Genomic DNA, 55,583 nt, shown 5'->3' with positions numbered 1-55,583 from the left:
CTTCCCGGAGCACCGTCCAGCGCAGAGCCGGGCATGGTCGAGCTGCTATCCGCCTCGACCACTGAAGCCAGCCGCGCGGTTGATGGTTTATTGGGCTTGCTGCAATCCAGCGAACCCTTGGTACTCCTGTGTTTGCTGCCAGGTGGGGGCAGTTTCAGTCATTGCGCGCAATCCTTATGCACTTGCCGGGCAGCGACGCAGCTTGGCCAGAGCGGTGCGGCATGATTGCCGTTCAGGCGCCCGACTCGACCCCGCAATGGCTGTTGCTCGATGTGCCGGGCGTGCCTCAGGCCGGTGCGATGTTGCGGCAACAGTTTGCTCATGTCCGATGGTTCTGGCTGTTCGAAGGCAGCGAGTTTCATCCGTTGCGTGAGCACGGGCCAGTGTTGGTCGACCTTCGCGAATGCCCGGCACTCGCCGAGCTGTACTCAAGTGAGCCGCATACATGGGGCGGGTTGCTGCTGGTCAGTGAAGCCTCTTCATCACAACTGCTGGAGCATTTGCGCCGCATGCTCACCGTCACCTTCAGCCTGCATCACCGGGCCTTGTTGAGTTACTACAACCCTCAAACGGCGAGTTACTTTTTCGATGCCTGCGATGCGCAGGAGCTGAGTCGCTGGCTCGGTCCGATCGATCAGTTACGCTGGTTCGGCGGCACTTGGGCCGATCGGGCCATTGGCTGTCTGGGCTGGCAACAGTTGTTCAATCCACGGCTTGCCGTCAGGCCGCTGGCCATCGAAGAAAACCTCAGCTCGCGTCAGCGAGACAGCTTGCAGACCTGCCTGCTGGAGCAGCATGCCTGGCGCTGGAGCCGATCCACCGGCACCGACTACAACAGCTTGTGGGCTCACCTGCAGGAAGGGCTGGCGCTGGGTTTCAGTGAGCGCTCGGTGCTCGACGGCTGGTTATGGCTGCGCTTGCAGCACCCTGACGCCGTGCCAGGGCAGTCGTTATCGGGAACCACCCAGCAGGAGCGTCTCGATAGCCTGCGCAACCTGTGGCAGAACGATCAACCCTGAACGGGTTGAAGGTATGTCGCTCGTCATCCTTTTAACCAGCCGTCGTTCTTGCGCAAGTACCAGGCGAATGTGCCAAGGGTCAGGCTGCGCAGCACCATGAACAGCAGGAAGGTTATCCACAGTCCATGGTTGCCCAAGCCTTGCAGTATCCAGGCGAAGGGCAGTAGCAGGATCACGGTCAACAGCATGCCGTTGCGCATTTCCCGGGCGCGGGTGGCGCCGATGAACAGGCCGTCGAGCAGGTAACTCCAGACCGCAATCAGCGGCAGCGCGGCGAGGTACGGCAGGTAGATGAAGGCGGTGTCGCGCACGCTCTGGATGTTGGTCTGCATCTGGATGAACAGGTGCCCGGCGTACAGAAACAGCAAGGCGAACCCCAGGCTTGCCAGCAGCGACCAACCGCACGCCACCACCAGTGAGCGGCGCAGGGCATCACGGTCGCGAGCGCCGATGGCGTGTCCGCACAGGGCTTCCACGGCGTGGGCCAGACCGTCCAGCGCATGGGCGGTCAGCAGCAGGCCGTTGAGCAGCAGCGCATTGGCGGCGACCGTGGCATCGCCCAGTCGTGCACCCTGCACGGTGATCAGGAAGAACACCGACTGCAACGCCAGGCTGCGGATGAAAATATCGCGGTTGACCGCCAACAATGGGCGCCAGCTCTGCCACAACGCCAATGCGGCCCAGGCGATATGGCCGGGATAGGCGCGCAGGGCTTTGCGGGTCATGAACAGGCCGATCAATGCGCCGGTCCACTCGGCGATCACCGAGGCCCGTGCCGCGCCGACCACTCCCCACTCCAGGCCAAGCACAAACCACAGGTTGAGTGCGATGTTGACCAGGTTGGTGCTCAGCAGAATCGCCAGCGGAGCCCGGGCATTCTGGGTGCCGAGAAACCAGYCGACCAGCGCATAACTGGCCAGCGCCGCCGGCAGGCCGAACAGCCGTGTGTGGAAAAACTCGCGGGTCAGTTGATCCAGCTCTGCCGACGGTTGCATGAAGTGCAACGCGACCCCGCTCAACGGCACACCTAACGCCCCCAACAAAATGGCCAGGCCCATGGCCAACAACAGACCTTGCAGCAAAATCTGCCGCAACGCAGCGCCATCCCCACGCCCGGCCGCCTGGGCGGCAAATCCGGTGGAGCCCATGCGCAGAAAGCCCATGGCCCAGGCAAGAAAGGTATACAGACTGGCGCCCACCGCGACGGCGCCGAGCTGATGAGCATAGGGCAGGTGACCGATGACGGTACTGTCGACCAGCGCCACCAGCGGTACGGAAATGTTCGAGAGAATCATCGGGGCGGCGAGCGCCCAGACGCGGCGATGGGTCGGACGGTCGCGCCAGTCGGCAATCAGGTTGGACATGCAGGCTCCTTGGGGGCGCCTGCATTGTAGCGACGAACTCGGAATCCGCATCGATCCATTGTGGAAGCGAGCCTGTGTGGCAGCCTTAGTGAATGATCCAGCTCAGCAACCACAACCCCAGCAGCAACCAGATAATCCCCATGATGATCGACGCGTTCATGAAGGCGCGGATCGCCGACCACAGCAGCATCAGCCCGAGGATCAAGGTGATGATGCTGATGATCGAGGTTTCCATGCCCAATGCCTGGGCCAGCCCTTCGACAAAATTGCTGCCGGCGTTGCTCAACAGGTTGAACAGGCCACTGAGGGTGTCGATGATAAAACGGATGACCGAACCGATTGCCTGGCCGAGCCATTCGAAAAAGCTGTCTACCTGCATGTGTACGTCCTGATGGAGTGGTGGCGTGGTTGCCGGATCCGAGCCTTGGGCTATTGATCGTGCTCCCGGGTTCCCGTGGAAGCTGCCGAAGGCTGCGATTTTTTTGAGTATGGCGCAAGTACGCAGGCACAACGCTGCCACTTGCCTTCACCCGTCATCCCCCTGAAGCTATACGCCTTCAGGAGAGCCCGATGAACCTTGTTGAACTGACCGAACGCCTGCACGCCATTCGTGACCGCAATGACTGGCGGCAATTTCACAGCCCGAAAAACCTGGCCATGGCCGCGAGCGTGGAAATGTCCGAGCTGGTGGAAATCTTCCAGTGGCTGACCGAAGACCAGTCGCGCCAGTTGCCGGCGGACAAACTGGCCCATGCCGGGCAGGAAATCGGCGACATCGTGCTGTATTTACTGCTGCTGTGCAGCGAGTTGGGACTGGACATGAATGAAGTGGTACGTAACAAGCTCGCGGACAGCGAACGGCGGTTCAGCTGATGAGCGACCGTCATTTCGATCAGTTGGCGACCCGCTTCGCTGAAAAAATCTACGGTGGCGCCAAAGGGGCGATCCGCCTCGCGGTGCTGCAGGCCGACCTGGCCGAAACCCTGCCGGACCGCCCGTTGCGCGTACTGGACATCGGTGCCGGCCTGGGCCACATGTCGTTGTGGCTGGCCCAGCGCGGTCACCAGGTGACCCTGGCCGAACCCGCCGAGCCGATGCTTGAAGGCGCTCGCCAGCGTTTTGCCGAAGCCGGGCAGACCGCGACATTCATTCAGGCGCCGTGGCAGGAGTTGCTTGGTCAGCTCACCGAACCCTACGACCTGGTGCTGTGCCACGCCGTGCTGGAATGGCTGGCCGAACCCCATGCCATTTTGCCAGTGCTGCATCAGCTGACGAAGCCGGATGGCTGGTTGTCCCTGGCGTTCTATAACCGCGATGCGCTGATCTACCGCAACCTGCTCAAGGGCCATTTCCGCAAGATGCGCAAGAACGACATGGCCGGCGAGAAGCAGAGCCTGACGCCGCAACAGCCGCTTGATCCACGGGAGCTGGCAGCGCAACTTGAGGGTCTGTGGCGGGTCGAAACCCAGAGTGGAGTGCGGGTTTTTCATGACTACATGCCGGTGGAATTCCAGGCCCGCGCCGAACTGCTCGACTTGCTCGAAATGGAACTGGCTCACCGCCGTCACCCAAGCTTCGCCGGGCTTGGGCGCTACTTGCACTGGATCTGTCGGCCGATCTGACCGGAGTGCGCAATGAATAGTCGTTCAGGTTTACTGGTGATCTGTCTCGGGTTGGCGGCCTGTCAGGGCAGCAACCCTTACATCGCGACGTCCAATCCCTTGCCACCGGCACCGCCCCAGGCCGCCGGCACTTTCGACCGCAGCGCCTACCCGGCGGCGCCACGGGATTACGGTCGCTACCGCAGCTGGGCCTGGCTCAACGGGCGCCTGCCTGCGGGCACGGCCTGGGCCGATTCGGAGCAGGTGGCCGAAGTCGTCAGCAATGCCCTTGACCAGCGCGGCTTGCGCCCACTGCACGACAACCGCCCGGCGGACCTGTTGGTCAGCGCCGACCTGCATCTGGAAACCCGCTTGCGCCAGGTGCAGGACGGCTCTGGTTACGGTGGCGGCTATGGCGGCGGGTATTACGGCGGTGGTTACAACCGCTATGGCACGGGTTACGGCATGTACAACAGCGTGCCGGTCGTCCGTACTTATCAGGTACAGGTTGTGGTGGTGCGGGTCGATCTGTTCGACGCAAGCACCGGTCAACCGGTGTGGAGTGCCAGTGCCGAAACCAGCAGTCAGGGCAACCAGAGCGAACGTGCCGATGCCCTGCGCGAAGCTGTCGAAAAGGCCATGTCGGCGTATCCTCCTAGTTAGCTTCCTGTTCAGGAAGCCTCCCGCAGGTGCATGTCTTCAATCGGAGAAAAATCATGTTCCGCCGTCTCGTTTTACTGGCCATCGCCGCGCTGCTCACTGCCTGCGCCGCCAACGAGGTCAATCATGACTTCGATGCCAGCCGCGACTTTGCCGCCTATCGCAGCTGGAGCTGGAAAGAGCCCGCCGTGCAGTACCGTCCAGACGACCCACGGATCAAGAGTGACCTGACCGAGCAACGCATCCGCCAGGCCGTTGCCGATCAACTGGATCAGCGTGGCTTGCGTCCGGCCGCCGCCGGCGCCAAGGCAGACCTTAAGGTGCAGACCTACCTGATCGTTGAAGATCGCCAGCAACAAGTGACCACCTCCTATGGCGGTGGTTATGGTGGTCCATGGAACGGCTATTGGGGCGGGCCGATGTACAACGAAACCCGCAACGTCAGCTACAAGGTGGCGACCATCCAGATCGACCTGCTCGATGGCAAGGACGGCAAACTGGTGTGGCGTGGCAGCGACGAGCAAACCCTCAGCCGCACACCGAAGCCAGAGGACCGCAGCAGTACGATACGCCAGACGGTCGGGCGCATATTGGCTAACTATCCACCGCGCTAAATGGCTTAACCCTCTAACACTACAGCCCCTGTAGGAGCGAGGCTTGCCCGCGAAGAAGACACCGCGGTTTTTCAGTCATTACGCGTTATCGTTCTTCGCGGGCAAGCCTCGCTCCTACAGGATCTTCGTCGTCACACAAGCCCGCAATAAGTTGGTGGGATGGCTAGTTGCCAGCAATCCGGCAAACCCTTGTCTACACTGCTCTTCATCAATGGAGGTAGCCCTCGGCGGTGCGCCGGCAAAGGAGTGCGCCATGTCTCCCTGCTTGCAGTTTCGTAGCCCGGCCCGGCAACGGGGAGCGATCGGTTTGATGGCAGTGCTGACCCTCGGCATGGCCCTGGTGTTCCTGCTGATCGTGGTCGACAGTGGCCGCTTGTACCTGGAAAAACGCAGCTTGCAGCGGATAGCCGACATGGCCGCACTGGAGGCTGCCACGCGCAACGGTGATTGCGCCGTGGGTGCCAGCGCTACCGCCTATGCCACCGCCAGCGTAAACCGCAACGGCTTCACCCTTCCTGACCCCACGCGCAGCCTGGCGGTAGCCTGTGGCACCTTGAGCCTGGACGCCAACAGTCTTCGGGTTTTTGTGGCTAACCCAAGCAGCAGCGAAGCCATTCGGGTGATCGTCAGTCATTCAGTGCCGCAGAGTTTCGCCGGTGGCGTTGGCGCCCTGTTCGGCGGTGCGCCGGCCGGGGCCACCCTCAACCTGACGGCGACCGCCGTTGCGGCGCTGCCGCCACCGCTGGCATCGCTGACCCTGCGCACCACAGCGCTGAGCATCGATAGCAGCAAGTCGGCCACCCTCAATGCGCTGTTCGGCGGTTTGCTCGGCGGCAGTCTGAACCTGTCCGTGGCAGGGTGGGATGGGTTGGTGAACACCAACATCAGCCTGCTGGGTTACCTTGATCGACTGAAGGTCGACCTCGGCCTCAACGCCGCCGGGTATAACCAGGTATTGGGCGCTTCGGTGGCCGTCAGCCAGTTGATCCAGACCGCCGTCAATGTGCTGGACCCCGGCGGCACCCTCGGCGCGACGGCGACTATTGTCGGTCTGCAAGCCCTCAAGGTGGCCGCTGGCTCCACGACTGTGGTGTTGGGCAATCTGCTGCACGTCGAGAACGGCAGCGACGTCTCAACGTTCGCGACGACTGTGAGTGTGTTCAACCTGATCGAAGGCGTCGTGCAACTGGCCAACAAGAAAAACGGTGTGGTGGCGACAGTGCCGATCAATCTGGCAGGGCTGGCGCAAATCACCGCTCGGGTGCAGGTGTTGGAGCCGCCGCAACTCTCCGCGATCGGCAATCCGAAAAACGCCGCGCTGGATCCGCTGGGGCCCAATCGGATCTACGTGAGAACCGCACAGCTTCGCACGTTGTTGTCGATCGACTTGCCGGCGCTGGACGCCATCGCGGCGCTGGTCAATGCCGCGGCGGATCTGGCAGGACCGCTGACCAACACCCTCAACGCCTTGCTCAATCTCGACCTGGTGGCGGTGCTCAACTCACTGACCTGTGCCATCGGCGTGCCCTGTCAGACGCCCGACGTCATCGTGCTACCGGGGCCGATACGGCTCGACGTGGCGCTGGACGTCGCCAGTGCCGATAGTTACGTCACGGCTTACAGCTGCATCAGCAACACCAACACCAACAAAACCCTGACCACCAACACCAGCGCATCGCTGGTGAACCTGAAAATCGGCCGGATCGATGCCGCCAGTATGTTCGGCAGCAACACCGTACCACCGACGGTCACGGTGCAGCCGTTGAAGCTGATCGATATCGGGATCAAAACCTGCCGCAGGTTTTTGTTCGTGCCCATAACCTGCGATCCGCGTGTATCTGGCGTCGGTGGTGGCATCGATGTCGTTGCCGACACCAGTGTGGCGGCGAACACCAACATGCCCCATGTCTACTCCGCACCACCGGCCAACAGCCTGCCGGACATCAGCCAGCCGCCGTTTTACTACTCATTTTCCACCAGCAGCATTGTCAGCAACTTGCTCAACACCCCGGTCAACCTTCACGTCGATATGTATGGCCCGTCAGGCAGTCTCGTCGGCGGTCTGGGGGCGATCCTGAGCAGCGTGACCAGTTTGCTGGTCAGCGCAATCAACGGCGTGCTCAACCCGTTGCTCGACAGTCTGATCAACACTGTGCTGATAAGCCTTGGGGTCGACTTGAACAAGGTCGACGTCGGCGCCAACCTCAGTTGTCACTCAGGGCGCGCGTCGCTGGTGATCTGATCGCCCGTGACAATCGGCAACTCGATGCAGAAGCGGGCGCCCTCGGCCGAGTTTCTTACGCTCAACCGTCCGCCCATGTTCTCGACGATGCCGTAACTCACCGACAACCCGAGCCCGGTGCCGACGCCCACCGGTTTGGTGGTGAAGAATGGCTCGAAAATCCGCTCCAGCAACCGTGGGTCGATGCCGCCGCCGTTGTCCTCGACCCACAGCCGCACTGAATGCTCATCACGTTCGGCGTACAGCGAAATCCACGGTTTGAACGCCGGGTCGGCCTCGCGTTTGCTCAGCAACGCATCCCGTGCATTGACCATCAGGTTGATCAGCACCTGTTCCAGCTGATCGACGTAACCGCGCACCTGCACATCAAAACCGCTCTCGCTGACCCGCAGCTCAATGCCTTTGCCGCGCAAGCCTTCGGACAGCAGCGCCAGCGTGCCCTCGATGGCTTGAACCGGATTGAACGGCTGCTGCTCGACCTCCGAACGCCGGCCGAACACCCGCATGTGATCCACCACCTTCGCGGCGCGCTGGACTTGTGCGTCGATGCGATTGAGCTTGTCAGTCAGGTAATCGATTTGCGCATCGCCATTGCTCAGACGCTTGAGCACATTGACGATGGCCATGCGCATCACGTTCAGCGGCTGATTGATTTCATGGGCAAGCCCGGTGGCCATTTCGCCGAGGGTGGCCATTTTCGCGCTCTGGGTAAGCTGCTGCTGGGCGCGCCTGACCTCAGTGTTGTCGCGGCCCACGGCCTGAATTTCCAGCAAACGACCCTGGTCGTCGAACACGCCGCGATCCGACCAGACCCACCAGGCATGTTCCCGTCCCGGCAGTTGCAGGTTGATCTCCGCAGTGCTGACCGGGAACTCCGGGCTCAGTCTACTGAGGCGCTGGAGGAACGCTTCGCGCTGCTCCGACGACATCCAGCTGCCCAGGTTCACCCCCGGCAGCTGCTCGGGTTGGCATTCCAGATAGGTCGCCAGAGGCCGGTTGCCGAACGTCAGCGTCAGGTCGGGGCGGTAGCGGCAGATCATCGCCGGGGAGTCTTCCACCAGGATCCGGTAGCGCTCTTCACTCTGTTTGACTTTCTCGGTGGCCAGGGTCGCCTCGGTGACATCCAGCCACAGGCCCACGGCTTCCACCGGCAACCCGAGGTCATCGCGCAGCAGTTTGGCTTCGTCGAGCAGCCAGTGGTAATCGCCGTGACTGTCGCGCAGTCGATAACGGGCGCTCACCGAACCCTCGCGCAGCAGTTGCCGGGTACGCTCGAAATAGCCGTCGCGGTCTTCAGGATGGACCCGCTCCACCAGCGAGCCTGCGGCGCAATCGGCGAGCGACCAACCGAGCAGCGGCAACAGGCTGTCACTGAAAAACGTCGGTTGCAGCGCCCCTTCGACATAGCGCTGCACGTAGATCACCGCCGGTGAACTGGCGATCAGGTTGTCCAGCCGGGCATGGGCGGCAGCGGCGTTCTGCTGTTGGTTTTTGATGTCGCTGATGTCGAGCATGAAACCCACCAGCCGGCGGTTTTTACCGATGCCCAACGCCTGGCCTTGCAGTCGGTACCAGATCGGCGTTTGTGTCGTGTCGGGGCGATGCAGCCGTACGCACAACAGCAACGGCGCGCCTTCGTCTTGCAAGGATTGCAGGCGAATCGTCAGCTCTTCACGGTCGGCGGGATGAATCTGTTCGAGCCAGTCGTGCAGCGGAAAACGAGTGTTCGCAAGGTTCAGCGTATTGGCGAGCGACGGCGCCAATTGCACTTCGGCATGGTCGCTGAAGACCTCCCACCAACCGGTACCGAGCAAGGCTTGTAGAGATTCCAGCCGCTCCAGTTGCAGATGGTGTTGATGTTCACGCAAGCGCTCAAGCAGCGGCCCGGCCAGGGCGGCGGTGAGTTGCAACCAGTCGCGCTCGCTCAAGTCGGGGGCACGTTCTTGCACCGGGTAGAAACCACAGAGCAACCACGCGACCACGCCCAGGGCATTGCGATAGGGCACCGCGAACCCTTCGGCATTGCCGAAGATACTTTGCAGGCGTGGGTGCTCGCTGGGTGTCAGCTGTTGGGGGACTGAGCCATTCAAACTGTCGAGGCCGGTGYCCAGGCGTTGATGGGTTTCCCACAACCTTGGTGCATCGAAGGCCGTGTACTGCTGGTGAATCAACCAACCCTCGGCCTGTTCATCGAGCAAGGCCATGGCCATGCACGGGATCTGAAAACGCTGGGCCAGGCCTTGCAGTTGTTCGGCCAGTACCTCGGGCAGGCGCGTCAGGCTGCACAGGCGCAACTGCTCGCTGACCTGCGCCGCGAGCAACTGGCACTGTTCACGACTGCGCGCTTGTCGACGTTCGAGCAACAGATCGCCGATGTCGATCAACTGCAATAACCATCCTTCGCCCAACGGCTGCACCCAGCCGCGCAAGTGCAGCGGTTGTCCGGCGAGGCTGAAAAAATCCAGGTCCAGGTTTTGTCCCTGCCACTCGGCCGGTGTGCCTTCGACCGACAGGGCGCTATGGGGCATGAGGTAATCGAGCAGGTGCGGTGACTGCGCGTCGGGTATCTGTTGCGCCAGCAGATGCCGCAACGGACCGCTCAGCTGAATCACTCGACCTTCATCATTCAGATGCAGCTGCAAGCCGACACGCTGCACGCTCGCAGGCTCTGGCGTGTTCGGGGTCTGTGGCGGGTGACGATTGAGCAGACGCCCGAAGAGTTTGTCCCCGGAGCTCAAAACTGCAGGCTCGATTGGGCCGTGAGGGTCGGCGGCAGATTGGGCACCGAACCGATTCCCGGCAGTACCAGAAACGGCAGCACTTGATTCAGTTTACTGGTGGGGTAGTTGATGCTGACCGTCAGCACGCCGCCGGTGTAGGTGGCGCTGGCGTCGGTGGCCACGTTGAAATTCAGCGCGGCGGGAATCCAGGCCAGCTGCCGGGTCAGTTCGGTGGTCGCGATGTTTCTGACCGCCGTGTCGTAATTGGCGGTGCTCGGGTCCAGCGCCACACTGCGACGCACCGCTTCGGCCGTGGATTTATTGAACGATTGCATCAGCAACAGCGGCAGGCTGTAACTGACCAATCCATAAAACACGGCGAAAAAAATCACGAACACCAAGGCAAACTCAATCGCCACGGCACCTTTTTGCTTGCGGGGGAGGCCTGTTTTCATGAGTGCGTCTACCCTGACAATTACTGCGTAGTGTCAGCATAGAATCATTCAGCCAAAACGGACGTTTTTTACCGGATGCAGAGCCTTGTCCTACTCATCTGGCTGACGCTTTGCGCAGCACAGGATGCCCGAGAGCGCCACATCGCCAATGGCCTGACCGTCGGTGCAGGTGTGCTGGCGCTTATCTATCTGTTGTGGACAGGGACTACGTGGCTGGGGGCCGAGGCGGTGCAGGGCGGCTGGGCTTTGTTGTTGGCATTGGCCTTCACCTTGCCCGGTTATGCAGTGCGACGCATGGGGGCAGGCGACGTGAAGCTGATGGCGACGCTGGGTCTTGCGACGGACGGTACGCACCTGCTCGGCGGTTTCATCGGCGCCGGGGTGGCCAGTGTGCTCTGGCTGCTGCTGGCGCCAAGACTCTGGCTGCATATGGGGCAGAGGCTTAGAACGCGTCTTCGTTACCTGGAGCCTGGCGCGTCAAAAAAGCAGCCCTTTGCGCCGTTCGTGCTGGTGGGTGTGCTGCTCACACTGGCCTGGATGCATTAATCGCAGGCGTCCCCTGTTCTATGTACATAGTTGGAAAGTGCGTCTACTTTCAAAATTGTTGTTGTACAGCCTGTGGTGTCGGTGCAGGAGCAGCCAAGCCAGACTTGGCATGGAGTGGCACGTGAACAAGCTTACCTCGGCAGTAAAAGTTCTTGTGGTTGATGATGAGCCGTTGATTGTCGAAGAGCTTTGCGAGTTCATCGAGCTCAATGGTTATCGCTGTGTGCCTTGTGTCTCCGGCCATCAGGCGATCGAGCGTTTCAGCGAAGACGTGAATATCGGCTTGGTGCTGTGTGATTTGCAGATGCCTGACATGGATGGCATCCAGCTTGTCCAGGCGCTGCAGCGGTTGTCCGGCAAGCATCGGGCGTTCGAGGCGATCATGCTCACCGGGCATGCGAACAAGCAGGATGTGATCAAGGCTTTGCGTATCGGGTTCGCCGATTACTATCAGAAGCCGATTGATCTGGCTGAGTTGCTCGAAGGTTTGCAGCGTCAGGAGGTGGCCTTGCAGGAGCGGCAGAGAAATCTGCAGTTGGGGCATTTGAGTCAGAAGCTGCAGTACCTTTGTGAATCGATCGATGAGCTTTATCAGGATCTGGACAAGGTTCGTCGGGGGGCGTCTCCGGAACCTGTGTCAGGTTCAGTTGACGGTGTGGTCGGTGAACCGGAGCGGGTGGTGGGGATGCCGGCGGTGTTCAATCAGTTGTCGCCGCGTCAGTTGGAGGTGGCGCAGTTGGTGGGCAAGGGGCAGACCAATTATCAGATTGCCTGTGAGTTGGGGATTACCGAGAACACGGTGAAGCTTTATGTGTCGCAGGTGTTGCGGTTGACGCATATGCATAATCGTACGCAGGTGGCGTTGGCGTTGTCGCCCGGGAATGCCGGGGGGCGGCGGGTTTCTGCGCATTGATCTTGGCGGCCTTTGGGCCGGCCATGTTCTTGTTGACCGGGTACATATCCATTTCTGCGGTAACGGCTGCTTAGGGTTCCGCTCTTACAGCGGGTCACTTTTGGCAAACGCCCCAAAAGTAACCAAAAGGTCTCGCCCCGAACGTACGGCCCCTCGCTAAGGCTCGGGGTTCCTTCGCTCCGGTATTCATCTGGGGGCATCGCCCTACGGTTGGCTTCGCTTCAACCTACATGCGATGTGTTCGACTGCGTCGAACGGCGCTACGCGCCAATCCCCAGATGAACACCGGAACGAGGCCTCCCGAAGGGGCGGGTGAATCAAGATCAAAAGCGGCAGGCGAGCTAACGCTCGGCCTGTTGAGTGGTGAGGGGCGGGTGTACGCCGCTCCATTGTGGGAGCGGGCTTGCTCGCGATGGTGGCCTTACAGGCAACGATGTTTATTGGTCGGTAAAAACGTCAGAACCTTCCCACATGTTTTTCAGGTTGCCCGTCGGAAGCGGCGTCTCTAGCCTTTGTCCGTCGCTGACAATTCAGCGACCGGGCGTCGCGGCTCGATTCTTGAGGCATAATCGCTCCACCGAACAACAACACTTTTTGGTGTCTGTCGTTTCGTGTCATGGCGACTGTGCGCGGGATACCTTCGGGTATGCCGAGCAAGCCTCAGGGGTCGGTCCGCGAACCCGCGTACAGCTGCCACCCCAAATTGCGTCGCGGCAATTTGGAAGTGGCTCCATTTCATCCCGGAGGTGTAATCATGTTCAAAGCCACACCAAATCCCCCTGAAACTGATGACGTTTCGCCCTACGAATCCCTCGATTCGAAAAAACTTAACGAAGCCGCCGAACGCGCGCTCGACCACTACCTAAAACCACCACCCAAACAACCCGAAGGCCGCAAGCCAAGCAGGATGTTTCAGGTCGCCCCGGACATGGACAACGAAAGCCTGCTGGCCCATGTCTGCGAATCACTGGCCTCGGCCAGCGTCATGACCAGCGACATCGCCGCCTATGTCGACGCCCCGCAGCGGCATACGCTCCTGGCGATTCAGCAGGTGATCATGCTGGCCGAGCTGGCGGTGAATCGGGTGCTGGATAACGTCGACGTACCAAAACCCGCGCCACACAGCTGACCCCTTGCAGGAGCGAGCCCCTCACCACGGGCTCGCTCCTGCAGGATCACCGGTCTTTCAAGAACCAAAAGCCCGCGCCAGCGCGGTGAAGCTCGGTCCGGCCAGCACGATCAGCAACGCCGGGAAGAGAAACAACATCATCACCACGGACATTTTCGCGGACATTTTGGAGATGTATTCCTGCAAGCGTGTCAGGCGTCGGTCATCGAGCAGCAGCTTGAGCGCCAGCAGTGATTTCATCGCGCCGCCGCCTTGGTGAATCAGTTGTTGAAGGATCACGCAGGTGTCGGTGAATTCGTCCACCGCGAGCAATTGGGTGGCCTTGTTCAGTTCTTCGCCCAGTTCCAGACCGGAATCGACCCGTGCCAGTATCAGGCGCAATTCGTGGGTCAGGGTCGGTAGCAGTTGTTTGCCTTCGACGCTCAACACTCGCAGTGACTGTTCCACCGCCATGCCGGATTCGAACAGGATGCGCAGCAGTGGAATGAAGGTTGATACCTCGATCGCCAGTTGTTTTTGCCGCTGCTGCGCGGCGGCGGCGAGCAAGCGTTTGGGCAGCAGGTAACCGAGGGCTGTGGCGAGGGTTGGAGTGATCCAGTGGTTGTTCACCTGCGGGAAGAACAGGCCCTGAATCAACAGGCACAGGGCCAACGCCAGCACCGGTGTGCCGATCTGGCAGGCGGCGAACAGCGAGCGTTGTCGGGCGCTGCGCCAGCCGAGGCGGTTGAGCAGGGTCTGGGTTTCGTTGTCCAGTTGGATCGAACGCTGACCGATGCGGCTGTCGCCCAGCAGTTGTAGCCAGTGACTGACGCGATGGTCGCTCAGCGGTTTGCCGTCCAGCCGTTGGGCTACCTGGCGTGCACGCCGGTGCTGGTCCAGCAGGCCACTGAGCAGCAACAGCGTGGCCGCCAGAAACAGCAGTGCGCTCAGCAGCAGGGCGATTTTCATACGCTTCGCAACATGCGCCACAGCGCCAGGCAGCCCACGACCTGCAAGCCGAACGCGGTCGCCAGCATCATTTGTCCCGAGCCGCTGTTCCACATGGCCAACAGGTATTTCGGATTGGACACCAAAAAGTAACCGGCAAGCCCCACAGGCATCAGCCCCAGCACCACGGCCGTGACGCGGGTTTCGCCGGTCATGGCGCGCAGTTGGCGCGCCGCCTGGTCTCGTTCGCGGATCATTTTGATCAGGTTTTCAAACAGCTCACTGGCATTGCCGCCGTAGCGGTGATTGACCTTCAGGCCCAGGGCGAACAGGCGAAACTCGTCTTTCTCATACAGCTCGGCGAGGTCCGAGATGGCGTCCGGCAGGCTGACGCCCAAGTGCACGTTGCGTTGAACCCGAGCCATGGCGTCTTTCAGTGGCGCTTCGGCGGCGTTGATGGCGCCCAGCACTGCATCGGCCAGGGTGCGTCCGGACTTCAGGCTGCGCACGGTGTGGTCGAGCAGCGTCGGCAGTTGTTCGATCATGCGCTTGAGTCGGCGCTGATATCGCCAGCTGATGTACAGCCGCAGAGCCAGGGGCGGCACCAGTAGCAACATCAACAAACCGATCCAGCCCGCGAGGGCAAACCCCAGCAGGGCGCCCAAGGCCCAGAGCAGCAGCCACGACCCGATGCGCTCGGTGGGGCGCCCGAGGCCGGCGCGTAGAAAGGTCCGTTCCAGGCCAGACCAGGATGATTTCGCCACGGTCAGTTGCGGTTGCCCCTGGGTCAGGCGGCCGAGGGTTCGGTCGATGCYGGCCTGGCGCAGACTGTTGTAGAACAAACGGATCGACACCCCCAACAGCGTCAGGCAAAGCAGGATGAGCAGCGCCGGTTTGAGCATGCCGTGACCCTCAATACGCCAAGGGAGAGAGTGCCGACTCGCGACGCAGTTTGTCGCCGGCGGGGTTGGCCGCCTCGCGCAGAAAACCGCGGCCGGTGTGTCGGTCGAAGCGGAACAGGGTGTTGGTCACGTAGACGTCGTCACGAATACCGACGACCTCCACCACTTCGCTGACGCAGCGGCGGCCATCGGGCAGGCGCGTGAGTTGGATCACTACGTCCAGCGCCGCGCAAATCATTTGCCGCAGGGTGCGTTCGGCGATGAGCCGTCCGGTCAGGCCCACCAGCGTCTCCAGGCGCAACAGTGCATCCTGGGCGTTGTTGGCGTGCACGGTGCTCATGGAGCCGTCGTGCCCGGTGTTCATGGCGGTGAGCACGTCGACCACTTCGACGCCGCGAATCTCGCCGAGGATGATCCGGTCCGGGCGCATCCGCAGCGCGTTGCGAATCAGGTCGCTGGCCTTCACTTCGCCGTGGCCTTCGGCATTCGGCGGTCGGGTTTCCAGGCGCACCACGTGAGGATGGCCGAGTTGCAGTTCGGCGACGTCTTCGATGGTGACCAGCCGTTCGTGAGGGGCGATCAATTGGCTGAGAATGTTCAGCAGTGTGGTCTTGCCGGTACCGGTACCGCCGCTGACCAGGATGTTGCAACGCTTGCCCACAGCCTCCTGAATGAACTCGAAGATCGCCTGGTCGATGGTTTGCATCGCCATCAGGTCGGTGCTTTTGAGCATGTCCTTGCGGAACTTCCGAATCGACAGGCATGGGCCGTCGAGGGCGATCGGTGGAATGATCGCGTTGACCCGACTGCCATCGGGCAGGCGTGCATCGACCATCGGCGAAGACTCATCAAGCCGTCGGCCCAGGGGCGCGAGAATCCGTTGCATGACCCGCTCGACGTGGTGGTCGTCGATGAACCGCAGGTCACTGAGGTGCAACACTCCCTCACGTTCGACGAACACCCGGTGCGGGCCGTTGACCAATATTTCGGTCACCGCCGAGTCGCGCAGCAGCACTTCCAGCGGACCGAAACCGGTGAGTTCGTCGACGATTTCTTCCGCCAGCCGTTCCATCTCGTAGCGGGAAATCGCCAGGTGCAGACGGGCGATGTATTCGGCGACTTTGTCGGTGACGAACTGCGACAGCATGGGCCGCGACCCTTCCAGCAGGTTTTTCCCGGACTCTTCGATGGCGTCGATGATGTAGCGGTGCAGCACCAGCTTCAGGCCTTCGTGGTCGGTATTGCCGGTCGGCCCGTGCGAGGGCGCGCCGAAGAGTTTTTCCCCGCTCATTGCACGCCCCTCAACCGGTTGAACCAGCCGGCCTTGGGTTTATCCAGGCTTTCGGAGCGTTTGGCCAGCCATTCGCCGAGGGCACGCAGGCTTTGGGTCAGGCCCTCGCGCGGGGCCAGTTCGAACAGGCTCAGCCCCTGATTCTTGGCGTTGAGCCGCACTTCCGGGCTGTAGGCAAACACCGCGATCACCTCCATGCCGAAAGTTTTGCCCAAGGTGTCGGAGTCCGGCGGGACGCTGCGCAGGTAGCGGTCCACCAGCAGTCTGGCGTGGTCGAGCTTCAGGCCTTTTTCGCGCCAGCGGCTGAGCACCTCAAGGTTGCGTCGGCAGTCGAGCACGTTTTGATCGGTGTACCACAGCAACTTGTCGCAATGGCTGACGAAGGTGCGCAATGCTTCACTGTCCGACTGGCCGGTGAGGTTCACCACGATGTGCTGGAAATGTTGGCGCAAGGCACTGAGCAGCATGTACAGCTCGGCGGCGCTGGTCTGTTCGAGCGGTTCATCGTTGCTGGCGTAGGCGAGGATTCGCAGCCCGGCGTCGCAGGTAGTGAAGGCGCTGTCGATCAGCGTTGCGTCGAGGCGCCTGAGGTGGCGCAATGCATCGCCGAAATGAAACGAACTCTCCAACCCCAGCAAGGCCAGGCTGTCGCCACGGGGCAGCCCCAGATCCAGCAACAGCGTTTGCTGGCCGCTCTTTTGCACCACGTGCGCCAGGTGGTTGGCGAGCAACGCGCCGTCGCCATTGCCCTGCGCGCCGTAAAGTACGGTCAGGCCACCTTGTGGAATCTGTTGGGTGTTCGGCGCCACGGTCGGCAGGCGTTTACTCAGGCGTCGCACCAGGCCGGCGACTTCGCTGGACCGCGAGCCGTAAGAGACAAAATCCCGTGCTCCGGCGCGCATGGCGTTGAGCACCAGTTGGTTGTCCATGCCGTCGCCCAGGGCCACGATCGCCAGCATCGGTTTGGCTTCCAGGGCTCCCTCGATCAACGCGCTCTGGGCCACCACATGCTCATGGTCCAGGCCCACGAACACCAGGCTGGCGAAGGTCACGTCCACCAGTGTCAGGAGCTCGTCGAGGTTGCCGCCCCCGGCGCTGATCACTCGACCCAAAGGGGCGAGCGCCCCTTGCAGCCACTCGAAGTCGGTGTTGTTGCGTGTGATCGCGAGGAAGGTCTGGCTCAGGTTCTGGCTTTGGCTCATTGCGATAATCCGCCGTGTTTATCGACGTGGCCGTTTTCGAGGAAGTGCGGCGTGAAACTTCTGCGCATGGAGAGTCCTCGCTCGATTCAGGGCGTTTGTTGGGTGACGGCATTGCCGCGAATGACTTCCACGCTCGGCTTGCGAGGTGCTGCGCCTCTGGGGGCGGGGGATTGTGGAGTGCCGGCCAGGGCCAGTTGACTGAACTGCACCAGCTCGCGGTTGGCGTTGGCCAGGCTCGCCGATGAGTCACCACGGCCGGCCCAGTATTGGCTCAGGCGTTGTTCTTCGGCGCTGCGCACAGCCAGACGCAAAACCCCGACCTGCGCCGCGAGCATCAGGCGGCTCAAGAGGGATTCAGGGACGGCGAGCAACACGGTGCGGGCGCTGGTGCGCAGTTGTTCCTGCTTGAGTTTCTCTTCATGGCTGAGTGCCGGGTTGGCAGGCTTGCCATCATTCGTCAGCCCCAACTGCTCGCCGACCCCGAGTACGCGCAACGCCGGGACCACGACCTGGGCCGACTGCTGGAGGTTGTTGGTGTCCATGCGCAGAAACAGCAGCACATCGACATAATCGCCGGGGCTCAATTGGCCGCCGACATTGATCACATCATCCGCCGCCACGGCGAGGGCGCGTTCATCGGCGCGGATCATCCGCGCCAGCGTACCGCCGGCTTCGAAACTCTGATCATTGAGCCAACTGCCGGCGGTGAGCGCGCGCCAGGGTGTACGGCCAATGGCTTGTTCGAGACGGGTCAGGCAGCCCACCGGGGCGGTACGCAGTTTTTCCAGGGTCACGTCGGCGGCGGTGATCTGCTCGAACGGTGCGATATCACGCAGCAGCACCACCACCGGTTGGCGGGTCGGGTCGTCCACCGAGGCCAGTATCGAGGGCGTTGATGTGCCGATTTGTGCGACAGGCTCGGGGGCCGGTTGGCGACTCAGCGCCAGCCCCCAGTAACCGGCAATGATGGCGCCTGCCAGAAACAGCCCGGCCAGGCCCAGGGTGACGCGGCTGTTCATGAAGGCTCTCCCCCTTTCCTGCGGCGTAACGCCCCCAAGCCTTCTAACGAGATGACTTCGTAATCAGGCAGTTATGAACGTGGGACTGTTTCGCTATTTGACGGTAGCGCAGGTAAAGCAAAATGCCATCACTGAGCGGTAAATATCTGACAAAAGTAACGGGCTGATGCCCAAAGTACTGTTTTGTGACGTTAATCAACCGGTTACTGCTTAAGTATTAATGCGTTCTTACAGTTGTTGGGCATGGGTTTGCCGACAATGCTGATGCTGGCATATGGGAATCATGTTGCGGCAGTGCAACAACCGCTGTCATTCAGGAGACGCGTCATGTCCTTCTCTAAAACGGTTCAGAAGATCAAATCCCACATCGCTTTTTACAAAGACCTTGCCAAAGACACCGAAGGTGCTTCGGGCATCGAGTACGCAATCATTGCAGGCATGGTGGCCGTGGTGCTGGCAACGTTTGTGGCACCTATCTCCACGGCGGTCACCACAATGTTCAACACGATTTCAGCTGCGCTTTGATTTGAAGACTGGCACAGGCAGTCATTTGCCAATCCTGCAAAGGGCTTCTAACGTCATGGCTTAGTCCATTGCAGGTGTTGCCCCATGAACGCTCCAACCCTCCCTCGGCAACAGCTTCTTCTGGTCGATGATGAGGAGGATGCGTTACTGGAACTGGCGGAGTTGCTGGAGGGCGAGGGTTTTACGTGTTTTACGGCAACGTCGGTCAAGCTCGCCCTGCATCATTTGACTCGTCATCCTGATATTGCGCTGGTGATTACTGATTTGCGGATGCCGGAGGAAAGCGGCATCTCGTTGATCAAGCGTCTGCGTGAGCACACGGCTCGTCAGCATTTGCCGGTGATTGTGACGTCGGGGCATGCGGATATGGAGGATGTGAGTGACATGTTGCGGTTGCAGGTGCTGGATCTGTTTCGCAAGCCGATCTATCACGTGCGTTTGTTGGATACGTTGAATAATTTGTTTCCGCAGCCTCGGGGTTTGCTGAGTTCCTGAGCGTACTGTGGCGAGGGGGAAAGCCCCCCTCACCACAATCCATCAGGCAACCGGCCGCCACTGCCCCGCCATATGCTCGATCTCCCCGGCCCCCATCAACTGGAAGTCCCCACTGGACCCCGCCGCGCTGGACATCAGCGTCACTTCGCTGGGCAAACGCACCGGTTTTCTGAACTGCACCGCAATCTCGACGTTGGCCGTCGGTAGATGATCGCTCAGGGCAGCCAGGGTGCGCGCCTTGTTCCACAGGCCATGGGCGATGGCGCTGGGAAAGCCGAAGAGTCTGGCGCTGATCGCGCTCAGGTGAATCGGGTTGTAGTCTCCAGACACTTTGGCGTACCGGCGACCAATGTCCGCCGGTGCTTTCCAGTGGGCCACTTCGGTCAGCGACAAGGTCGTTGCAAACGCTTGCTCGACAGGCTCGCCTGCCAGTTTGACCCCGCGACAGAGCATCTGGCTTTCGGCTTCCCACAGCAGCCCCAATTGGTCGTCGAGCGTCGTCACTAACTCGAAGGTCGCGCCCTTGGCATGGGGTTGCAGGTTCTGCACCTTCACGCTGACCCGCACGCGGCTCACGCCACCCATGGGGCGCAAGATGCGGATGCGATTGCTCAAGTGAATCAGCCCCAGCAGCGGGAAGGGAAACGCCTTGGCGGTGAGTAGTTGCATCTGCAAGGCAAACGCCAGGATGTGCGGATACGTCGGTGGCAGCAGCCCGTTGTCGGCGAAACCACACACTTTGCGATAAGCCTCCAGGCGTTTCGGATCGACGTTGACCCAACAGTGATAACCCAGCTCAGGCAGTGTGGTGCCGGTGATTTTGCGTCGCGTCGCCGCTCTCAAATACAGCGTCTGCAGGCCCGGTTCGCTATTGAGTGTGTGCCAGTCGGTGGTCATGGTCAGGCTCCCAACACGCTTTGCCCGCACACGCGCAGTGCTTGCCCGGTAAACGCTCCGGTGCCCGGTTGTGCCATCCAGGCCACGGCTTCGGCGACGTCTTGCGGCAGGCCGCCCTGGCCCAACGAACTCAAGCGCCGCCCGGCTTCGCGTACGCCGAAGGGCAGGTGCGCGGTCATCTGGGTTTCGATAAACCCTGGCGCCACCGCGTTGATGCTGATGCCGCGCCCTGCCAGCAGTGGCGCCCAGGCCTGGGCCAGGCCAATCAGCCCGGCCTTGCTCGCGGCGTAATTGGTTTGCCCGCGATTGCCGGCGATGCCGCTGATGGACGCCAACAGGATCACTCGGCCGTCGTCGCGCAGCGTGCCGCTGTCGAGCAGCGCCTTGGTCAGCACTTGCGGTGCGTTGAGGTTGACTGCCAGCACCGCGTCCCAGAACTCCGGCGTCATGTTGGCCAGGGTTTTGTCCCGGGTGATGCCCGCGTTGTGCACCACGATATCGACGCCGTCCGGCAAGTGTTCGATCAGTTGCGTGGCGGCGTTTTCGGCGCAGATGTCCAGGGTGATGCTGCGTCCGCCGAGGCGAGCGGCCAGGGCGTCGAGGTCGGTTTTGGCCGGCGCCACGTCGAGCAGGATCACCTCGGCGCCGTCCCGGGCCAGGGTTTCGGCGATCGAGGCGCCGATGCCCCGGGCTGCCCCGGTTACCAGTGCCTTGCGCCCTGACAAGGGGCGTGTCCAGTCCATCACCTGCGTCGCACACGCCTTCAAACGTATGACTTGTCCGGAAATGAACGCACTTTTGGGCGAGAGGAAAAATCGCAACGGGCCTTCGAGTTGATCTTCGGCCCCTTCGCCGACATAGATCAGCTGCAAGGTGCCGCCGTTGCGCAGTTCCTTGGCCAGCGAACGGCTGAACCCTTCCAGCGCCCGTTGGGTGCTGGCGGCGAACGGGTCGCTCAAGGTCTCTGGCGCGCGACCGAGAATCACCAGGTGCGCATGGTGATCGAGATTTTTCATCAGTGGCTGGAAGAATTCGCGCAGCTGTTTCAACTGATCGACCTGCACCAGGTCACTGGCGTCGAACACCACGGCTTTGAGTTTCTGGCCGTGGCCGGGAATCCACGCGGTGGCCAGGGTCGGATCGGTGCCGTAGCTGTAAATCGTGTCGGTCAAGCGGTTGGCGAGGGTGCTGATTTTTTCCGTCAGCGGGCCACCGCCAATCAACAGCGCCCCCTCGACAGGCCGCAATCGGCCTGCTTGCCAGCGTTCCAGCCGTACCGGCGACGGTAGACCCAGGGCAGCGACCACACGATGGCCGATGGACGAATTGGCGAAATCGATATAGCGGTCAGACATGAATCACGCTCCAGAAGCCGGGGTTAAAAGTGTGGACCAGGAATGGCAATTAGTCGTTCGATCCACGAGATAAGGCCTACGCTTGAACATTGCAGGTTGGTTTGAGCTTGGGTTTAGCAGGTCTTTCAGGAATTGCAGCCCGCTCCCACAGGGATGTGTGTTCACCATTGACTATCAGAAGGAGCTTTTTTCATGACTCAGCTGCGTCGCGTCGCGATTATCGGTGGTAACCGTATTCCTTTTGCCCGTTCCAACGGGCCGTACGCCACTGCCAGTAACCAGGCGATGTTCACCGCAGCGCTGGAAGGCCTGATCGAGCGCTATAACCTGCACGGTGTGCGCATGGGCGAAGTGGCCGCCGGGGCCTTGCTCAAGTATTTGCGCGACTACGGCCTGACCCGTGAATGCGTATTGGGCTCGCGGTTGTCGCCGACGACGCCGGCCTACGACATCCAGCAGGCCTGCGGTACGGGGCTGGAGGCGACGTTGTTGGTGGCGAACAAAATCGCCCTGGGGCAGATTGAATGTGGCATTGCCGGTGGTGTCGACACGGCCTCGGACGTGCCGATCGGCGTCAACGAAGACTTGCGCAAGATTCTCTTGCAAGCCAACCGTGCCAAAAGCACCGCTGACAAACTGAAAACCTTCCTGCAGTTGCGTCCCCGACACCTGATCCCGGACTTTCCAAGTATCGGCGAGCCGCGCACCGGCCGGTCGATGGGCGAACACTGTGAATTGATGGCCCAGACCTGGGGCATCCCGCGTGACGAGCAGGATCGGCTGACCCTCGAAAGCCATCAGAAACTGGCGGCGTCCTACGCCGAAGGCTGGCACAACGATCTGATGACGCCGTTCCTCGGCCTGACCCGGGACAACAACCTGCGCCCGGAGCTGACCCTGGAAAAACTCGCCTCACTGAAACCGGCCTTCGAGAAAAGTGCCAAGGGCACCCTGACCGCGGGCAACTCCACGCCACTCACCGATGGCGCGTCGGTGGTGCTGCTGGGCAGTGAGGAATGGGCGAAGGAGCGCGGTTTGCCGGTGCTTGCCTATTGGCGCGATGGCGAGGCGGCGGCGGTGGATTTCGTCAACGGTGCCGAAGGGCTGCTGATGGCGCCGGTGTATGCGGTGCCGCGATTGCTGGCGCGCAACGGCCTGACCTTGCAGGATTTCGATTACTACGAAATCCACGAAGCGTTTGCCGCGCAGGTGCTGTGTACGTTGAAGGCCTGGGAAGATCCGGAGTATTGCAAAACCCGCCTGGGCCTCGACGCGGCGCTGGGTTCCATCGACCGCAGTCGCCTCAACGTCAAAGGCAGTTCACTGGCCGTCGGGCATCCGTTTGCCGCCACCGGTGCGCGCATCGTCGCCAACCTGGCGAAGCTGCTGGACGCGGCGGGCAAGGGCCGAGGGTTGATCTCGATCTGCGCCGCCGGCGGTCAGGGCGTGACGGCGATTATCGAGCGCTGATTATTGAGGGCTGAGCACTGCGGCGTTTTGCTGCGCGGCCAGTTGCCGGTTGCGGTTGGCGTAACCCTCGGCCATCACCGAGCACACGATCAGCTGCAACGGGTGGTAGATCATGATTGGCAGCAGGATCAACCCAAGGCCGGGGTTGGCACCAAAGATCAACGCCGCCATCGGTGCTCCGGCCGCCAGGGATTTTTTGCTGGCGCAGAACACCGCGGCGATCTCGTCGGCGGGGCTGAACTTCAGCGCGTGGGCGGTGCGGGTGGTCATCCACAGGATGATCGCCAGCAGAATCGCGCTGCCAATCAACGCCGTGAGAATCACGCTGTTGCCCTGTTGCTGCCACATCCCCGAGACCATCGAGTTGCAGAACGCCGAGTACACCAGCAGCAGGATCACCAGCTTGTCGGCGATGTTGGTGTAGCGCTTGTGCCGAGCGAAAAACCTGCCCAGCCATGGCCGCAGCAATTGCCCGAGTACCAGCGGCAACAACAGCATCGCGCACAGGTCGAGCAGGGTTGAACCCAGGTCGATGCCGCCAGCGCCGCTGCCGACCACGAAACTCACCAGCAACGGTGTCAGGAAAATCCCCAGCACGCTGGACAGGCTCGCGTTGAGAATCGCCGCCGGTACGTTGCCGCCCGCGCTGCCGGTCAGGGCCACGGACGAAGAGATGGTCGAGGGCAGGGCGCAGAGGTAGAGGAAACCGAGCATCAACAACGATGGAATGTGTGAGCCCAGCAGTGTGTCGCTCAGCAGCCAGATCAACGGAAACACCGCAAAGGTGAAGACTTGAACCATCACGTGCAGCTTCCAGTTTTTCAGCCCGTGGCGGATCTGCTCGCTGGAGAGGTTGATCCCGTGCAGGAAGAACACCAGGAACACGCCGATGTTGATTACATACTCAGCGTGCATCCCGCCGCCGGTAGCGCCGAAGGTCGGGAAGAAATACGCCAGCAGCGTGGCGATCAGCATGCCGCACAAGAACCAGTCGGTGACCACGCGTTTAAGGTGTTTGAAGGCATGCATAACCGGCACCGAATCCATTTGTAAGAATTGATGACTTAGCCTAACGTCGGCCCTATCAGCCGTCTTGCGACATAAGGCCAATCAATGCCGACTAACGGACAACTTACCCTCGAGCGGACCATCCCGGCGCTGACGGTGTTGCCGCGTCCGTTGTATGCGCGGGCGGAAAGCCTGAACGCCGGTTCGTGGACGCCGCCTCATCGTCATGATTGGGTGCAGTTTTCCTACGCCATCAGCGGCGTTCTCGGCGTGCATACCGCCGAGGGCAGTTTCTTTGCGCCGCCGCAGTGGGGCATCTGGATTCCGGCGGATCTCGAACATCAGGTCGTGACCTCGATGCGTGCCGAAATGCGCAGCCTGTATGTGCGCCGCGAGGACTGCCAATGGGCGGACGGGCGTTGCCGGGTGCTGGAAGTCACGCCTTTGGCGCGGGAGCTGATCAAGCGCTTTTGCCAGTTGCCGGTGGAGTATCCACAGGGCGACAGTCAGGAGGCGCGATTGGTGGGCGTGCTGCTCGATCAGTTGGCGAGTCTGCCGGAGGTGGGGTTTTCCTTGCCGCTGCCCCGGCATGAGCGACTGCTGGGTTTGTGCAACGAACTGATCGAAAGTCCCGAGTGCTCGGTGACCTTGCAGGAATGGGCCGAGCGTTTGGGCATGTCGGAGAAAACCCTGATGCGGCTGTTTCAGCGCGAGACCGGGTTGAGCTTCCGCAGTTGGCGGCAGCGCATGCGGCTGCTGTCGTCGTTGAGTTTGCTGGAGGAGGGGGACAGCGTGACCAATGCCGCGCTGTCTTGCGGGTATGACTCGACGTCGGCGTTTATTGCGGCGTTCAAGGGGTTGTTCGGGTTTACCCCCGGGGAGTTGTTCAAGCAGTAATTGTGGCGAGGGAGCTTGCTCCCGCTGGAGCGCGAAGCGGTCCCAATTCAGCCAACGCGGTGCATTAGATATTCCGCGTTTGCCGGTTTACGACTGCTTCGCAGCCGAGCGGGACGGTGCGGCGATCCGACAAGCTCCCTCGCCACAGGTATCGGTTTCGACCAGTTGGATCAGTGACTTCAGGTTCTGAAGCGGCGAACCAACCCGTCCAGCTCATTCGACAACCCTGCCAGGCTCTGAGAATCCAGCCGCGCCGAGTTTGCCAATTCCGCCACCAACTGCGCATCGCCATGAATCTGGCTGATATGCCGATTGATGTCCTCGGCCACCTGATGCTGTTCCTCAGCCGCCGTGGCGATTTGAGTATTCATGTCACGAATCACATCCACCGACTCACGGATCTGCCCAAAGCTGCTGCGCGCTTCACCGATGCGGGTCACCGATTGCTGAGACACCTCCAGGCTCGCATGCATCTGCTGTGTTACCTGACTGGTGCGCTTGGCCAGGTTGCCCAGCAGGCCGTCGATTTCCGCCGTGGAATCGGCAGTTCGTTTGGCCAGGGCGCGAACTTCATCCGCCACCACCGCAAAGCCACGACCCTGTTCACCGGCCCGGGCTGCTTCGATGGCCGCGTTCAGGGCCAACAAGTTGGTCTGTTCGGCGATGGAACGGATGGTCCCGAGGATCGACTGAATGTCGTTGCTGTCACGCTCAAGCTGTTGCATCGATTGTGCCGACTGTTCGATTTCCTGGCTCAAGCGATCGACACTGCTCACCGCGGCATCGATCTGCTGCTGGCCTTCACGGGCCTGGCGCTGACCGCTGTCGGCCGACTCGGCGGCCTGGCTGCAAGAGCGCGCGACTTCGTTGGCGGTGGCGACCATTTCGTGGAACGCCGTGGACACCATGTCCACCGCTTCACGCTGACGCCCGGCGGCTTCGGCCATGTCGCTGGACACTTGGGTCGAACTCTTGGAGGTGGCGAGGATCTTGGTCGCGGCGCCGCCGATGCTCTGAATCAGGTTGCGGATCGCCGCCAGAAACTGGTTGAACCAGTTGGCCAGTTGCGCGGTTTCATCGCTGCCACGGATGTGCAGGTTCTTGGTCAGGTCGCCTTCGCCCTGGGCGATGCCTTCCAGACCGCTGGCCACGCTGCGGATCGGCCGCACGATCAGGCTGGCGAAACTGGCGCCGACGATGGCGAAGAACACCGCCAGTACCGCCGCGATGATCGCGATCAGCCAGGTCAGTTGAGTGGCCGAGCTCATCACGTCGGTCTGCTTGATCAGGCCGATAAAGGTCCAGCCCAGTTGCTCCGACGGCCAGACGTTGGCCATGTAGCGCTCGCCATTGAGCTCAACCTCTACCAGCCCTTTGCCGGCCTTGCCGAGTTGCGCGTAACCGTCGCCGAGGCTGCTCAGTGCTTTGAAGTTGTGTTCCGGCTGCTTGGGATCGACCAGTATGGTGCCGGTGTTTTCCACCAGCATCAGGTAGCCGGTTTCGCCGAGTTTGATCTGTTTGACGATTTCAGTGAGCTGCTTGAGCGTCACGTCGATGCTGACCACGCCGCCATTGCTGCCCAGTTTGTTATCGATGGTGCGCACGGTGCTGACGTAGGTCGCGTCATCCTGGGCCCAGTAATAGGCCTCGGTGCGAAGCGGCTTGCCCGGCTTGGCCTGGGCCGCCTTGTACCACGGGCGCTGGCGCGGGTCGTAATTGCTCAGCTTCGCATCGTCCGGCCAGGACACGTAACCGCCCGCCGCCGTCCCGAGAATCGCGTAGGCGTAGGCCGGGTGGCTGTTGCCAAGGTCCTGGAGGAGGGCGAAGACCTTCTTGTCCATTTCGCCTTGGGGAATGCTCTCGGCGTTGGCACTCATGTAGGTCTTGAGGCTGTCGTCGGAGTTCTTGATCAGCGGTTGGGTCGCCAGGTAGTCAACGTTCTGGCTGATGCCATCAAAGAACAGCTGCATGGCATTGCTGACCTGACGAATCTCGCGGCCACTGCCGTCGACAAAATTGTCCTTGGCATCACTGCGCAAGTTCAGCACGACGAGGGTGGCGACCAGCACCACGGGCARGCAGGCGATGATTGCAAACGCCCAGGTCAACTTCTGTTTGATGTTCATCCGCGCTCCAGTTTTTCTTGTAGGCCCACGCAGTACTGATGACTCGCGGATTATTGGCAGCCGAAAACGTTTGATACGCCCCGATCCTTGAGCGCGCCTTCTTGATTGTTGTTGAGGCGATTGTCAGACAATTCCTTTTCTCTCTAATGACTTCGGCTGAAGCGCGGGGAAATTGAGGTCTTTTGAGAAAAATCCTGCGAACGCCAGGGATCGAGGTTAGATTCTGTCGCAAATACCTTGGCACTCCGTCGTCAACAAGTGGTTCTCGCTCAGCTATGATCCGGGGCGGTCGATGAGTTTTGCCTGATTAATCCGGCACATTGTGTGCTTCTTGATGTTCATGGGAACGTTCATAGGTCGGCAACCCCTCCCCCGAATGAGAGGATTGCCGTATAACGAATGACTTTCGCGTGTTTGGTAATAAAGGACCCACAATAAAAGCTGATGAAGACTCCAAAACGCATTGAACCCCTGATCGAGGACGGTCTGGTCGACGAGGTGCTGCGCCCACTCATGAGTGGTAAAGAAGCAGCTGTTTATGTGGTGCGCTGCGGCAACGAGCTGCGTTGTGCCAAGGTCTACAAGGAGGCGAACAAACGCAGTTTTCGTCAGGCGGCCGAGTATCAGGAAGGTCGCAAGGTGCGCAACAGCCGGCAGGCTCGCGCAATGGCCAAGGGCTCCAAGTTTGGCCGCAAGGAAACCGAAGACGCCTGGCAGAACGCCGAAGTGGCGGCGCTGTTCCGCCTGGCCAGTGCCGGGGTGCGGGTGCCCAAGCCGTATGACTTCCTCGAAGGCGTGCTGCTGATGGAGCTGGTGGCCGACGAGTACGGCGATGCCGCGCCACGCCTGAACGATGTGGTGCTGGAGCCGGATCAGGCACGCGAATATCACGCCTATCTGATTTCGCAAATCGTGCTGATGTTGTGTACCGGTCTGGTGCACGGTGACCTGTCCGAGTTCAATGTGCTGCTGACGCCGACCGGCCCGGTCATCATCGATCTGCCGCAAGCAGTGGATGCGGCGGGCAACAACCACGCGTTCAGCATGCTTGAGCGGGACGTGGGCAACATGGCGTCGTACTTCGGACGCTTCGCGCCGGAGTTGAAACGCACCCGGTACGCCAAGGAAATGTGGGCATTGTACGAAGCCGGCACCTTGCACCCGGCTAGCGTGTTGACCGGCGAGTTCGACGAGCCGGAAGAACTGGCGGACGTCGGCGGGATCATGCGCGAGATCGAGGCGGCCCGTCTCGACGAAGAGCGTCGCCAAGCGATTCGGGCGGCGGACGATGCGCCACCGAGCAAAGCCGAAGAACCGCCTCCGCCGTGGATGCAGTGATCGGTTGACCCAAAACCCGGCTTTGGCCGGGTTTTTTACACCAGCAATACCCCGCACACTCAAGGACTGAATGTGAACTCCATCCGCAATGCTCAGTTGATCATCGCCGCCCGGCTGATTTCGGACTTCGGCGCTTTCCTCAACATGGTCGCCCTGGCTACCTACGTCTACCTGCTCAGCAATAGCGCCATGAGCGTCGGCATCTTCCTCGCCAGCCGTGTCGCCGGGGGAATCCTGGCCAGCCTGATCGGCACCCGGTTCTATCGCCGCTGGGCCGGGCGCCTGCCGCTGATTGCCTTCGATCTGCTGCGCGCCGGTTTGCTGGGTCTGCTGCTGGTGCTGCCGGTCAGCCAACAAGCGTTGCTATTACCGCTGATCGCGTTTGGCCTGGGGTTTGGTAATTCGATGTTCGCCATCGGCCTCAACAGCCAGTTGCCGCACCTGATCGAAGAGGCGCAATTACTCAAGACCAACGCCTGGATAACCTCAGCGTCGTCTGCGGCGATGGTCAGCGGGAGTCTGGTGGCCGGGTTGTTGGTGGCGGGATTTGGCTTTGAAACAGTATTTGCATTGAACGTGGTCACGTACCTGCTGGCAGCRCTGCTGATTGTGCCACTGCGGTTTTGCGGACCGGCCCCCAGCTGTGATGAACCTCTTCACAAACAGGGCGAATGGCAGGCCTTGCGCCAGGGTTTGCGCACGGCGCCGGTACTGGCGGCGATGCTGGCCGTTGCCATGGCCGACACCCTGGGCAGCGCCGCGCACAACGTCGGTCTTCCAATCATTTCAAAACTGCTCACACCCGAGTCGGCCAGCAACACCCTGGGCCTGATGCTGGCGGTGTGGGCCTGCGGCAAGTTCATCGGTGCGCGAATCGCCAGTCGCCTGAAAGGCACGGACAACGCGCACCTTGAGCGGCGATTTTTCTTTGGCGTGTTGCTGATGTCCTGCGGTTTCATCCTGACGTTTCAGCAGCAGACCCTGTACGGTTTGCTGCTGTTTTCGTTGCCCGCCGGGATAGGCGACGGGTTCTCGGAGGTTGGCCTGATGTCGCGCCTGCAACGTGAGCCGGACAGCCTGCGCCTGCCGATTTTCAGTTTTCTGACGCTGCTGCAAATGACCGGGTTCGGCGTCGGCATGTTGATCGCCGCGCCGTTCTATTCCTGGTGGACACCCGGCGCGGTGGTGTTGTTGTTCCACGGCATTCCCCTCACCCTGTTGCTGGTGGTGAAGGGGTTGGCGCTCAAGAATGAGCGGGTTCGACGCAGCAACCCGAGGCCAGCTCCTTGAGAATCGGGCAGTCCGGGCGGTGGTCGCCGTGGCAGTGTTCTACGAGGTCTTGCAGGGTGTCGCGCAACTGACCAAGTTCGCGAATTTTCTGGTTCAGCTCATCGATGTGCTGACGGGCCAAGGCCTTCACATCGGCACTGGCGCGCTGGCGATCCTGCCAGAGGGTCAGTAGTTTGCCGACTTCTTCCAGTGAAAAACCCAAGTCCCGAGAGCGCTTGATGAACGCCAGGGTGTGCAGGTCGTCGTCGCCATAGACCCGGTAGCCACTGTCGGTGCGATGGGCCGCCTTGAGCAGGCCGATGGATTCGTAATAGCGGATCATCTTCGCGCTCAGACCGCTCTGGCGGGCCGCTTGGCCAATGTTCATCGGTTGTCCTCCAGGTCTTTGGGCTTCCAGGTTTTCAACAGTAACGCATTGCTGACCACGCTGACGCTCGACAGCGCCATGGCCGCGCCGGCCAGCACCGGGTTGAGGAAGCCGAATGCCGCCAGTGGCAGGCCGATCAGGTTATAGACGAAGGCCCAGAACAGGTTCTGGCGAATTTTCGCGTAGGTCTTGCGGCTGATCTCCAGCGCCGCCGGCACCAGCCGTGGGTCACCGCGCATCAGAGTGATACCGGCAGCGTGCATGGCGACATCGGTGCCGCCGCCCATGGCAATGCCGATGTCAGCAGCAGCCAGGGCCGGGGCGTCGTTGATGCCGTCGCCGACCATCGCCACCACGCCGGTTTTTTTCAGCGCGGCGACGGTGGCGGCTTTGTCCGCCGGCAGTACTTCGGCGTGAACATCCTTGATGCCCAGCGCTTGGGCGACGACTTTGGCGCTGCCGCGGTTATCGCCGGTCAGCAGGTGGCTGCTGATATTGCGGGCGCTTAGGCGTTGCACCGCTTGCAGGGCACCGGGCTTGAGCGTGTCACCGAAGGCGAACAGGCCCAGCACCCGAGGTTCGGGGCTTTGTTCGATCAACCAGGACAGCGTCCGGCCTTCGGTTTCCCAAGCGCTTGCGGAGTCAGCCAATGGTCCGGCATTCAAGCCACTTTCTTCCAGCAAACGCCGATTGCCCAGGGCCAATCGCCGACCAGCGAGGCTGCCGGCAATGCCGCGCCCGGTCAGCGATTGACTGTCGCTGACATCGGCCACGGTCAAGCCGCGTTCGGCGCAGGCATCCAGCACCGCCTTGGCCAGCGGGTGCTCACTGCCGCGTTGCAGCGCTCCGGCCATTTGCAGCAAGGCGGCTTCGTCACCCTCGATGGCACTCAAATGTGCGATGCGCGGCGTGCCCGAGGTCAGTGTGCCGGTCTTGTCGAACACCACGGCGCTGACTTCGTAGGCGCGCTCCAGGGCTTCGGCGTCCTTGATCAGAATTCCGTGGTGCGCCGCCACACCGGTGCCTGCCATGATTGCGGTCGGAGTGGCCAACCCGAGCGCACAAGGACAGGCGATCACCAACACCGCGACGGCGTTGATCAATGCAGTTTCCAGCGGCGCGCCATACAGCCACCAACCAACCAGGGTCGCCAGTGCAATCAGCAGCACCACGGGCACGAACACCTGGCTGACTTTATCCACCAGTTTCTGGATCGGCGCTTTCGCCGCCTGCGCGTCTTCGACCAGGCGGATGATCCGCGCCAGCACGGTTTCTGCGCCGAGCGCCATGGTCCGCACCAGCAGCCGACCTTCACCGTTGATCGCACCGCCGGTGACCTTGTCCCCCGGAGCTTTGGGCACCGGCAGGCTTTCGCCGCTGATCAATGCTTCATCGGCGTGGCTCTGGCCTTCCACCACTTCGCCATCCACCGGGAAGCGCTCGCCGGGTTTTACCAGAACCAGATCGTTGAGGCGCAAAGCGCTGATCGCAACCTCCTGCTCGCGGCCGTCGATCACTTGAATGGCTCGCTCCGGACGCAAGGCTTCGAGGGCGCGGATGGCGCTGGCGGTCTGGCGCTTGGCGCGGCTTTCCAGGTATTTGCCCAGCAACACCAAGGCAATCACCACCGCCGAGGCTTCGAAATACAGGTGCGGCATGCGACCGGCAGCGGTGGCCCACTCGTAAACGCTCAAGCCGTAGCCGGCGCTGGTGCCCAGAGCCACCAGCAAATCCATGTTGCCGGCACCGGCGCGCACGGCTTTCCACGCAGCGACATAGAAGCGGGCGCCGAAGACGAATTGCACCGGCGTTGCCAGCGCGAACTGCACCCACGCCGGGAGCATCCAGTGCACACCGAAAGGTTGCAGCAGCATCGGCAGCACCAGCGGCAAGGCGAGGGCGATGGCCGCCAGCAAGGCCCAGCGTTCGCGCTGCAGGCGTTGTTGCTGATTATCGGTTTGCGGGTGTTCGACTTCCCAGACGCGGGCGGAATAACCGGCCTTGGTCACGGCGCCGATCAAGGTTTGCGGATCGACCTGGCCGAGCAGCTCAAGGTGCGCCCGTTCGTTGGCCAGGTTGACGCTGACACTTTTCACTCCCGGCACCTTGGTCAGTGCCCGTTCGACGCGGCCGACGCAAGATGCACAGGTCATGCCGTCGATACTCAATTCAAGGGTCTGCTGCGGCACGCTGTAACCAGCCCGCTGCACGGCGTCCATCAAGGCCGGCAGGCTGTCACTGGGCGCTTGCACCCGGGCCTGTTCGGTGGCCAGGTTGACGCTGACGGCCGTGGCGCCGATGACTTTGCTCAAGGCACGCTCGACACGCCCGGCGCAACTGGCGCAGGTCATGCCGGCAATCGGCAGATCGAAAGTGGTGGATTCGGACATCGGTCACGCTCCCTGTAGAAATTGCCTACAGGATCAACCTTGCCATGCTGGCAAGGTCAAGTGCCATGTCTCAGATCAAAAGATCGCAGCCGACTCAGTATTCCAAAGCTGCAGGCTTGAGGTACATCCCTTCCTGCGTCATCGCAATCCGGAACTTCAACACATCCCCAGCCTTGAGTTTGATGTCCTGCGACCCCGGCGCGAGCATGCCCGGGTTGCAGCCCGGCGCCTGGCCCGGCAGCAGTTTGAGGCGCAGGGACACATTGCCCGGCGGCAGGTTGAACGAGGTGCTCTGTTCCTGGAACAGCCGCCCGGCCAACTGATCCTGGATGTACACGCCGATCTCGCAGGAAGTCGACACTTCCAGACGCTCGCGGGAAATGATCAGCACGCCGTAGTCCTCCCCGGCGGCTTGAACCGAAGGTGTCGCGGCAAAGAGGCTGAGGAAGCCAAACAGGCTGAGAGCTGACCAGCGCATGGCTGAATCTCCTGATGTCGAGTCATAGATGGACGCAGCTTGGCCGAGCGCGACGCCGATTGCCAGCCCGGCAGCTTGATTCAGAACTTGACCTTGCCATGGTGGCAAGCTCGAGACTGCGCGCAACCCTCATGTAAGGGCTTCATTAAAGGAGACGTCCCATGCAAGTGTTCAACGTTGAAGGCATGTCCTGCGGTCACTGCGTCAAGGCTATCACTGAGGCGCTGCAAGCCAAGGATCCGGCAGCCAGCGTACGCATCGATCTGGCGGCAAAAGAAGTCGGCGTAGAAACCGTGCTGACAGCCGATCAGGTAATCGCCGCCATCACTGAAGAGGGTTACGGGGTAAAACAGGCCTGAGCTATTTTTAATAGTTAGCGACCTATCGGAATGTTCAAGGCGTCCACGCCCGGCTAGACTGTCAGCCTGCCGATCCATGGCTAACCTGTCTGCCCAACCTGGACGCCTGATGAACCTGCGCACAATCCTGATTCTCGGCGCCTTGAGCGCTTTCGGTCCCCTGGCGATCGATTTCTACCTGCCGGCCTTCCCGGCGATGGCGCTCGCTTTCGGTACCGACGAAAAACACGTTCAACTGACCCTGGCGGCCTATTTCCTGGGGCTGTCCATCGGCCAACTGGCGTACGGCCCGGTGGCGGATCGCTTTGGGCGACGGCTTCCCTTGCTGACAGGTGTCGGTTTATTCACCGTGGCCTCATTGGCCTGTGCTTACGCGCCGAGTCTTGAGTGGCTGATCGGTGCCCGCTTTGTCCAGGCGCTGGGTGGTTGCGCGGGCATGGTGATCGCCCGGGCAGTGGTCAGCGATAAATGCGATGCGGTGGGGTCGGCGAAGGTCTTTTCGCAGTTGATGCTGGTGATGGGCCTGGCGCCGATTCTTGCGCCGATGCTGGGCGGGTTGTTGGTCAACACGACGGGTTGGCAGTCGATCTTTCTCGTGCTGACCGGTTTCAGTGCGCTGGCCGGGTTGGCGGTGGCTCTCGGGCTACCGGAAAGTCTACCGGCCCATGTGCCGCGCCAACCGTTGTCGGGCGCACTACGCCAGTACGGTCGGTTGCTGGCGGACCCGATATTCCTCGGTCATGCCCTGACCGGTGGTGTCGCCATCGCCGGGATGTTTGCCTACATCGCGGGCTCGCCGTTCGTCTTCATCAAACTCTATGGTGTGCCGGCCGAGCATTTCGGCTGGCTGTTCGGGATCAACGCGGCGGGGTTCATCCTGGTGGCCCAGGTCAATGCCCGGTTGCTGGCGAGACGCGGTCCGGCCTTCTTGCTGGCGCGCACTGTCTGGCTCTACCTGGCGGGCGGCCTGGCCCTGTTGGCGGTCAGCTCGCTGCACCCTGCGCACTTGTGGCCGTTGCTGATTCCGCTTTTTGTCTGCATCGCCAGCCTGGGTTGTATCGTGCCCAACGCCTCGGCCTGCGCGATGAGCGGCCAGGGCGCACGGGCGGGCAGTGCCTCGGCGATGCTCGGTTGCCTGCAATTCAGCGTCGCCGCCGGGGCCGCGGCGCTGGTGGGTGTTTTGCACGATGGCAGTGCCATGCCGATGGCCATGGTCATCAGCCTGTGCGCAATTGTGGTGGTGAGCGTGGCGATGCTCACCCGGCGTTTGCAGAATGCCCGGGCGTTGGAACAAGCCCAGGCCTGAGGACGGACTCAGCCAGCAGTGCGCTGCTGACGGCCGGGAATCTGATGGGGCGCGAGCAAGCGCGCTTCAAGCGTTTTAGTGAAGGCCAGGGCTTCGGCTTCACTGCGGAACGTCACAGCGTGTTGATCCAGGCGAACCTGCCAGCGGGATGTTGCCAATTCTTTTATCAGGATCTTCATTGCTGAGTTCCTCTTGTGAAAGACGTCTTGCAAAAGACATCACGTAAAAGATTGTTCGCAGAGTTTTCGATTGTAGACCTGAATACGATCGCAATTGTGACAACGATCAACTCTCTGACTGACGGCAAAAGATCGCTGGCGCAGCGATCTTTTGATCTTCGGGTCAGAACCCTTCAAGCACAATCTTGCCCTTGGACTTGCCGCTTTCCAGCCGTTCATGGGCGCGACGCAGGTTGGCGGCGTTGATGGTTCCGAAGTGCTCACCGACCGTGGTTTTCAGTGTGCCGGCATCGATCAGCCCGGCGACGCGGTTGAGCAGTTTGTGTTGCTCGATCATGTCGGCGGTTTCGAACAGCGAGCGGGTGTACATGAACTCCCAGTGCAGCGACAGGCTCTTGCGTTTGAGCTTGGTTACGTCCAGCGCCTTCGGATCATCGATCAGCGCCAGTTTGCCTTGCGGCGCCAATGCCTCCACCAATTGATCCAGGTGTTGGTCAGTCTGGGTCAGGCTGGCAACGTGGGTCACATGCTCGAACCCTGCACGTTTGAGTGCTTCACTCAGCGGCTGACTGTGATCGATCACCTGATCGGCGCCCATGTCACGCACCCAACTCTGGGTTTGGGCACGGGACGCGGTGCCGATGACTTTCAACCCGGTGAGCTGGCTGGCCAATTGCGTGAGGATTGAACCAACGCCCCCGGCGGCACCGACGATCAGCAGGCTCTGACCCTCATCGGTTTTGCCTTCGCGTATTTGCAGGCGTTCGAACAACAGTTCCCACGCGGTGATGGCGGTTAGCGGCAGGGCGGCGGCTTCGGCGAAACCAAGGGTCTTGGGCATATGGCCGACGATGCGCTCATCCACCAAATGAAGCTCGCTGTTGCCGCCGGCACGGACGATGGAGCCGGCGTAGAACACCTTGTCGCCGGCCTTGAACAAGGTCACTTCGCTGCCAACAGCCTTGACCACTCCCGCCACGTCCCAGCCCAGCACTTTGGCCGCGCCACCTTCAGGCTGTACGTTCTGGCGAATCTTGGTGTCCACCGGGTTGACCGAAATGGCTTTGACCTCCACCAACAGGTCGCAAGGGCCGGCGACCGGTTCTGGCAGTTCGATATCTTGCAGGGATTTTTCGTCGCTGATCGGCAGGGAGGCGAAGTAGGCAATGGCTTTCATAGTGGGATCCTGGGAGAGAGATGATTTCGATGGCACAGATGATTGGTTATTTCTCTGCAAGATAAAACCCGCTAAAAGAGCAGTCTCTTTCAACATTTTTTTGATAATCGGGGCTGAAGATGTTGCGTTTCGATGACTTGCAGTTGTTCGTTCGGGCGGCGGACCTGGGCAGTCTGTCGGCGGCGGCACGGGGGATGGATATGTCGGCGGCGGTGGCCAGCGCGGCGTTGAAGCGCATCGAACAACAACTTGGCGCACGCTTGCTCACCCGCTCTACCCGTAGCCTGCGCCTGACGGCCGAAGGCGAGGGCTTTCTGGAGTACGCCCGGGCCGCCTTGAGCAATCTCGATGAGGGCCGCCGTTTGCTGGCCAGTGGGCAGGATCAGGTCAGTGGGATTTTGCAGCTGTCGGCGCCTTCGGATTTCGGGCGCAACCTGCTGTTGCCATGGCTCGACGAGTTTCAGCGCGAGCATCCGAAACTCACCGTACGGTTGCTGCTGGGCGACCGCATCGCCGACCTGTTCCGCCAACCGGTGGACATCGCCTTGCGTTACGGCGAGCCGGAAGACTCGAGCCTGGTGGCCTTACCCATCGCACCGCAGAACCGCCGCGTGCTGTGTGCTGCGCCGAGTTATCTGGCCCGACATGGCGAACCACGGCAGCTGGAGCAATTGGCGCAGCACAATTGCCTGCTGTTTATGCTCGGTAGCCGGGTCCACGATCACTGGAGTTTTCACGACGGCAAACGCGAGGTGAGCCTGACCGTCAGCGGCGATCGCTTCAGTGACGATGCCGATGTGGTGCGGCTGTGGGCCGTGGCGGGAACGGGGATTGCGTATAAGTCCTGGCTCGATGTCGCCACCGATGTGCTCGCCGGTCGCTTGAAAGTGCTGATGCCTGAATTGCTCTGTGAGCGCGCACCGCTGAATTTACTGTGCGCCCATCGCGCACAATTGAGTAAGCCGGTGAACCTTTTGCGGGAAATGCTTGCCAGCCGATGCGCTCGGATAAGCAGTCAATTTCCGACGATATCGGGTGTCGATCATTAGTCGCAGGCAAATAGCGAAATTTCTGTCAGGAACTATCACCACCAATGGATTCCCGAGGGCAGGAACCGGCGGTTAACCCGCTTATACTAGCGCCCGCCTCATGTACGCGCCGTCGATCTCGCAATGGCGAGTCCACGTTCGAGTCGGTCAGACCCTACGGTCATCACCGGACCTTCGCTGCACCCGCGAAGCAATGGCCTGGGTGAGCGGGTGGCTTTGCCCGGCTTATGGCGGTTTTCGCGTCTTGGCCGAGGACACATTACTGGTCAAGATGTCTCTGAGCAGTAGACGAAACGATTCAACAGGGAGTGAATACATGGAACATGCACCTTGCATCAGCCAGATTGCCACGTTGCTGGCTGACCCAAAGCGCAGCGCAATGATGTGGGCCTTGATGGACGGCACGGCACGGCACACTGAGGAGCTGGCGTTGCTGGCGGGCCTGTCGCCGTCTTCGGCCAGTGCGCATCTGGGGCGCTTGTCCACCGGCGGTCTGTTGAAAGTCGAAACCCGTGGGCGCAAACGGTTTTTCCGGCTTGCCGCGCCCGAAGTCGGCGCCGCGATAGAAGCCCTGGCCAGTGCTACCCTGGCCAGCGCGCCTCGGGATATTCCAGAGGTGTTCAAACGCACGAGCCCTATCGCCAAACCTCAGGCGGCGCCTTCGTCACTGCTGCGGGCCCGACTCTGCGAYGACCATCTGGGAGGCACCCTGGCCGCGGATCTTTACCAGCGACTGCTGGATGCTGGCTGGATCGAGCAGCTCGATCAGCGGGTCATGATCACTCACAAGGGTTCCACGCAATTGGCAGCACGCGGTGTGTTCATCCAGGCGCTGGCCCACCGCAACGGCAGAGTCGTCTGCGCGTGCCCGGACTGGAGCGAAAGACGCCCGCACATGGGTGGTTCCTTGGGGGCTGCCTTGTTGCAACTGTTCATGCAGTCCGGCTGGTTGAGCCTGCCCAGCGATTCGCGAGCCTTGCAAATCACGGCCACGGGGCAACGTGAAATCCATCATTTCGCCAAGGAAACCGAGCTGGAAATGGCGCTTTAGAGCCATTGGGGGGCGATGTTCGGGATTCTGGGCTTCAGGCGTCGTTCAGAGCTGTGGGCAGGTCGTATCCAGCAATAACCCCCAGTCACTATCGCGCACACTCGATCCGGGGACTTTCAGATTGGGGGAAGGTGGCATGGAAACACGAAGCTTTAGCGCGGCAGAACGACTGGAACGGCTGCCCATCAGTGGTTATCACCGCATCATTTTCATCATCATTGCCTTGGCGTTTTTCTTCGACTCCATGGACCTGGCGATGATGACCTTCCTGCTAGGCTCGATCAAAACCGAGTTCGGCCTGAGCACGGCGCAGGCCGGGTTGCTGGCCAGTTCGAGTTTCTTCGGCATGGTGGTGGGTGCCTCGCTGTCCGGCATGCTGGCCGACCGCTTCGGGCGCAAACCGGTGTTCCAGTGGAGCATTGTGTTGTGGGGCATCGCCAGCTACCTGTGTTCCACGGCGCAGAACGTCGAAATGCTGACGTTGTTCCGAATCCTCTTGGGGATCGGCATGGGCATGGAGTTTCCAATTGCGCAGTCGATGCTGTCGGAGCTGATTCCGGCCAAGCGTCGTGGGCGTTACATCGCATTGATGGACGGCTTTTGGCCGCTCGGTTTCGTCGCGGCCGGGGTGCTGTCGTACTTCCTGTTGCCGGTGATTGGCTGGCGCGACATCTTTCTGGTGTTGGCGGTGCCGGCGGTGTTCGTCCTGGCGATTCGTTTTTTCATTCCTGAGTCACCGCGATGGCTGGAACAGGCCGGGCATCATGATGCAGCGGACACGGTTTTACACCGCATTGAAGAACGGGTTCGGGCTTCATTGGGCCGTTCGGATCTGCCTGAGCCGATTCGCCTGCCACGGGTGGCGAGTCAACCGGGCAACTTCTTCTCCGCGCTGCGGGAAATCTGGTCGGTGCAATATCGCCGGCGCACGATGATGATCTGGAGCGTGTGGTTCTTCGCCTTGCTGGGTTTCTATGGCCTGACGTCCTGGCTCAGTGCGCTGCTGCAACAGTCGGGTTTCGCCGTGACCCAGTCGGTGTATTACACGGTGCTGATTTCCCTCGGCGGGATTCCCGGGTTCCTCATGGCCGCCTGGCTGGTGGAGCGTTGGGGGCGCAAACCGGTGTGCGTCGTGACCTTGCTCGGCGGCGGGGTGATGGCGTTTCTTTATGGTCAGAGCGCGGTGTTCGGCGGCAACGTCAGCCTGTTGATCACATCGGGGCTGCTGATGCAGTTCTTCCTGTTCGGCATGTGGGCGGTGCTCTACACCTACACCCCGGAGTTGTACCCGACGTCGGCACGGGCCACGGGCTCGGGGTTCGCTTCGGCCATCGGCCGCGTGGGTTCGCTGCTCGGGCCAATGGTGACCGGGCTGGTGTTCCCGATGACGGGGCAGGGCGGGGTGTTTGCGTTGGGGGCGATGTGCTTTGCGATTGCGGCGGCAGTGGTGTGGATCTTCGGGATGGAAACCCGGGGCAAGACATTGGAAGAATTGAGCGAGCCGGTGATCATCAGTTAATCACCGAACCTGTAGGAGCGGGCTGGCCCGCTCCTACAGGTTTATCGGGTGACCTTTAAGGTTTCATCAACCGCGCATCCAGGCTGTTCTGCGCCAGACGCTTGGCCTGATCCTGGGTCATGCCCAGATCGGTGTACAGCGCGTGGAAGTTCTCGGTGACATAGCCACCGAAGTACGCCGGATCATCGGAGTTCACCGTGACCTTCACGCCGCGTTCGAGCATGTCGAGGATGTTGTGCTGGGACATGTGATCAAACACGCAGAGCTTGGTGTTCGACAACGGGCACACCGTCAGCGGGATCTGCTCATCGATGATCCGCTGCATCAAGCGCTCGTCTTCGATGGCGCGCACGCCGTGGTCGATGCGCTGGATTTTCAGCAGGTCGAGGGCTTCCCAGATGTACTCGGGCGGGCCTTCTTCACCGGCGTGGGCCACGGTCAGGAAGCCTTCGTGGCGGGCACGGTCAAATACGCGCTGGAACTTGCTCGGCGGGTGGCCCATTTCAGAGCTGTCCAGGCCCACGGCCACGAATGCATCACGGAACGGCAGCGCCTGGTCGAGGGTTTTCTGCGCTTCGTCTTCGCTCAAGTGGCGCAGGAAGCTGAGGATCAAACCGCTGGTGATCCCCAGTTGCTGCTCGCCATCTTTCAATGCGGCGGCGATGCCGTTGAGCACCACTTCGAACGGGATGCCACGGTCGGTGTGGGTTTGCGGGTCGAAGAACGGTTCGGTGTGAATCACGTTCTGTTCCTTGCAGCGCAACAGGTAGGCCCAGGTCAGGTCGTAGAAATCCTGGGAGGTGCGCAGCACATCGGCGCCCTGGTAATACAGGTCGAGAAACTCTTGCAGGTTGTTGAAGGCGTAGGCCTTGCGCAGGGTGTCGACGTCGTTCCACGGCAGGGCGATCTTGTTGCGTTCGGCCAGGGCGAACAGCAGCTCAGGCTCCAGCGAACCTTCCAGGTGCAAGTGCAATTCTGCCTTGGGCAGAGCGTTCAGCCAGTCGTACATTTTTGAAATCTCATCAAGTGCAATGGGGGCATTCTACAGATGCCCGCCGAAACAATGAGTAAAACCTGACCAGCCGGTTCATTACACGGCTTCCTGTTCCCGTCGATAAGCGTAGGTGTCGGCAAAGCGCGAGAGCAAGAATTCGGCGCAAGTGGTGGCCGGATACTTCGCCGGATGCTGTTCGTCCTGGCAACCGGGCAGGCATTCGATGGGGGTGTCGGGGTGTGGCTCGGCAAAGAACGGCATCGAGTACCGATCCACTCCCAGCGGGCTGATCACCCGATGTGGCGTCGACAGGTAACGGTCGTTGCTCCAGCGCGCCATCATGTCGCCGAGGTTGACCACGAACGTGCCTTCGATCGGCGGTGCATCGATCCATTCGCCTTTTACGTTGCGCACTTGCAAACCGCCAGCGGCGTCCTGGTAGAGCAGGGTGATGCAGCCGTAATCGGTGTGGGCGCCGGCGCCTTGCTGATCGCAGGAGCTGGCCGTGTGACGTGGCGGGTAATGAATCATCCGCAGCACGCTGACCGGCTCTTTGAAACGGCTATCGAAGAAGTCACGCTCGATGCCCAATGCCAGGGTCATGGCCCGCAGCAGGGTTTGCGCGAGTGCTTGCATGTCGACGTAGTGTTGCTCCATCAGCGCTTCCCAACCGGGCATCGACGGATGACGGTTGGGGCCGCGCAGGGGTTTGTCCACCAGCACCTCGGGATGATCGGCGGGCAGGTGCAGGCCCATGTCGAAGGTTTCTTTCAGGTCGCTGGGTTTGCTCGGGTCGAGTTGTTCGGTGGCGATGGCGCCATAGCCGCGGTGGTGGCGGGTCCGGGTGATGTCGATCTTGAGTTTTTCGGCGGCGGGCAGGGCGAAGAAGCGTTGGGCATGGTCGAGCACGGCCTCGATGCGCGACGGGGAGATCGGGTGGCCCTTGATATAGAAAAAGCCCCATTCGCGGCAGGCGCGGTCCATGTCTGTGGCGACCGATTGCCAGGCTTGAGCGTCATCGCTGTAGAGCGGGGCGATGTCGATGATCGGGAGTCGGTTCATGCGAAGTCCTGCATCCAGCAGATGAGCTGTTATGTGGGAGCGAGCCCGCTCCCACAGGGTTTTGTGTTCCTGACCGGAATTACTTCGGCATCTCGGCCTTCATGCCTTCCACGTAGTAGTTCATCGACGCCAGTTGCGCATTGGTCGCGCTCACGCCCGCCGGGATTTTCTCCACGCCGGCCTGATCCTTGATCGGCCCGGTGAACGGATGCAACGCGCCGCTCTTGATGTCGGCAATGATCTGCTCGGCTTCGGTTTTCACTGCGGCCGGCACCAGGTCGCTGATTGGCAGCTCAACCGTGCCTTCCTGCAAACCGCCCCAGTAATCCTGGGATTTCCATGCATGGTCGAGCACACTTTGGGTCGCCTGAATGTAGTGCGGGCCCCAGTCGTTGACGATAGACGTCAACACCGCTTTCGGCCCGAAGTGCGCCATGTCCGATGCATAACCGACTGCATACACGCCACGCCGTTCTGCCGCCTGGATCGGCGCCGGGCTGTCGGTGTGCTGGAACACCACGTCCACGCCCTGRTCGATCAGCGCATTGGCGGCGTCGGCTTCCTTGCCCGGATCGAACCAGGAATTGACCCACACCACTTTGATCTCGGTGCCCGGGTTGTACTTGTTCAGGGCCAGCTGGATGGCGTTGATGTCGCGGATCACTTCTGGAATCGGGAAGGAAGCGACGTAGCCGATTTTCTTGGTCTTGGTCATCTTCGCCGCAAGGAAACCGCCGACGTAGCGGCCCTCGTAAGTGCGTGCCAGGTAAGTGCCGAGGTTCTTGTCCTGCTTGTAGCCTGTGGCGTGTTCGAAGGTCACCTTGGGAAATTGCTTGGCAACTTTCAGGGTCGGGTTCATATAGCCGAAAGACGTGGTGAAGATCAGGTCGTACTGGTCCTTGGCCATGTTGCGGATCACCCGCTCGGCATCGGCGCCTTCGGCGACGTTCTCCACGTAGTTGGTGGTGATCTGGTCACCGAACTTCTCCGCCAGCGCCTTGCGCCCCTGTTCATGCTGATACGTCCAGCCGTGATCACCGATCGGGCCGATATAGACGAAGCCGACTTTCAGCGGGGCGGCAGCACTGGCGGTCAGGCTGGCGCTCAGACCGATGGCTGCGGCGACAGCGCAAAGCAGCTGCTTCAACGGACGTTTGTGCATGAACTGGAACTCCATTTTGTTGTGAGGTGTACCGGGTCAATGCAAATTGCTGACCAACAGGACAACAAAATCCGGGGCCGCATAACGGCATTCGCGGGCAAGCCTCGCTCCTACAGGTTTTGCGTTGCACCCAATCCCGCGATAGGCACAATTCCTGTAGGAGCGAGGCTTGCCCGCGAAGGGGCCCTAACGACCACCACAGAACCATCCCGGTGCACCCTCGCGAATTCACGCCATCCGCTGGTGCGAGTGTCTCCCGCAATAGGTCTGCGTCGACTTAGACGCCGGCGATCAACTGCCGAGCCGCCTGGCTGTGATCGGCAATCAACCCTTTCAGATCCAGCCCCTCGACTTGCCCCTCGATCACCCGCCACTTGCCGCCGATCATCACCCGGTCTGCCCGGTCCGCGCCGCACAGCAGCAGCGCCGACACCGGATCATGGCTGCCGGAGAAGCGCAGTTCATCCAGTTTGAACAGCGCCAGATCCGCTTGCTTGCCCACCGCCAGTTCGCCGATGTCGCTGCGCCCGAGCAACTGCGCCGAGCCCTTGGTGGCCCAGCCCAGTACGCGTTCCGGGGTGATCTTCTCTGCGCCATAACGCAGACGCTGGATGTACAGCGCCTGTCGGGTTTCGAGCATCATGTTCGAGGCGTCGTTGGACGCCGAACCGTCCACGCCCAGGCCCAGCAACGCGCCAGCGTCGGTCAACTCGATGGTTGGGCAAATCCCTGAAGCCAGGCGCATGTTCGAACTCGGGCAATGGCAAATACCGGTGCCGGCCGCGCCGAGGCGGGCGATTTCGTCGGGGTTGAAATGAATGCCGTGGGCCAGCCAGGTGCGTGGGCCGAGCCAGCCGACGCTGTCCAGATAATCCACGGTACGCAGGCCGAAGCGTTGCAGACAGAAGTCTTCTTCATCGAGGGTTTCGGCCAGGTGAGTGTGCAGGCGCACGTCGAGGGTGTTTGCCAGTTCGGCGCTGGCAGACATGATTTGCGGGGTTACTGAAAATGGCGAGCAGGGCGCCAAAGCGATCTGGATTTGCGCGCCGTCACCCCGTTCGTGGTACTCGGCAATCAAGCGTTGGCTGTCGGCGAGAATCACTTCGCCTTCCTGGACAGTTTGCTGCGGCGGCAGCCCCCCGTCTTTTTCACCAAGGCTCATTGAACCGCGAGTGAGCATGGCGCGCATGCCCAGTTCGCGGACACTCTCGACCTGCACGTCGATCGCATTTTCCAGGCCTTCAGGAAACAGGTAATGGTGATCGGCCGCGGTGGTGCAGCCAGACAGCAGCAACTCGGCCAAGGCGACTTTGGTGGCGAGGGCGAGTTTTTCCGGCGTGAGCCGGGCCCAGACCGGATAGAGGGTTTTCAACCACGGGAACAATGGCTGATTGACCACCGGCGCCCAGGCGCGGGTCAGGGTTTGATAGAAGTGGTGATGGGTGTTGATCAGCCCCGGCAAGATCACATGTTCGCGGGCATCAAAGACTTGTCCACAGGGTGCTGACGGTTGCTGGCCGACGCCGAGCACTTCGACGATCAAACCGTCTTGCAGCACCAGACCGCCACGGGCATCGAGCGCGTTGGCCGTGAAAATGGCGAGGGGATTTTTTAACCAGGTACGGGTCGCAGGCATAGTGGCCGGCTCCTCTGAAAGTGGGGTTCAGGGTTGCCAGCTCAGTGTTGCCCTGTCTGCTGATCCAGGGTCGCCGCGGGGGGCGAGGTGCGGAGTTTCGAACAAAACCGTGTTGCGGGCAAGCCTCACGCGACCAGACGATGCAAAAGCCTGTGGGAGCCGGGCAAGCCAGTTCCCACAGGGGGGAGTGTTACCAGGGAATGGTTTCACCCCGGTAGTTCACAAAATGATGCCCGCCCTTGCCGGCATACGCATTCACCTGATCGATCAGCCCGCGGGTGCTGGTTTCCACATCGATGTCGGCACCTTCGCCACCCATGTCGGTCTTTACCCAGCCCGGGTGCAGCGACAGCATGGTGAGTTTCTGTTCGCCCAATTGCGTGACGAAGCTGTTGGTCATCGAGTTCAGCGCCGCTTTGCTGGCCTTGTACAGCGCCAGCTCCGGCGCGTCGGGCATGGTCACGCTGCCCAGCACCGAACTCATGAACGCCAGCACGCCGCTGCCTTCACGAATCTGCGCGACGAAGCGCTGGGCCAGGTTGATCGGCGCCACGGCGTTGGTGAAGAACAATTGACCGACCTCGGCCAGGGTCGCGCCACCCGGCGTCTGGACCTCTGGCCCCTTGACACCGGCATTCACGAACAACAGGTCGAAGACTTCGCCCTTGAGCTGTTGGCTGAGGGCGATGACCGCTTGCTGGTCGTCCATGTCGAGTTTTTCGATCCGTACCTTGCCTAACGCCTGCAAGACTTCGGCGCTCTGCGGGTTGCGCACGGTGGCGGTGACTTGCCAGCCGTCGGCCAGCAGGGTTTTCACCAGACCGAGGCCCAGACCCCGGGAGGCGCCGATGATGAGTGCGGTTTTTGCCGTGACCGCCGTTCGAGCCGGTGCACATGTTGATGGCGAATCTGTTGGGCTCGATTGTGTGCGTATGGGCCGTGCTGCGGATTCGCGATCCGCAGCAGATGTTTGGGCGATATGACGCGGTGGGGAGGTTTCTGTTTTCGGCCTGGCAGGCTTATGCGCTGGCCCGTGGGGCGAGTTCGCTATTGGTGATTTTCCTGTTCTTTGAACTGATGTGGGGTGTGGCCCAAGCGTTGCCTGTTCGGACGCCTTCGCGGGCCACCATTTAATGCCCCGCCCGCCACGGCTGCCCCAACGACACCGGCGCATACAATCGTGTGCGCACGGCATCCCGGGACAGCAGCACCAACACCACAATGGTCGCGACATACGGCAGCATCGCCAGCAGACTCGACGCAATCGCCAGCCCCAACCCCTGCGCCACCAAATGCAGGATGCTGGCGAGACCGAACAGATACGCTCCAAGCAGCAACCGCCACACTCGCCAACTGGCAAACACCACCAGCGCCAGGGCAATCCAGCCGCGACCGGCGCTCATGTTCTCTGCCCACATCGGCGTATAGGCCAGGGACAAATATGCCCCCGCCAACCCCGCCATCGCCCCGCCAAACAGCACCGCCAGCGTACGCACGCGCAACACCGGCAAGCCCATTGCACTGGCGGCGTCCGGGCTTTCGCCGACCGCCTGAATAATCAACCCGACGCGACTTCTCACAATCACCCAGGCCACCAGCGCAAACAGGGCAAACGACAGATACACCAGCAGGTCCTGGGCAAACAGCATCCGCCCGATCAGCGGAATTTCACTCAGATAAGGAATCGCCAGCGGCTCGAAACCCGCCAACGGTTTGCCGACCCACGCAGCGCCAACGAAGGTCGACAGGCCCACGCCGAAGATCGTCAATGCCAACCCTGTCGCCACCTGGTTGGCGTTGAACACCAGCGCTACCAGGGCGAACAGTGACGACAACAGCATCCCGGCGAACATCGCCAGCAACACGCCGAGCCAGAGGTTGCCGCTGTTCAGGGCGACGATAAAACCGATCACCGCCCCAAACAGCATCATGCCTTCCTGCCCAAGATTGAGGACGCCGCTCTTCTCGCAGATCAACTCGCCCAACGCCACCAATAACAGCGGTGTGCCGCAGCGCACCATGGCATAGAGAATATTGCTCAGCAGATCGATATCCATCACAAGGCTCCTGCTTGTACGGCGGTGGTCGAGGTGCGCCGTACCCAGCGCAGGTTCAAACGTGGTCGGTAGAGAATCAGCACGTCACTGGCCAGCAGGAAAAACAGCATCATCCCCTGGAACAATTGAGTGATGGCTTGCGGCAGGTTCATGCTCATCTGCGCGCTTTCGCCACCGATGTACAGCAGCGCCATCAACAGGCTGGAAAACAGAATGCCGATGGGATTCAGCCGCCCGAGAAACGCCACGGTGATCGCCGCATAGCCATAACCCGGCGAAACCTGCGGCACCAGTTGGCCGATGGGCCCGGTGACTTCGCAAACCCCGGCCAGCCCCGCCAGGCCACCGCTGATCAACAGCGCCAGCCAGATCAGCCGCTTCTCGCGAAAGCCGACAAAACCCGCCGCGCGCTTGTCCAGCCCGAGCACTTTGATCTGGAAACCGACAAAGCTCTTCTGCAACAACACCCACACCGCAACCAGCGCGAGCAAGGCGAAATACACGCCCGCATGGACCCGACCGTCCTCCATCAACAACGGCAAACGACTGGCATCGCCAAACATCGCCGACTCCGGAAAGTTGAACCCGGCCGGGTCCTTCAGCGGCCCGTGGACGCAGAACAGCAGCAGGTTCAACGCGATGTAATTGAGCATGATGCTGGTGAGGATTTCATTGGCGTTGAAGCGTGTGCGCAACCATGCCGTCAGCCCGGCCCATGCGGCACCGGCCAGGGTGCCGGTGAGCAGGATCAACACCAGTGCCCAACGGCTTTGCAGGTCGATGATGTTCACCGCCAATGCACTGCCGGCCAAGGCGCCGAGCAGCAACTGACCTTCGGCGCCGATGTTCCAGATCCGTGCCTGATACGCCACTGCCAGGCCCAATGCACAGAGCAGAATCGGCAATGCTTTGACCAACAACTCAGAGACCCCGTACAGGTCGCTGATCGGTGCAATCAGCAAGGTGTGCAAGGTCAGCAACGGGTCGTGGCCCAGCGCGATAAACAATAATGAGCCACAGCCCAGGGTCAACACAGCCGCCAGCAACGGCGAGCACCACAACATCAGGCGCGATTGCTGGCCACGGGATTCGAGAGAAAGCAGCATGTGAAACTCCGTTAAAACGTTACGGGTGCAGGTGATTGGGGTGCATCGAACTGGCCGGCCATCCAGCCGCCGACATCGATCAGGCGGGTGTCGACGGTGGCTTGCAGTGCCGACAGCCGGCCGCCACACAGGGCGCCGAGGCGATCGCTGATCTGGAACAGTTCGTCGAGGTCTTCGGAGATCACCAGGATCGCCGCGCCAGCGTCGCGCAAGGCAATCAGTGCTCGGTGAATGGTTGCGGCGGCGCCGACGTCCACGCCCCAGGTCGGGTGCGCGGCCACCAACAACCTGGGTTGCTGAAGGATTTCCCGGCCGAGGATGAATTTCTGCAAGTTGCCACCAGACAGGCTGCGAGCCGGTGCCTGGGCATCGGGTGTCTTGACCCCGAAGCGGCGGATGATGTCTTCGGCCAGTGCCTCGACTTTGCTGCGCTGGATCAATCCATTGCTGACCAGCCCTTGTTGAAATGCGGTGAGCAGGGCGTTATCCGCCAGGCTCAGTTCCGGTACCGCGCCATGGCCCAGACGCTCGGCGGGGACGAAGGCCAGGCCGAGTTTGCGTCGTGCATCCGGCCGCAGGTGCGCCACCGGTTGCCCGGCGAAACAGATCGTAGCGCCGTCATTCCTCGGTAGCTGTTCTTCACCGCTGAGCAAGGCCAGCAACTCATCCTGGCCATTGCCGGCCACCCCGGCGATACCGACGATTTCACCGCTGCGCACCTCGAGATCAATGTCCTTGAGCGAGCAGCCGAACGGGTCCGGGTTGTACCAGGACAATCCGGTCACGTTCAGAAACGCGTCAGCCCCCCTGACCTTCGGATAGTCAGTAATCAGCTCAGCGGCTTCACCGACCATCAACTGCGCCAGTTGCCGGTCCGAACACTCGGCCGGCACGCAATGCCCGGCCACTCGTCCGCCGCGCAACACCGTGGCGCTGTGGCACAGCGCGCGCACTTCGCCGAGCTTGTGGCTGATGAACAGAATGCTGCAGCCCTCGGCGGCCAGTCGGCGCAACGTGATGAACAATTCGTCGGCCTCTTGCGGGGTCAGTACCGACGTCGGTTCATCGAGAATCAGCAGGCGGATGTCCTGCATCAGGCAGCGAATGATTTCCACCCGCTGACGCTCGCCGATGGACAGGCTGTGGACCAGTCGCTCCGGTTCCAGCGCCATGCCATAGCGTTGGGACACCTCGCGGATTTTCGGTTCAAGCTGCTTCGGCGTACCGGCCGCAGCGCCCATCGCCAAGGCGATGTTCTGCGCCACGCTCAGGGTTTCGAACAGCGAGAAATGCTGGAACACCATGCCGATCCCGAGGCTGCGGGCCTGGGCCGGATTGCGCATGGTCACGCGCTGGCCCTGCCAGATCATCTCCCCTGAGTCGGCGTGTGTGACGCCGTAGATGATCTTCATCAGGGTACTTTTGCCCGCACCGTTTTCGCCGAGCAGGGCGTGGATTTCACCGGGCGCAATGCTCAAGTCGATGGCATCGTTGGCCAGGCAACCGGGGTAACGTTTGCTGATTCTGCGCAATTGCAGGCGGGGTGTTTGATCGGGGGGAGGCGCAGGGTTGGACATGACAGGCTCGGGTCGCAAAAGGATATGCCTGTGGATAAAGCAATTTCCTGGCCATTGAGTCAGGAAATCGGCAAAAGCCTGTTGGCACAGCCGTTGCGGACGCTGCCTCGACCTATTCCAACTCCTGGAGAGGCACCACTTGAGGGCAAGGTTTTGGATCAGGCTCCGGTTTTGCGCGCGATCAATTGGTCAAAAAACGAGCAATAAGCTGCAGGCATTGTCAGGCATGGGGCTGCGCCAGCCATGAACGGGTTATCCACAGCTTGTTCCACAGTATCTGTGCGCAAGCCGACCGTGTGGGCATAAGCACCGAGGGGCTTTCTTCTAATGGCGATAAACCACTCTAACTGATTGTTTTTACGTGGAATAAACGTCGCGGATGGCGAGTTGGACGAAAAATGAGCAAAGCCCGCAAAGCCGCATGACAGAAGGGTTACAGCAGAATGTGCTCAGGTTATCCACAGCCGGGTGCACAGCAGATGTGGGCAAGTGTCGAGAGCAAAGAAAATCGGGGTGCCCCAAAAGATCGCAGCGGCCACAGGCGCGTAGAGCTGCCGAAGGTTGCGATCTTTTGATCTTAACGCTGCAACAAAATACGCCCGCGACTTAAGTCCGCCAGCTGCGTTTGCAGCGTACTTATCTGCCCGTCGCCAATCGCCAATTGCAGTTCCACACCATTGGCCGTGAAGGTTTCCTCCACCACCAAACCACCCAGCTCCGCGACCCGAAGCTTCACCAACGCCAACTCGCCAAATGCACAGGCACAACTGACCGGCACCCGACTGATCAACTCGACTTTCGGTGCCCCTTGCAGGCATTTGTTGGCACTGCCGCCGTACGCTCGGGCGAGGCCGCCGGTGCCCAACTGGATGCCGCCATACCAGCGGATCACTACGACCGCGACCTGATCGCAATCCTGCGCTTCAATCGCCGCAAGGATCGGCCGGCCAGCGGTGCCACCGGGTTCGCCATCGTCAGTGCTGCGGTATTGATCGCCGAGCTTCCAGGCCCAGCAATTGTGCGAGGCGTTCAAATCACTGTGTTGCTCGATGAACGCCTGGGCATCGGCTGCGCTGGCGATCGGCGCGGCGAGGGCGATGAAGCGGCTCTTGCGAATCTCTTCGCGGTATTCGCAAAAATCGCTGAGGGTAAAAGGCATGGGTGTCTTAAATAGCCGGCGTCAGGCCGCAGCCTTTGAGAATGATGCGAATCAGGTTGCTGCCGGCGTCTTCCATGTCTTGCTTGGTCAACTTGGTGCGCCCGGTGACACGGCAGATCTGCGTGGCAAAGTCGGCGTAATGCTGGGTGCTGCCCCACAGCAGGAAAATCAGGTGCACCGGGTCGATCGGGTCCATTTTGCCGGCGTCGATCCACGCCTGGAATACCGCGGCCCGACCTTGAAACCAGGTGCGGTAGTCCTGGTTGAAATGCTCGGTCAGGCAATCACCGCCGCTGATGACCTCCATGGCGAAGACCCGCGAAGCTTGTGGCTGGCGCCGGGAGAATTCCATTTTGGCGCGAATGTATCGCGTCAATGCTTCTGCCGGATCGTCCTCGACGGTCAGGGTATTGAAGGTGCTGTCCCACAATTCAAGGATGTTACTCAGCACCGCCACGTACAAACCGAGTTTGTTGGTGAAGTAGTAATGCAGATTCGCTTTGGGCAACCCGGCTTTCTGCGCGATGGTGTTCATGCTGGTGCCTTTGAACCCGTGACGGGCGAACTCGTCTTCGGCGGCTTTGATGATGGTCTCTTCGTTCTTCTGACGAATGCGGCCGGCGGGTTTGCCGCCGTGGGCTGGGACTTCAAAGGTCATAGGCACTTCCGAACAGGTAGATGGGTGCAACCAGATGCGTTGATAGCGCACCCACGGGCCTCAGACAAGTCCTATGGCGATAAAACCTTGGGCACCGCTCCCACAAGCTTTCAGCGAGTCGCCGCCAGACTCTCCAAAAAACTCTCCAGAACCAGATGCGGGCGACGGCCCTTGCGTGTAACCGATGCCAGGCTCAGGTCATAAAAACGTGCCTTGGGTTTCAGTGCACGCAAACGGCCTTGCTGCACCCAGAGGCTGGCGTAGTGATCCGGCAGGTAACCAATGTAGCGCCCGGTCAGGATCAGAAAGGCCATGCCCTCGCGATCCGACGCACTGGCGGTGCAATTGAGCGCCTGGTAATGGGCCTGAATCTCGGCGGGCAAACGGAAGGTCGGGGCGATGGCGTCCTGGCTGTTGAGGCGCTCATCATCCAGTTGTTTGTCGTCGACATAGAACAGCGGATGGCCGACCGCGCAATACAGCAGCGAGCGTTCGCTGTAGAGCGGCTGATACTCCAGCCCCGACAACGCGCTGGCTTGCGGCACCACGCCGACATGCAAGCGACCGTCGAGCACGCCTTGTTCGACTTCATTGGGCGCAATCATGCGGATCTGGATCTGCACGTCGGGGCCGCGTTCCTTCAATTGGGCCAGGGCGTGGGTGATGCGCATGTGGGGCAGGGTGACCAGGTTGTCGGTCAGGCCGATGGTTAATTCGCCGCGCAAGTGTTGGTGCAGGCCGTTGACCTCGGTGCGGAAACTTTCCAGCGCACTTAATAGCTGCAACGCAGATTGGTAGACCTCACGGCCTTCTTCGGTCAGGGAAAACCCCGCGCGACCTCGCTGGCACAGGCGCAGCCCCAGGCGTTGCTCCAGATCGCTCATTTGCTGGCTGATGGCCGAGCGACCGATACCCAGCACCGATTCCGCCGCGGAGAAGCCGCCACACTCCACCACGCTGCGAAAAATCCGCAGCAGGCGGATATCAAAGTCACTGACTTGCGCCAGCGGATCGGGGCGACGGGTACTCATAGTTTAGTCCGGGTCTGACTGAAGGTTAGAAAAGTTGGATTTCATCGACTTTATCCCCGTGGCAATTTAGCTGCAAGAACGCTTTTGATCTCCACGCCGCTTATTTTGCCCTGCGAGGTTTTGCCCATGAACGTGCCTGAAAACGCCCCGACTTCCCTGGCCAGCCAGCTCAAGCTTGACGCTCACTGGATGCCCTACACCGCGAACCGCAATTTCCAGCGCGACCCGCGCCTGATCGTGGCGGCCGAGGGCAGTTGGCTGACAGACGACAAGGGCCGCAAGGTCTACGATTCGCTCTCGGGTCTGTGGACCTGCGGCGCCGGGCACACCCGCAAGGAAATCCAGGAGGCGGTGGCCAAGCAATTGGGCACTCTCGATTACTCGCCGGGCTTCCAGTACGGTCACCCGCTGTCGTTCCAGTTGGCCGAGAAAATCACCGACCTGACCCCGGGCAATCTGAATCACGTGTTCTTCACCGATTCGGGTTCCGAATGTGCAGATACCGCGGTGAAAATGGTGCGTGCCTACTGGCGCCTGAAAGGCCAGGCGACCAAGACCAAGATGATCGGCCGCGCTCGTGGTTATCACGGCGTGAACATCGCCGGCACCAGCCTCGGCGGCGTGAACGGCAACCGCAAACTGTTCGGTCAGGCGATGATGGATGTCGATCATCTGCCGCACACCTTGTTGGCGAGCAATGCTTTCACTCGTGGCATGCCGGGGCAGGGTGGTATCGCGCTGGCGGATGAATTGCTCAAGTTGATCGAACTGCACGATGCCTCGAACATCGCAGCGGTATTCGTCGAGCCATTGGCCGGCTCCGCTGGCGTGCTGGTTCCGCCGCAGGGTTACCTCAAACGTCTGCGCGAGATCTGCGATCAGCACAACATCCTGCTGGTGTTCGACGAAGTGATCACCGGTTTCGGTCGTACCGGTTCGATGTTCGGTGCCGACAGCTTTGGTGTCACTCCGGACCTGATGTGTATTGCCAAGCAAGTCACCAACGGCGCGATCCCGATGGGCGCGGTGATTGCCAGCTCCGAGATCTACCAGACCTTCATGAACCAGGCGACGCCTGAGTACGCGGTGGAATTCCCGCACGGCTACACCTATTCCGCGCACCCGGTGGCTTGCGCCGCAGGCCTGGCGGCACTCGACCTGCTGCAAAAGGAAAACCTGGTGCAGAGCGTGGCCGAAGTCGCACCGCATTTCGAAAACGCACTGCACGGTGTGAAGGGCAGCAAGAACGTCATCGACATTCGCAACTACGGGTTGGCCGGTGCGATCCAGATTGCACCTCGCGACGGCGATGCCATCGTGCGTCCGTTCGAAGCTGGCATGGCGCTGTGGAAAGCCGGGTTCTACGTGCGCTTCGGCGGCGACACCCTGCAGTTCGGCCCAACCTTCAACAGCAAGCCGCAGGACCTTGATCGTCTGTTCGATGCAGTCGGCGAAGTGCTGAACAAGATCGACTGATTCCCTCTTCTATATAAAGGCGTCCTTTCAAAGGACGCCTGTGGACAATTTCAGGAGCCCCGCATGAGCCTCATCCCGCATTTGATCAATGGCGAACTGGTGACCGAAGACGGTCGCACGGCCGATGTGTTCAACCCGTCCACCGGCCAGGTTATCCACAAGCTGCCGTTGGCCAGCCGCGAAACCATTCAGAAAGCCATCGACTCGGCCAAGGCTGCGTTCCCGGCCTGGSGCAATACGCCAGCGGCCAAGCGCGCTCAGGTGATGTTCCGTTTCAAGCAACTGCTGGAACAGAACGAATCCCGCATCGCACAACTGATCAGCGAAGAACACGGCAAGACCCTGGAAGATGCTGCCGGTGAATTGAAGCGCGGGATCGAGAACGTCGAGTTCGCGTGCGCGGCACCAGAAATCCTCAAGGGTGAGTACAGCCGTAATGTCGGGCCGAACATCGATGCCTGGTCGGATTTCCAGCCATTGGGCGTAGTGGCCGGCATTACCCCGTTCAACTTCCCGGCCATGGTGCCGCTGTGGATGTATCCGTTGGCGATCGTCTGTGGCAACTGCTTTATCCTCAAGCCGTCTGAGCGCGATCCAAGCTCCACGCTGCTGATCGCTCAATTGTTACTGGAAGCCGGCCTGCCGAAAGGCGTGCTGAGTGTGGTGCATGGCGACAAGGCCGCAGTGGACGCACTGATTGAAGCGCCGGAAGTCAAAGCGTTGAGCTTCGTCGGTTCGACGCCGATTGCCGAATACATCTACGCCGAAGGCACCAAGCGCGGCAAACGCGTCCAGGCGCTGGGCGGGGCGAAGAACCATGCGGTATTGATGCCGGATGCGGATCTGGATAACGCGGTCAGCGCGTTGATGGGCGCCGCTTACGGTTCGTGCGGTGAGCGCTGCATGGCGATTTCGGTGGCCGTGTGTGTCGGTGACCAGGTGGCGGATGCGTTGGTGGCCAAACTGACACCGCAGATCAAGGCACTGAAAATCGGCGCTGGTACAACTTGTGGCCTGGACATGGGGCCTCTGGTCACCGGTCAGGCGCGGGACAAGGTCAGCGGTTATGTTGAAGACGGCGTAGGCGCCGGTGCGAAGCTGGTGGTGGACGGTCGTGGTCTGAGCGTGGCCGGTCATGAGGACGGCTTCTTCCTGGGTGGCTGCCTGTTCGATAACGTCACGCCAGAGATGCGCATCTATAAAGAAGAGATCTTCGGGCCGGTGCTGTGCGTCGTCCGGGTCAACAGCCTGGAAGAGGCGATGCAACTGATCAATGATCACGAGTATGGCAATGGCACCTGCATCTTTACCCGTGATGGGGAAGCGGCGCGGTTGTTCTGCGATGAGATCGAAGTGGGTATGGTCGGCGTCAACGTACCGTTGCCGGTGCCAGTGGCGTATCACAGCTTTGGCGGCTGGAAGCGTTCGCTGTTCGGCGATCTGCATGCTTATGGCCCGGATGGCGTGCGGTTCTATACGCGTCGCAAGGCTATTACCCAGCGCTGGCCGCAACGGGCAAGCCATGAAGCTTCGCAATTCGCATTCCCTAGCTTGTAAGTAGAAGGGCAGAAGGCCGACCTCTTGAGGTCGGCCTTTGTGTTTTCGGGCTGTTTTGACCGATATGACAGAAATGTGAAATTAGAGGTTGACGGCAGATCCTGGACGTCTATAATTCGCCCCACTTCCGGCGCAGTCGAAACGGAAAACTCCTTGGTAAACAACGAGTTACGCAGTTTTCGACAGCGGTTACGCTTCAGTTCATCGAAGCCAGAAGGAGTTGATAAG

The 55,583-nt window shown here is 61.0% G+C and carries 53 protein-coding genes and 2 pseudogenes (1 of these 55 running past the window's edge); 25 read left to right on the top strand and 30 right to left on the bottom strand.

The window, feature by feature from the left end; translation table 11 throughout:
- Positions 1–225 carry the 3' portion of a contractile injection system protein, VgrG/Pvc8 family gene (locus AC1DIS_RS00275; RefSeq protein ID WP_477744177.1) on the top strand. The gene continues 1,098 nt to the left of window position 1, outside the view, so only the last 225 of its 1,323 coding nucleotides appear in the window; its start codon lies off the left edge, out of view; it ends in the stop codon at positions 223–225.
- Positions 222–1,019 (top strand): DUF4123 domain-containing protein, encoded by a 798-nt coding sequence (locus tag AC1DIS_RS00270; protein WP_477744176.1) that lies wholly within the window; start codon positions 222–224, stop codon positions 1,017–1,019. The genes AC1DIS_RS00275 and AC1DIS_RS00270 overlap by 4 nt, the downstream gene beginning before the upstream one ends.
- A gap of 23 nt (positions 1,020–1,042) precedes the next feature.
- On the opposite strand, the gene AC1DIS_RS00265 is transcribed toward AC1DIS_RS00270, so the two are convergent.
- Together AC1DIS_RS00265 and AC1DIS_RS00260 are read right to left on the bottom strand one after the other, a co-directional pair.
- Entirely contained in the window at positions 1,043–2,383 is a 1,341-nt protein-coding gene (locus AC1DIS_RS00265) for an MATE family efflux transporter (RefSeq protein WP_477780698.1), read from the bottom strand.
- Between the two features lie 85 nt (positions 2,384–2,468).
- Positions 2,469–2,762, bottom strand: a complete 294-nt coding sequence (locus AC1DIS_RS00260) for a hypothetical protein (RefSeq protein ID WP_018928411.1) — start codon at positions 2,760–2,762, stop codon at positions 2,469–2,471.
- Between the two features lie 191 nt (positions 2,763–2,953).
- On the opposite strand from AC1DIS_RS00260, the gene AC1DIS_RS00255 reads away from it, so the two are divergent.
- From AC1DIS_RS00255 to AC1DIS_RS00235, 5 genes are all read left to right on the top strand, one after another.
- A complete protein-coding gene (locus tag AC1DIS_RS00255) occupies positions 2,954–3,256 on the top strand; it encodes a MazG-like family protein (protein ID WP_007937232.1) in 303 nt (100 codons plus the stop codon).
- Positions 3,256–4,005, top strand: coding sequence for a methyltransferase domain-containing protein (locus AC1DIS_RS00250; RefSeq protein WP_019582282.1), 750 nt, complete (start codon positions 3,256–3,258; stop codon positions 4,003–4,005). Before AC1DIS_RS00255 ends, AC1DIS_RS00250 begins: the two co-directional genes overlap by 1 nt.
- 12 nt (positions 4,006–4,017) lie before the next feature.
- Positions 4,018–4,647 carry a DUF4136 domain-containing protein gene (locus tag AC1DIS_RS00245; protein ID WP_086944037.1) on the top strand — a complete coding sequence of 210 codons (630 nt, stop codon included), beginning with the start codon at positions 4,018–4,020 and terminating at the stop codon, positions 4,645–4,647.
- 53 nt (positions 4,648–4,700) lie between these two features.
- Positions 4,701–5,258, top strand: a complete 558-nt coding sequence (locus AC1DIS_RS00240; RefSeq protein WP_018928408.1) for a DUF4136 domain-containing protein — start codon at positions 4,701–4,703, stop codon at positions 5,256–5,258.
- Between the two features lie 253 nt (positions 5,259–5,511).
- Positions 5,512–7,500 (top strand): pilus assembly protein TadG-related protein, encoded by a 1,989-nt coding sequence (locus tag AC1DIS_RS00235; RefSeq protein ID WP_477744173.1) that lies wholly within the window; start codon positions 5,512–5,514, stop codon positions 7,498–7,500.
- On the opposite strand, the gene AC1DIS_RS00230 is transcribed toward AC1DIS_RS00235, so the two are convergent.
- The gene (locus AC1DIS_RS00230; RefSeq protein ID WP_477780697.1) at positions 7,470–10,238 is read right to left on the bottom strand and encodes an ATP-binding protein; all 2,769 of its coding nucleotides are present in this window, start codon (positions 10,236–10,238) and stop codon (positions 7,470–7,472) included. The two genes, AC1DIS_RS00235 and AC1DIS_RS00230, sit on opposite strands and share 31 nt — an antisense overlap.
- Complete coding sequence (locus AC1DIS_RS00225; RefSeq protein ID WP_018928405.1) at positions 10,235–10,675, bottom strand: TadE/TadG family type IV pilus assembly protein; 441 nt, start codon at positions 10,673–10,675, stop codon at positions 10,235–10,237. Before AC1DIS_RS00225 ends, AC1DIS_RS00230 begins: the two co-directional genes overlap by 4 nt.
- Before the next feature lie 75 nt (positions 10,676–10,750).
- On the opposite strand from AC1DIS_RS00225, the gene AC1DIS_RS00220 reads away from it, so the two are divergent.
- The 3 genes from AC1DIS_RS00220 to AC1DIS_RS00210 all read left to right on the top strand — a co-directional run bounded on the left by AC1DIS_RS00220 (position 10,751) and on the right by AC1DIS_RS00210 (position 13,263).
- Entirely contained in the window at positions 10,751–11,221 is a 471-nt protein-coding gene (locus AC1DIS_RS00220) for a prepilin peptidase (RefSeq protein WP_477744171.1), read from the top strand.
- Positions 11,222–11,330: 109 nt separating this feature from the next.
- Positions 11,331–12,134 carry a response regulator transcription factor gene (locus AC1DIS_RS00215; protein ID WP_018928403.1) on the top strand — a complete coding sequence of 268 codons (804 nt, stop codon included), beginning with the start codon at positions 11,331–11,333 and terminating at the stop codon, positions 12,132–12,134.
- 754 nt (positions 12,135–12,888) lie between these two features.
- Positions 12,889–13,263 (top strand): DUF6124 family protein, encoded by a 375-nt coding sequence (locus AC1DIS_RS00210; RefSeq protein ID WP_477744170.1) that lies wholly within the window; start codon positions 12,889–12,891, stop codon positions 13,261–13,263.
- A 57-nt stretch (positions 13,264–13,320) separates the two neighbouring features.
- Here AC1DIS_RS00210 and AC1DIS_RS00205 read toward each other — a convergent pair whose 3' ends face one another.
- The 5 genes from AC1DIS_RS00205 to cpaB all read right to left on the bottom strand — a co-directional run bounded on the left by AC1DIS_RS00205 (position 13,321) and on the right by cpaB (position 18,604).
- Positions 13,321–14,211: a type II secretion system F family protein gene (locus AC1DIS_RS00205; protein WP_064616076.1), complete on the bottom strand. Its 891-nt coding sequence runs from the start codon at positions 14,209–14,211 to the stop codon at positions 13,321–13,323.
- Positions 14,208–15,092, bottom strand: coding sequence for a type II secretion system F family protein (locus AC1DIS_RS00200; protein ID WP_477780696.1), 885 nt, complete (start codon positions 15,090–15,092; stop codon positions 14,208–14,210). The genes AC1DIS_RS00205 and AC1DIS_RS00200 overlap by 4 nt, the downstream gene beginning before the upstream one ends.
- Positions 15,093–15,102: 10 nt before the next feature.
- Positions 15,103–16,383, bottom strand: coding sequence for a TadA family conjugal transfer-associated ATPase (locus AC1DIS_RS00195; RefSeq protein WP_018928399.1), 1,281 nt, complete (start codon positions 16,381–16,383; stop codon positions 15,103–15,105).
- Entirely contained in the window at positions 16,380–17,585 is a 1,206-nt protein-coding gene (locus AC1DIS_RS00190; protein WP_477744169.1) for a CpaE/TadZ family protein, read from the bottom strand. Before AC1DIS_RS00190 ends, AC1DIS_RS00195 begins: the two co-directional genes overlap by 4 nt.
- Before the next feature lie 86 nt (positions 17,586–17,671).
- Positions 17,672–18,604, bottom strand: a complete 933-nt coding sequence (cpaB, locus tag AC1DIS_RS00185) for a Flp pilus assembly protein CpaB (protein ID WP_018928397.1) — start codon at positions 18,602–18,604, stop codon at positions 17,672–17,674.
- A 327-nt stretch (positions 18,605–18,931) separates the two neighbouring features.
- Between cpaB and AC1DIS_RS00180 the strand changes: the two genes are divergently transcribed.
- Together AC1DIS_RS00180 and AC1DIS_RS00175 are read left to right on the top strand one after the other, a co-directional pair.
- Positions 18,932–19,129 carry a Flp family type IVb pilin gene (locus AC1DIS_RS00180; protein ID WP_064616077.1) on the top strand — a complete coding sequence of 66 codons (198 nt, stop codon included), beginning with the start codon at positions 18,932–18,934 and terminating at the stop codon, positions 19,127–19,129.
- 84 nt (positions 19,130–19,213) lie between these two features.
- Positions 19,214–19,624 carry a response regulator gene (locus AC1DIS_RS00175; protein ID WP_064616078.1) on the top strand — a complete coding sequence of 137 codons (411 nt, stop codon included), beginning with the start codon at positions 19,214–19,216 and terminating at the stop codon, positions 19,622–19,624.
- A 42-nt stretch (positions 19,625–19,666) separates the two neighbouring features.
- Here the strand turns inward: AC1DIS_RS00175 and AC1DIS_RS00170 are convergent, their stop codons facing one another.
- Together AC1DIS_RS00170 and AC1DIS_RS00165 are read right to left on the bottom strand one after the other, a co-directional pair.
- On the bottom strand, positions 19,667–20,521 hold the full coding sequence (locus tag AC1DIS_RS00170) for a MaoC family dehydratase (RefSeq protein ID WP_064616079.1): 855 nt from the start codon (positions 20,519–20,521) through the stop codon (positions 19,667–19,669).
- 2 nt (positions 20,522–20,523) lie between these two features.
- The gene (locus AC1DIS_RS00165) at positions 20,524–21,876 is read right to left on the bottom strand and encodes a 3-oxoacyl-ACP reductase (RefSeq protein ID WP_086944030.1); all 1,353 of its coding nucleotides are present in this window, start codon (positions 21,874–21,876) and stop codon (positions 20,524–20,526) included.
- A gap of 192 nt (positions 21,877–22,068) precedes the next feature.
- Between AC1DIS_RS00165 and AC1DIS_RS00160 the strand changes: the two genes are divergently transcribed.
- Positions 22,069–23,346, top strand: a complete 1,278-nt coding sequence (locus tag AC1DIS_RS00160) for an acetyl-CoA C-acetyltransferase (protein WP_064616081.1) — start codon at positions 22,069–22,071, stop codon at positions 23,344–23,346.
- Here AC1DIS_RS00160 and AC1DIS_RS00155 read toward each other — a convergent pair whose 3' ends face one another.
- On the bottom strand, positions 23,347–24,375 hold the full coding sequence (locus tag AC1DIS_RS00155; RefSeq protein ID WP_086944029.1) for a bile acid:sodium symporter family protein: 1,029 nt from the start codon (positions 24,373–24,375) through the stop codon (positions 23,347–23,349). It abuts the gene before it with no gap.
- 84 nt (positions 24,376–24,459) lie between these two features.
- Here AC1DIS_RS00155 and AC1DIS_RS00150 point away from each other — a divergent pair, with 84 nt between their 5' ends.
- Complete coding sequence (locus tag AC1DIS_RS00150) at positions 24,460–25,251, top strand: AraC family transcriptional regulator (protein ID WP_064616082.1); 792 nt, start codon at positions 24,460–24,462, stop codon at positions 25,249–25,251.
- A 179-nt stretch (positions 25,252–25,430) separates the two neighbouring features.
- On the opposite strand, the gene AC1DIS_RS00145 is transcribed toward AC1DIS_RS00150, so the two are convergent.
- Both AC1DIS_RS00145 and AC1DIS_RS00140 read right to left on the bottom strand, forming a co-directional pair.
- Positions 25,431–26,159, bottom strand: a complete 729-nt coding sequence (locus AC1DIS_RS00145; protein ID WP_370694720.1) for a methyl-accepting chemotaxis protein — start codon at positions 26,157–26,159, stop codon at positions 25,431–25,433.
- 129 nt (positions 26,160–26,288) lie between these two features.
- A pseudogene (locus tag AC1DIS_RS00140) lies at positions 26,289–27,377 on the bottom strand (cache domain-containing protein); the annotation flags it as partial.
- Positions 27,378–27,821: 444 nt separating this feature from the next.
- On the opposite strand from AC1DIS_RS00140, the gene AC1DIS_RS00135 reads away from it, so the two are divergent.
- The gene (locus tag AC1DIS_RS00135; protein WP_086944028.1) at positions 27,822–28,715 is read left to right on the top strand and encodes a PA4780 family RIO1-like protein kinase; all 894 of its coding nucleotides are present in this window, start codon (positions 27,822–27,824) and stop codon (positions 28,713–28,715) included.
- A gap of 72 nt (positions 28,716–28,787) precedes the next feature.
- The gene (locus tag AC1DIS_RS00130) at positions 28,788–30,005 is read left to right on the top strand and encodes an MFS transporter (RefSeq protein ID WP_477748563.1); all 1,218 of its coding nucleotides are present in this window, start codon (positions 28,788–28,790) and stop codon (positions 30,003–30,005) included.
- On the opposite strand, the gene cueR is transcribed toward AC1DIS_RS00130, so the two are convergent.
- From cueR to AC1DIS_RS00115, 3 genes are all read right to left on the bottom strand, one after another.
- Positions 29,959–30,372, bottom strand: a complete 414-nt coding sequence (cueR, locus tag AC1DIS_RS00125; protein ID WP_007940146.1) for a Cu(I)-responsive transcriptional regulator — start codon at positions 30,370–30,372, stop codon at positions 29,959–29,961. The genes AC1DIS_RS00130 and cueR overlap by 47 nt on opposite strands.
- Entirely contained in the window at positions 30,369–32,762 is a 2,394-nt protein-coding gene (locus AC1DIS_RS00120; RefSeq protein ID WP_477744167.1) for a heavy metal translocating P-type ATPase, read from the bottom strand. The genes cueR and AC1DIS_RS00120 overlap by 4 nt, the downstream gene beginning before the upstream one ends.
- A 94-nt stretch (positions 32,763–32,856) precedes the next feature.
- Positions 32,857–33,240, bottom strand: coding sequence for a hypothetical protein (locus AC1DIS_RS00115; protein ID WP_018928385.1), 384 nt, complete (start codon positions 33,238–33,240; stop codon positions 32,857–32,859).
- A 161-nt stretch (positions 33,241–33,401) separates the two neighbouring features.
- Between AC1DIS_RS00115 and AC1DIS_RS00110 the strand changes: the two genes are divergently transcribed.
- Positions 33,402–33,599 carry a heavy-metal-associated domain-containing protein gene (locus tag AC1DIS_RS00110; RefSeq protein ID WP_477744166.1) on the top strand — a complete coding sequence of 66 codons (198 nt, stop codon included), beginning with the start codon at positions 33,402–33,404 and terminating at the stop codon, positions 33,597–33,599.
- 109 nt (positions 33,600–33,708) lie between these two features.
- On the top strand, positions 33,709–34,905 hold the full coding sequence (locus tag AC1DIS_RS00105; RefSeq protein ID WP_019582302.1) for a multidrug effflux MFS transporter: 1,197 nt from the start codon (positions 33,709–33,711) through the stop codon (positions 34,903–34,905).
- An 8-nt stretch (positions 34,906–34,913) separates the two neighbouring features.
- On the opposite strand, the gene AC1DIS_RS00100 is transcribed toward AC1DIS_RS00105, so the two are convergent.
- Entirely contained in the window at positions 34,914–35,084 is a 171-nt protein-coding gene (locus AC1DIS_RS00100; protein WP_018928382.1) for a hypothetical protein, read from the bottom strand.
- Positions 35,085–35,247: 163 nt separating this feature from the next.
- Positions 35,248–36,261, bottom strand: a complete 1,014-nt coding sequence (locus tag AC1DIS_RS00095; RefSeq protein WP_477744165.1) for a zinc-binding alcohol dehydrogenase family protein — start codon at positions 36,259–36,261, stop codon at positions 35,248–35,250.
- 119 nt (positions 36,262–36,380) lie between these two features.
- On the opposite strand from AC1DIS_RS00095, the gene AC1DIS_RS00090 reads away from it, so the two are divergent.
- The 3 genes from AC1DIS_RS00090 (at position 36,381) to AC1DIS_RS00080 (ending at position 39,880) form a co-directional block, all read left to right on the top strand.
- Entirely contained in the window at positions 36,381–37,310 is a 930-nt protein-coding gene (locus tag AC1DIS_RS00090; protein WP_477744164.1) for a LysR family transcriptional regulator, read from the top strand.
- A gap of 316 nt (positions 37,311–37,626) precedes the next feature.
- A complete protein-coding gene (locus tag AC1DIS_RS00085) occupies positions 37,627–38,361 on the top strand; it encodes an ArsR/SmtB family transcription factor (protein ID WP_477744163.1) in 735 nt (244 codons plus the stop codon).
- Between the two features lie 136 nt (positions 38,362–38,497).
- A complete protein-coding gene (locus AC1DIS_RS00080; RefSeq protein ID WP_086944024.1) occupies positions 38,498–39,880 on the top strand; it encodes an MFS transporter in 1,383 nt (460 codons plus the stop codon).
- Between the two features lie 55 nt (positions 39,881–39,935).
- Here AC1DIS_RS00080 and AC1DIS_RS00075 read toward each other — a convergent pair whose 3' ends face one another.
- The 5 genes from AC1DIS_RS00075 to AC1DIS_RS00055 form a co-directional block, all read right to left on the bottom strand.
- Positions 39,936–40,889 carry an adenosine deaminase gene (locus AC1DIS_RS00075; RefSeq protein ID WP_477744162.1) on the bottom strand — a complete coding sequence of 318 codons (954 nt, stop codon included), beginning with the start codon at positions 40,887–40,889 and terminating at the stop codon, positions 39,936–39,938.
- Positions 40,890–40,970: 81 nt separating this feature from the next.
- Entirely contained in the window at positions 40,971–41,936 is a 966-nt protein-coding gene (locus AC1DIS_RS00070; protein ID WP_305411026.1) for an isopenicillin N synthase family dioxygenase, read from the bottom strand.
- 79 nt (positions 41,937–42,015) lie between these two features.
- Positions 42,016–43,098: a BMP family ABC transporter substrate-binding protein gene (locus AC1DIS_RS00065; RefSeq protein WP_018928375.1), complete on the bottom strand. Its 1,083-nt coding sequence runs from the start codon at positions 43,096–43,098 to the stop codon at positions 42,016–42,018.
- Between the two features lie 277 nt (positions 43,099–43,375).
- Positions 43,376–44,734, bottom strand: a complete 1,359-nt coding sequence (locus tag AC1DIS_RS00060) for an 8-oxoguanine deaminase (protein WP_477744161.1) — start codon at positions 44,732–44,734, stop codon at positions 43,376–43,378.
- A 190-nt stretch (positions 44,735–44,924) separates the two neighbouring features.
- Positions 44,925–45,668: an SDR family oxidoreductase gene (locus tag AC1DIS_RS00055; protein ID WP_477780712.1), complete on the bottom strand. Its 744-nt coding sequence runs from the start codon at positions 45,666–45,668 to the stop codon at positions 44,925–44,927.
- Here AC1DIS_RS00055 and AC1DIS_RS00050 point away from each other — a divergent pair.
- Positions 45,608–45,868, top strand: a pseudogene (locus AC1DIS_RS00050) (hypothetical protein); the annotation flags it as partial. The gene AC1DIS_RS00055 and the pseudogene AC1DIS_RS00050 overlap by 61 nt on opposite strands.
- Here AC1DIS_RS00050 and AC1DIS_RS00045 read toward each other — a convergent pair.
- From AC1DIS_RS00045 to AC1DIS_RS00035, 3 genes are read right to left on the bottom strand one after another with little or no spacing between them, the layout of a single operon-like run.
- Positions 45,865–46,791 (bottom strand): ABC transporter permease, encoded by a 927-nt coding sequence (locus tag AC1DIS_RS00045; RefSeq protein ID WP_477744158.1) that lies wholly within the window; start codon positions 46,789–46,791, stop codon positions 45,865–45,867. The pseudogene AC1DIS_RS00050 and the gene AC1DIS_RS00045 overlap by 4 nt on opposite strands.
- A complete protein-coding gene (locus tag AC1DIS_RS00040) occupies positions 46,791–47,897 on the bottom strand; it encodes an ABC transporter permease (protein WP_477744157.1) in 1,107 nt (368 codons plus the stop codon). The genes AC1DIS_RS00045 and AC1DIS_RS00040 overlap by 1 nt, the downstream gene beginning before the upstream one ends.
- 11 nt (positions 47,898–47,908) lie before the next feature.
- Positions 47,909–49,474 (bottom strand): ABC transporter ATP-binding protein, encoded by a 1,566-nt coding sequence (locus tag AC1DIS_RS00035; protein ID WP_477744156.1) that lies wholly within the window; start codon positions 49,472–49,474, stop codon positions 47,909–47,911.
- Positions 49,475–49,504: 30 nt separating this feature from the next.
- On the opposite strand from AC1DIS_RS00035, the gene AC1DIS_RS00030 reads away from it, so the two are divergent.
- On the top strand, positions 49,505–49,681 hold the full coding sequence (locus AC1DIS_RS00030) for a hypothetical protein (RefSeq protein WP_258613062.1): 177 nt from the start codon (positions 49,505–49,507) through the stop codon (positions 49,679–49,681).
- 370 nt (positions 49,682–50,051) lie between these two features.
- On the opposite strand, the gene AC1DIS_RS00025 is transcribed toward AC1DIS_RS00030, so the two are convergent.
- The 3 genes from AC1DIS_RS00025 to AC1DIS_RS00015 form a co-directional block, all read right to left on the bottom strand.
- Entirely contained in the window at positions 50,052–50,633 is a 582-nt protein-coding gene (locus tag AC1DIS_RS00025; protein ID WP_477744155.1) for an IMPACT family protein, read from the bottom strand.
- A 7-nt stretch (positions 50,634–50,640) separates the two neighbouring features.
- Entirely contained in the window at positions 50,641–51,291 is a 651-nt protein-coding gene (locus tag AC1DIS_RS00020; RefSeq protein WP_018928367.1) for a TetR/AcrR family transcriptional regulator, read from the bottom strand.
- Positions 51,292–51,401: 110 nt separating this feature from the next.
- On the bottom strand, positions 51,402–52,322 hold the full coding sequence (locus AC1DIS_RS00015; protein WP_007940170.1) for a LysR family transcriptional regulator: 921 nt from the start codon (positions 52,320–52,322) through the stop codon (positions 51,402–51,404).
- 126 nt (positions 52,323–52,448) lie between these two features.
- Here AC1DIS_RS00015 and aptA point away from each other — a divergent pair, with 126 nt between their 5' ends.
- Together aptA and AC1DIS_RS00005 are read left to right on the top strand one after the other, a co-directional pair.
- Positions 52,449–53,798 carry an omega-aminotransferase AptA gene (gene aptA / locus AC1DIS_RS00010; RefSeq protein ID WP_064616092.1) on the top strand — a complete coding sequence of 450 codons (1,350 nt, stop codon included), beginning with the start codon at positions 52,449–52,451 and terminating at the stop codon, positions 53,796–53,798.
- A 63-nt stretch (positions 53,799–53,861) separates the two neighbouring features.
- Positions 53,862–55,355: a CoA-acylating methylmalonate-semialdehyde dehydrogenase gene (locus tag AC1DIS_RS00005; RefSeq protein ID WP_477780695.1), complete on the top strand. Its 1,494-nt coding sequence runs from the start codon at positions 53,862–53,864 to the stop codon at positions 55,353–55,355.
- Positions 55,356–55,583 lie beyond the last annotated feature (228 nt).

This window comes from Pseudomonas sp. 05N433, from assembly GCF_056396925.1.
The sequence above is the reverse complement of the archived record's forward strand: the minus strand, read 5'-3'. Positions and strand labels throughout refer to the sequence as shown.

Bases quoted from the DNA above. Each gene is read 5' to 3' on its own strand.
- AC1DIS_RS00270 (WP_477744176.1), top strand. From the start codon at position 222: ATGATTGCCGTTCAGGCGCCCGACTCGACCCCGCAATGGCTGTTGCTC.
- AC1DIS_RS00260 (WP_018928411.1), bottom strand. From the start codon at position 2,762: ATGCAGGTAGACAGCTTTTTCGAATGGCTCGGCCAGGCAATCGGTTCG.
- AC1DIS_RS00255 (WP_007937232.1), top strand. From the start codon at position 2,954: ATGAACCTTGTTGAACTGACCGAACGCCTGCACGCCATTCGTGACCGC.
- AC1DIS_RS00250 (WP_019582282.1), top strand. From the start codon at position 3,256: ATGAGCGACCGTCATTTCGATCAGTTGGCGACCCGCTTCGCTGAAAAA.
- AC1DIS_RS00245 (WP_086944037.1), top strand. From the start codon at position 4,018: ATGAATAGTCGTTCAGGTTTACTGGTGATCTGTCTCGGGTTGGCGGCC.
- AC1DIS_RS00240 (WP_018928408.1), top strand. From the start codon at position 4,701: ATGTTCCGCCGTCTCGTTTTACTGGCCATCGCCGCGCTGCTCACTGCC.
- AC1DIS_RS00235 (WP_477744173.1), top strand. From the start codon at position 5,512: ATGTCTCCCTGCTTGCAGTTTCGTAGCCCGGCCCGGCAACGGGGAGCG.
- AC1DIS_RS00225 (WP_018928405.1), bottom strand. From the start codon at position 10,675: ATGAAAACAGGCCTCCCCCGCAAGCAAAAAGGTGCCGTGGCGATTGAG.
- AC1DIS_RS00220 (WP_477744171.1), top strand. From the start codon at position 10,751: ATGCAGAGCCTTGTCCTACTCATCTGGCTGACGCTTTGCGCAGCACAG.
- AC1DIS_RS00215 (WP_018928403.1), top strand. From the start codon at position 11,331: ATGGAGTGGCACGTGAACAAGCTTACCTCGGCAGTAAAAGTTCTTGTG.
- AC1DIS_RS00210 (WP_477744170.1), top strand. From the start codon at position 12,889: ATGTTCAAAGCCACACCAAATCCCCCTGAAACTGATGACGTTTCGCCC.
- AC1DIS_RS00205 (WP_064616076.1), bottom strand. From the start codon at position 14,211: ATGAAAATCGCCCTGCTGCTGAGCGCACTGCTGTTTCTGGCGGCCACG.
- AC1DIS_RS00195 (WP_018928399.1), bottom strand. From the start codon at position 16,383: ATGAGCGGGGAAAAACTCTTCGGCGCGCCCTCGCACGGGCCGACCGGC.
- AC1DIS_RS00190 (WP_477744169.1), bottom strand. From the start codon at position 17,585: ATGAGCCAAAGCCAGAACCTGAGCCAGACCTTCCTCGCGATCACACGC.
- cpaB (WP_018928397.1), bottom strand. From the start codon at position 18,604: ATGAACAGCCGCGTCACCCTGGGCCTGGCCGGGCTGTTTCTGGCAGGC.
- AC1DIS_RS00180 (WP_064616077.1), top strand. From the start codon at position 18,932: ATGTCCTTCTCTAAAACGGTTCAGAAGATCAAATCCCACATCGCTTTT.
- AC1DIS_RS00175 (WP_064616078.1), top strand. From the start codon at position 19,214: ATGAACGCTCCAACCCTCCCTCGGCAACAGCTTCTTCTGGTCGATGAT.
- AC1DIS_RS00170 (WP_064616079.1), bottom strand. From the start codon at position 20,521: ATGACCACCGACTGGCACACACTCAATAGCGAACCGGGCCTGCAGACG.
- AC1DIS_RS00165 (WP_086944030.1), bottom strand. From the start codon at position 21,876: ATGTCTGACCGCTATATCGATTTCGCCAATTCGTCCATCGGCCATCGT.
- AC1DIS_RS00160 (WP_064616081.1), top strand. From the start codon at position 22,069: ATGACTCAGCTGCGTCGCGTCGCGATTATCGGTGGTAACCGTATTCCT.
- AC1DIS_RS00155 (WP_086944029.1), bottom strand. From the start codon at position 24,375: ATGCATGCCTTCAAACACCTTAAACGCGTGGTCACCGACTGGTTCTTG.
- AC1DIS_RS00150 (WP_064616082.1), top strand. From the start codon at position 24,460: ATGCCGACTAACGGACAACTTACCCTCGAGCGGACCATCCCGGCGCTG.
- AC1DIS_RS00145 (WP_370694720.1), bottom strand. From the start codon at position 26,159: ATGGTGTCCACGGCGTTCCACGAAATGGTCGCCACCGCCAACGAAGTC.
- AC1DIS_RS00135 (WP_086944028.1), top strand. From the start codon at position 27,822: ATGAAGACTCCAAAACGCATTGAACCCCTGATCGAGGACGGTCTGGTC.
- cueR (WP_007940146.1), bottom strand. From the start codon at position 30,372: ATGAACATTGGCCAAGCGGCCCGCCAGAGCGGTCTGAGCGCGAAGATG.
- AC1DIS_RS00120 (WP_477744167.1), bottom strand. From the start codon at position 32,762: ATGTCCGAATCCACCACTTTCGATCTGCCGATTGCCGGCATGACCTGC.
- AC1DIS_RS00115 (WP_018928385.1), bottom strand. From the start codon at position 33,240: ATGCGCTGGTCAGCTCTCAGCCTGTTTGGCTTCCTCAGCCTCTTTGCC.
- AC1DIS_RS00110 (WP_477744166.1), top strand. From the start codon at position 33,402: ATGCAAGTGTTCAACGTTGAAGGCATGTCCTGCGGTCACTGCGTCAAG.
- AC1DIS_RS00105 (WP_019582302.1), top strand. From the start codon at position 33,709: ATGAACCTGCGCACAATCCTGATTCTCGGCGCCTTGAGCGCTTTCGGT.
- AC1DIS_RS00100 (WP_018928382.1), bottom strand. From the start codon at position 35,084: ATGAAGATCCTGATAAAAGAATTGGCAACATCCCGCTGGCAGGTTCGC.
- AC1DIS_RS00095 (WP_477744165.1), bottom strand. From the start codon at position 36,261: ATGAAAGCCATTGCCTACTTCGCCTCCCTGCCGATCAGCGACGAAAAA.
- AC1DIS_RS00090 (WP_477744164.1), top strand. From the start codon at position 36,381: ATGTTGCGTTTCGATGACTTGCAGTTGTTCGTTCGGGCGGCGGACCTG.
- AC1DIS_RS00080 (WP_086944024.1), top strand. From the start codon at position 38,498: ATGGAAACACGAAGCTTTAGCGCGGCAGAACGACTGGAACGGCTGCCC.
- AC1DIS_RS00075 (WP_477744162.1), bottom strand. From the start codon at position 40,889: ATGTACGACTGGCTGAACGCTCTGCCCAAGGCAGAATTGCACTTGCAC.
- AC1DIS_RS00070 (WP_305411026.1), bottom strand. From the start codon at position 41,936: ATGAACCGACTCCCGATCATCGACATCGCCCCGCTCTACAGCGATGAC.
- AC1DIS_RS00060 (WP_477744161.1), bottom strand. From the start codon at position 44,734: ATGCCTGCGACCCGTACCTGGTTAAAAAATCCCCTCGCCATTTTCACG.
- AC1DIS_RS00045 (WP_477744158.1), bottom strand. From the start codon at position 46,791: ATGGATATCGATCTGCTGAGCAATATTCTCTATGCCATGGTGCGCTGC.
- AC1DIS_RS00040 (WP_477744157.1), bottom strand. From the start codon at position 47,897: ATGCTGCTTTCTCTCGAATCCCGTGGCCAGCAATCGCGCCTGATGTTG.
- AC1DIS_RS00035 (WP_477744156.1), bottom strand. From the start codon at position 49,474: ATGTCCAACCCTGCGCCTCCCCCCGATCAAACACCCCGCCTGCAATTG.
- AC1DIS_RS00025 (WP_477744155.1), bottom strand. From the start codon at position 50,633: ATGCCTTTTACCCTCAGCGATTTTTGCGAATACCGCGAAGAGATTCGC.
- AC1DIS_RS00020 (WP_018928367.1), bottom strand. From the start codon at position 51,291: ATGACCTTTGAAGTCCCAGCCCACGGCGGCAAACCCGCCGGCCGCATT.
- AC1DIS_RS00015 (WP_007940170.1), bottom strand. From the start codon at position 52,322: ATGAGTACCCGTCGCCCCGATCCGCTGGCGCAAGTCAGTGACTTTGAT.
- aptA (WP_064616092.1), top strand. From the start codon at position 52,449: ATGAACGTGCCTGAAAACGCCCCGACTTCCCTGGCCAGCCAGCTCAAG.